Annotated in this window: 59 protein-coding genes and 7 pseudogenes (1 of these 66 running past the window's edge); 5 read left to right on the forward strand and 61 right to left on the reverse strand. The window is 36.9% G+C overall.

Annotated elements, in window-relative coordinates:
• Positions 1–370, forward strand: a 370-nt coding sequence (locus AB3I27_RS05575) for a VanZ family protein (protein ID WP_368022919.1), incomplete at its 5' end; no start/stop codon positions are given.
• Between the two features lie 412 nt (positions 371–782).
• Here AB3I27_RS05575 and AB3I27_RS05580 read toward each other — a convergent pair.
• From AB3I27_RS05580 to AB3I27_RS05605, 6 genes and pseudogenes are all read right to left on the reverse strand, one after another.
• Positions 783–1,043, reverse strand: a complete 261-nt coding sequence (locus tag AB3I27_RS05580; RefSeq protein WP_002289617.1) for a hypothetical protein — start codon at positions 1,041–1,043, stop codon at positions 783–785.
• A gap of 184 nt (positions 1,044–1,227) precedes the next feature.
• Positions 1,228–1,725 (reverse strand): GAF domain-containing protein, encoded by a 498-nt coding sequence (locus AB3I27_RS05585; RefSeq protein ID WP_002293167.1) that lies wholly within the window; start codon positions 1,723–1,725, stop codon positions 1,228–1,230.
• 128 nt (positions 1,726–1,853) lie between these two features.
• The gene (budA, locus tag AB3I27_RS05590; protein WP_002308805.1) at positions 1,854–2,564 is read right to left on the reverse strand and encodes an acetolactate decarboxylase; all 711 of its coding nucleotides are present in this window, start codon (positions 2,562–2,564) and stop codon (positions 1,854–1,856) included.
• A gap of 12 nt (positions 2,565–2,576) precedes the next feature.
• The gene (gene alsS, locus AB3I27_RS05595; protein ID WP_002308803.1) at positions 2,577–4,241 is read right to left on the reverse strand and encodes an acetolactate synthase AlsS; all 1,665 of its coding nucleotides are present in this window, start codon (positions 4,239–4,241) and stop codon (positions 2,577–2,579) included.
• A 205-nt stretch (positions 4,242–4,446) separates the two neighbouring features.
• Positions 4,447–5,109: a hypothetical protein gene (locus AB3I27_RS05600; RefSeq protein ID WP_010727117.1), complete on the reverse strand. Its 663-nt coding sequence runs from the start codon at positions 5,107–5,109 to the stop codon at positions 4,447–4,449.
• 9 nt (positions 5,110–5,118) lie between these two features.
• Positions 5,119–5,712 (reverse strand): annotated as a pseudogene (locus AB3I27_RS05605) (carbohydrate ABC transporter permease); the annotation flags it as partial.
• An 82-nt stretch (positions 5,713–5,794) separates the two neighbouring features.
• Here AB3I27_RS05605 and AB3I27_RS05610 point away from each other — a divergent pair.
• The 3 genes from AB3I27_RS05610 to AB3I27_RS05620 all read left to right on the forward strand — a co-directional run bounded on the left by AB3I27_RS05610 (position 5,795) and on the right by AB3I27_RS05620 (position 7,981).
• The gene (locus AB3I27_RS05610; protein ID WP_002285758.1) at positions 5,795–5,989 is read left to right on the forward strand and encodes a hypothetical protein; all 195 of its coding nucleotides are present in this window, start codon (positions 5,795–5,797) and stop codon (positions 5,987–5,989) included.
• Entirely contained in the window at positions 5,979–6,332 is a 354-nt protein-coding gene (gene tnpB, locus AB3I27_RS05615) for an IS66 family insertion sequence element accessory protein TnpB (protein WP_368022920.1), read from the forward strand. The genes AB3I27_RS05610 and tnpB overlap by 11 nt, the downstream gene beginning before the upstream one ends.
• Before the next feature lie 101 nt (positions 6,333–6,433).
• On the forward strand, positions 6,434–7,981 hold the full coding sequence (locus tag AB3I27_RS05620; RefSeq protein ID WP_002296127.1) for an IS66 family transposase: 1,548 nt from the start codon (positions 6,434–6,436) through the stop codon (positions 7,979–7,981).
• A 162-nt stretch (positions 7,982–8,143) separates the two neighbouring features.
• On the opposite strand, the gene AB3I27_RS05625 is transcribed toward AB3I27_RS05620, so the two are convergent.
• From AB3I27_RS05625 to AB3I27_RS05870, 50 genes and pseudogenes are all read right to left on the reverse strand, one after another.
• Entirely contained in the window at positions 8,144–9,079 is a 936-nt protein-coding gene (locus tag AB3I27_RS05625) for an LCP family protein (protein WP_033603048.1), read from the reverse strand.
• 180 nt (positions 9,080–9,259) lie between these two features.
• Positions 9,260–10,132, reverse strand: coding sequence for a UTP--glucose-1-phosphate uridylyltransferase GalU (gene galU / locus AB3I27_RS05630; RefSeq protein WP_010718188.1), 873 nt, complete (start codon positions 10,130–10,132; stop codon positions 9,260–9,262).
• Positions 10,133–10,153: 21 nt separating this feature from the next.
• Positions 10,154–10,894: an acylneuraminate cytidylyltransferase family protein gene (locus AB3I27_RS05635; protein WP_368022921.1), complete on the reverse strand. Its 741-nt coding sequence runs from the start codon at positions 10,892–10,894 to the stop codon at positions 10,154–10,156.
• Positions 10,891–11,805, reverse strand: a complete 915-nt coding sequence (locus AB3I27_RS05640; protein ID WP_010718190.1) for a Gfo/Idh/MocA family oxidoreductase — start codon at positions 11,803–11,805, stop codon at positions 10,891–10,893. Before AB3I27_RS05640 ends, AB3I27_RS05635 begins: the two co-directional genes overlap by 4 nt.
• On the reverse strand, positions 11,802–12,785 hold the full coding sequence (locus tag AB3I27_RS05645) for a Gfo/Idh/MocA family protein (protein WP_010718191.1): 984 nt from the start codon (positions 12,783–12,785) through the stop codon (positions 11,802–11,804). Before AB3I27_RS05645 ends, AB3I27_RS05640 begins: the two co-directional genes overlap by 4 nt.
• 4 nt (positions 12,786–12,789) lie before the next feature.
• Positions 12,790–13,935 carry an aminotransferase class I/II-fold pyridoxal phosphate-dependent enzyme gene (locus AB3I27_RS05650; RefSeq protein WP_010718192.1) on the reverse strand — a complete coding sequence of 382 codons (1,146 nt, stop codon included), beginning with the start codon at positions 13,933–13,935 and terminating at the stop codon, positions 12,790–12,792.
• The gene (locus tag AB3I27_RS05655; RefSeq protein ID WP_010718193.1) at positions 13,925–14,614 is read right to left on the reverse strand and encodes an acetyltransferase; all 690 of its coding nucleotides are present in this window, start codon (positions 14,612–14,614) and stop codon (positions 13,925–13,927) included. Before AB3I27_RS05655 ends, AB3I27_RS05650 begins: the two co-directional genes overlap by 11 nt.
• The gene (neuC, locus tag AB3I27_RS05660) at positions 14,587–15,735 is read right to left on the reverse strand and encodes a UDP-N-acetylglucosamine 2-epimerase (protein WP_368022922.1); all 1,149 of its coding nucleotides are present in this window, start codon (positions 15,733–15,735) and stop codon (positions 14,587–14,589) included. The genes AB3I27_RS05655 and neuC overlap by 28 nt, the downstream gene beginning before the upstream one ends.
• Positions 15,735–16,742, reverse strand: coding sequence for an N-acetylneuraminate synthase (gene neuB / locus AB3I27_RS05665; protein ID WP_010718195.1), 1,008 nt, complete (start codon positions 16,740–16,742; stop codon positions 15,735–15,737). The genes neuC and neuB overlap by 1 nt, the downstream gene beginning before the upstream one ends.
• 10 nt (positions 16,743–16,752) lie before the next feature.
• Positions 16,753–17,763 (reverse strand): UDP-N-acetylglucosamine 4,6-dehydratase family protein, encoded by a 1,011-nt coding sequence (locus tag AB3I27_RS05670; protein WP_368022923.1) that lies wholly within the window; start codon positions 17,761–17,763, stop codon positions 16,753–16,755.
• A 12-nt stretch (positions 17,764–17,775) separates the two neighbouring features.
• Entirely contained in the window at positions 17,776–18,240 is a 465-nt protein-coding gene (locus tag AB3I27_RS05675) for a polysaccharide biosynthesis C-terminal domain-containing protein (RefSeq protein WP_368022924.1), read from the reverse strand.
• Between the two features lie 88 nt (positions 18,241–18,328).
• Positions 18,329–19,177, reverse strand: coding sequence for a lipopolysaccharide biosynthesis protein (locus AB3I27_RS05680; RefSeq protein WP_368022925.1), 849 nt, complete (start codon positions 19,175–19,177; stop codon positions 18,329–18,331).
• Between the two features lie 8 nt (positions 19,178–19,185).
• Entirely contained in the window at positions 19,186–20,295 is a 1,110-nt protein-coding gene (locus AB3I27_RS05685; RefSeq protein WP_278023798.1) for a hypothetical protein, read from the reverse strand.
• 22 nt (positions 20,296–20,317) lie between these two features.
• Positions 20,318–21,322 (reverse strand): polysialyltransferase family glycosyltransferase, encoded by a 1,005-nt coding sequence (locus tag AB3I27_RS05690; RefSeq protein ID WP_010718199.1) that lies wholly within the window; start codon positions 21,320–21,322, stop codon positions 20,318–20,320.
• Position 21,323: 1 nt separating this feature from the next.
• Entirely contained in the window at positions 21,324–22,079 is a 756-nt protein-coding gene (locus AB3I27_RS05695) for a WecB/TagA/CpsF family glycosyltransferase (RefSeq protein WP_010718200.1), read from the reverse strand.
• A gap of 268 nt (positions 22,080–22,347) precedes the next feature.
• Positions 22,348–23,037, reverse strand: a complete 690-nt coding sequence (locus AB3I27_RS05700) for a sugar transferase (protein ID WP_368022961.1) — start codon at positions 23,035–23,037, stop codon at positions 22,348–22,350.
• Positions 23,038–23,135: 98 nt separating this feature from the next.
• A pseudogene (locus AB3I27_RS05705) lies at positions 23,136–23,899 on the reverse strand (tyrosine-protein phosphatase).
• Between the two features lie 27 nt (positions 23,900–23,926).
• Positions 23,927–24,625, reverse strand: coding sequence for a CpsD/CapB family tyrosine-protein kinase (locus tag AB3I27_RS05710; RefSeq protein ID WP_368022926.1), 699 nt, complete (start codon positions 24,623–24,625; stop codon positions 23,927–23,929).
• A gap of 1,036 nt (positions 24,626–25,661) precedes the next feature.
• On the reverse strand, positions 25,662–26,573 hold the full coding sequence (locus tag AB3I27_RS05715; protein ID WP_104670526.1) for a conjugal transfer protein: 912 nt from the start codon (positions 26,571–26,573) through the stop codon (positions 25,662–25,664).
• A 16-nt stretch (positions 26,574–26,589) separates the two neighbouring features.
• Positions 26,590–27,597, reverse strand: a complete 1,008-nt coding sequence (locus tag AB3I27_RS05720) for a lysozyme family protein (protein ID WP_010754258.1) — start codon at positions 27,595–27,597, stop codon at positions 26,590–26,592.
• Positions 27,594–29,717, reverse strand: coding sequence for a CD3337/EF1877 family mobilome membrane protein (locus AB3I27_RS05725; protein ID WP_368022927.1), 2,124 nt, complete (start codon positions 29,715–29,717; stop codon positions 27,594–27,596). The genes AB3I27_RS05720 and AB3I27_RS05725 overlap by 4 nt, the downstream gene beginning before the upstream one ends.
• Positions 29,718–29,721: 4 nt before the next feature.
• A pseudogene (locus AB3I27_RS05730) lies at positions 29,722–32,169 on the reverse strand (ATP-binding protein).
• Positions 32,156–32,545, reverse strand: coding sequence for a conjugal transfer protein (locus tag AB3I27_RS05735; RefSeq protein WP_081185903.1), 390 nt, complete (start codon positions 32,543–32,545; stop codon positions 32,156–32,158). Before AB3I27_RS05735 ends, AB3I27_RS05730 begins: the two are co-directional and overlap by 14 nt.
• Before the next feature lie 59 nt (positions 32,546–32,604).
• A complete protein-coding gene (locus AB3I27_RS05740) occupies positions 32,605–33,108 on the reverse strand; it encodes an antirestriction protein ArdA (RefSeq protein ID WP_010718210.1) in 504 nt (167 codons plus the stop codon).
• A gap of 12 nt (positions 33,109–33,120) precedes the next feature.
• Positions 33,121–33,342: a hypothetical protein gene (locus AB3I27_RS05745; RefSeq protein ID WP_010718211.1), complete on the reverse strand. Its 222-nt coding sequence runs from the start codon at positions 33,340–33,342 to the stop codon at positions 33,121–33,123.
• Positions 33,343–33,435: 93 nt separating this feature from the next.
• Positions 33,436–34,618 (reverse strand): annotated as a pseudogene (gene mobT, locus AB3I27_RS05750) (MobT family relaxase).
• Positions 34,619–34,877: 259 nt separating this feature from the next.
• Positions 34,878–35,168, reverse strand: coding sequence for a hypothetical protein (locus AB3I27_RS05755; RefSeq protein WP_278023784.1), 291 nt, complete (start codon positions 35,166–35,168; stop codon positions 34,878–34,880).
• Positions 35,158–36,296, reverse strand: a pseudogene (locus AB3I27_RS05760) (DNA cytosine methyltransferase). The gene AB3I27_RS05755 and the pseudogene AB3I27_RS05760 overlap by 11 nt, the downstream one beginning before the upstream one ends.
• 109 nt (positions 36,297–36,405) lie before the next feature.
• Positions 36,406–36,714: a thioredoxin gene (gene trxA, locus AB3I27_RS05765; protein ID WP_278023782.1), complete on the reverse strand. Its 309-nt coding sequence runs from the start codon at positions 36,712–36,714 to the stop codon at positions 36,406–36,408.
• Positions 36,698–37,378 (reverse strand): MFS transporter, encoded by a 681-nt coding sequence (locus AB3I27_RS05770; RefSeq protein WP_368022928.1) that lies wholly within the window; start codon positions 37,376–37,378, stop codon positions 36,698–36,700. The genes trxA and AB3I27_RS05770 overlap by 17 nt, the downstream gene beginning before the upstream one ends.
• Positions 37,332–37,895 carry an MFS transporter gene (locus AB3I27_RS05775; RefSeq protein WP_368022962.1) on the reverse strand — a complete coding sequence of 188 codons (564 nt, stop codon included), beginning with the start codon at positions 37,893–37,895 and terminating at the stop codon, positions 37,332–37,334. The genes AB3I27_RS05770 and AB3I27_RS05775 overlap by 47 nt, the downstream gene beginning before the upstream one ends.
• A gap of 37 nt (positions 37,896–37,932) precedes the next feature.
• A complete protein-coding gene (gene trxB, locus AB3I27_RS05780; protein ID WP_104670544.1) occupies positions 37,933–38,880 on the reverse strand; it encodes a thioredoxin-disulfide reductase in 948 nt (315 codons plus the stop codon).
• Between the two features lie 13 nt (positions 38,881–38,893).
• A complete protein-coding gene (locus AB3I27_RS05785; protein WP_104670520.1) occupies positions 38,894–39,214 on the reverse strand; it encodes a DsrE/DsrF/TusD sulfur relay family protein in 321 nt (106 codons plus the stop codon).
• A gap of 202 nt (positions 39,215–39,416) precedes the next feature.
• Positions 39,417–40,064: a metalloregulator ArsR/SmtB family transcription factor gene (locus AB3I27_RS05790; RefSeq protein ID WP_278023779.1), complete on the reverse strand. Its 648-nt coding sequence runs from the start codon at positions 40,062–40,064 to the stop codon at positions 39,417–39,419.
• A gap of 217 nt (positions 40,065–40,281) precedes the next feature.
• On the reverse strand, positions 40,282–41,634 hold the full coding sequence (locus tag AB3I27_RS05795; protein ID WP_368022929.1) for an FtsK/SpoIIIE domain-containing protein: 1,353 nt from the start codon (positions 41,632–41,634) through the stop codon (positions 40,282–40,284).
• 69 nt (positions 41,635–41,703) lie between these two features.
• Positions 41,704–42,057, reverse strand: coding sequence for a type II toxin-antitoxin system RelB/DinJ family antitoxin (locus AB3I27_RS05800; protein ID WP_104670683.1), 354 nt, complete (start codon positions 42,055–42,057; stop codon positions 41,704–41,706).
• The gene (locus AB3I27_RS05805) at positions 42,058–42,432 is read right to left on the reverse strand and encodes a YdcP family protein (RefSeq protein WP_104670682.1); all 375 of its coding nucleotides are present in this window, start codon (positions 42,430–42,432) and stop codon (positions 42,058–42,060) included. It abuts the gene before it with no gap.
• 12 nt (positions 42,433–42,444) lie between these two features.
• Positions 42,445–42,759 (reverse strand): YdcP family protein, encoded by a 315-nt coding sequence (locus AB3I27_RS05810; RefSeq protein WP_104670681.1) that lies wholly within the window; start codon positions 42,757–42,759, stop codon positions 42,445–42,447.
• 112 nt (positions 42,760–42,871) lie between these two features.
• A pseudogene (gene fss3, locus AB3I27_RS05815) lies at positions 42,872–46,108 on the reverse strand (fibrinogen-binding MSCRAMM adhesin Fss3).
• 81 nt (positions 46,109–46,189) lie between these two features.
• Positions 46,190–46,851 (reverse strand): annotated as a pseudogene (locus AB3I27_RS05820) (hypothetical protein).
• A gap of 370 nt (positions 46,852–47,221) precedes the next feature.
• The gene (gene rplS / locus AB3I27_RS05825; RefSeq protein WP_002290284.1) at positions 47,222–47,569 is read right to left on the reverse strand and encodes a 50S ribosomal protein L19; all 348 of its coding nucleotides are present in this window, start codon (positions 47,567–47,569) and stop codon (positions 47,222–47,224) included.
• A 135-nt stretch (positions 47,570–47,704) separates the two neighbouring features.
• Entirely contained in the window at positions 47,705–48,466 is a 762-nt protein-coding gene (gene trmD / locus AB3I27_RS05830) for a tRNA (guanosine(37)-N1)-methyltransferase TrmD (protein WP_002308731.1), read from the reverse strand.
• Positions 48,456–48,980 carry a ribosome maturation factor RimM gene (rimM, locus tag AB3I27_RS05835; protein ID WP_002308730.1) on the reverse strand — a complete coding sequence of 175 codons (525 nt, stop codon included), beginning with the start codon at positions 48,978–48,980 and terminating at the stop codon, positions 48,456–48,458. The genes trmD and rimM overlap by 11 nt, the downstream gene beginning before the upstream one ends.
• A gap of 150 nt (positions 48,981–49,130) precedes the next feature.
• Entirely contained in the window at positions 49,131–49,922 is a 792-nt protein-coding gene (locus AB3I27_RS05840) for a hypothetical protein (RefSeq protein ID WP_002334807.1), read from the reverse strand.
• 123 nt (positions 49,923–50,045) lie between these two features.
• Complete coding sequence (locus tag AB3I27_RS05845; RefSeq protein ID WP_002308728.1) at positions 50,046–50,297, reverse strand: KH domain-containing protein; 252 nt, start codon at positions 50,295–50,297, stop codon at positions 50,046–50,048.
• An 11-nt stretch (positions 50,298–50,308) separates the two neighbouring features.
• On the reverse strand, positions 50,309–50,584 hold the full coding sequence (rpsP, locus tag AB3I27_RS05850; RefSeq protein ID WP_002290274.1) for a 30S ribosomal protein S16: 276 nt from the start codon (positions 50,582–50,584) through the stop codon (positions 50,309–50,311).
• Between the two features lie 122 nt (positions 50,585–50,706).
• Complete coding sequence (locus AB3I27_RS05855; RefSeq protein ID WP_368022930.1) at positions 50,707–51,477, reverse strand: ABC transporter permease subunit; 771 nt, start codon at positions 51,475–51,477, stop codon at positions 50,707–50,709.
• Entirely contained in the window at positions 51,474–52,376 is a 903-nt protein-coding gene (locus tag AB3I27_RS05860) for an ABC transporter ATP-binding protein (protein ID WP_368022931.1), read from the reverse strand. The genes AB3I27_RS05855 and AB3I27_RS05860 overlap by 4 nt, the downstream gene beginning before the upstream one ends.
• The gene (locus tag AB3I27_RS05865) at positions 52,376–52,576 is read right to left on the reverse strand and encodes a PLDc N-terminal domain-containing protein (RefSeq protein ID WP_002314752.1); all 201 of its coding nucleotides are present in this window, start codon (positions 52,574–52,576) and stop codon (positions 52,376–52,378) included. The genes AB3I27_RS05860 and AB3I27_RS05865 overlap by 1 nt, the downstream gene beginning before the upstream one ends.
• Before the next feature lies 1 nt (position 52,577).
• The gene (locus tag AB3I27_RS05870; protein ID WP_104760182.1) at positions 52,578–53,690 is read right to left on the reverse strand and encodes a helix-turn-helix domain-containing protein; all 1,113 of its coding nucleotides are present in this window, start codon (positions 53,688–53,690) and stop codon (positions 52,578–52,580) included.
• Between the two features lie 179 nt (positions 53,691–53,869).
• On the opposite strand from AB3I27_RS05870, the gene AB3I27_RS05875 reads away from it, so the two are divergent.
• Positions 53,870–54,424 carry an NADPH-dependent FMN reductase gene (locus AB3I27_RS05875; protein ID WP_002308722.1) on the forward strand — a complete coding sequence of 185 codons (555 nt, stop codon included), beginning with the start codon at positions 53,870–53,872 and terminating at the stop codon, positions 54,422–54,424.
• Positions 54,425–54,500: 76 nt separating this feature from the next.
• On the opposite strand, the gene AB3I27_RS05880 is transcribed toward AB3I27_RS05875, so the two are convergent.
• The 5 genes from AB3I27_RS05880 to AB3I27_RS05900 form a co-directional block, all read right to left on the reverse strand.
• The gene (locus tag AB3I27_RS05880) at positions 54,501–55,022 is read right to left on the reverse strand and encodes a dihydrofolate reductase family protein (protein ID WP_002308721.1); all 522 of its coding nucleotides are present in this window, start codon (positions 55,020–55,022) and stop codon (positions 54,501–54,503) included.
• A gap of 18 nt (positions 55,023–55,040) precedes the next feature.
• Complete coding sequence (locus AB3I27_RS05885; RefSeq protein ID WP_174132244.1) at positions 55,041–55,613, reverse strand: DNA-3-methyladenine glycosylase I; 573 nt, start codon at positions 55,611–55,613, stop codon at positions 55,041–55,043.
• Positions 55,614–55,724: 111 nt separating this feature from the next.
• Positions 55,725–57,143 (reverse strand): signal recognition particle protein, encoded by a 1,419-nt coding sequence (ffh, locus tag AB3I27_RS05890; RefSeq protein ID WP_002291602.1) that lies wholly within the window; start codon positions 57,141–57,143, stop codon positions 55,725–55,727.
• A gap of 20 nt (positions 57,144–57,163) precedes the next feature.
• Positions 57,164–57,502, reverse strand: coding sequence for a putative DNA-binding protein (locus tag AB3I27_RS05895; RefSeq protein ID WP_002291603.1), 339 nt, complete (start codon positions 57,500–57,502; stop codon positions 57,164–57,166).
• A protein-coding gene (locus AB3I27_RS05900) for a DUF523 domain-containing protein (protein ID WP_002313561.1) crosses the window boundary here: on the reverse strand, positions 57,462–57,671 show its 3' portion. 294 nt of this gene lie beyond the right edge of the window; 210 of the gene's 504 nt are visible here — the last part of the coding sequence; the start codon falls outside the window, past its right edge; the stop codon is at positions 57,462–57,464. Before AB3I27_RS05900 ends, AB3I27_RS05895 begins: the two co-directional genes overlap by 41 nt.

Here is a 57,671-nt window from a genome sequence, read left to right on the forward strand (position 1 = left end):
TCTTTATTTTTTAGTATTAATTTATCTGCTCTTTTTAAAAAACATTGGAATAAGAGGACTAGAATCCAATCCTTTATCATTTCTTTCTGATTTTATCAATGGGGATGCGATAATCGTGATGCTGAATATAATCATGTTTATACCATTAGGCTGGATACTATCATTAAATAAAAAACATCTAGGCATAGTGGTTTTGGGTATCTGGTTAATTGAAATAGCGCAATATGTTTTTCATTTAGGAATATTTGATGTAGGGGATATTATTGCAAATGCTGCTGGTTTCGTTGTGGGCACTATAATAATGGAATCTTTATTCAATAAATTTTCATTTGAAATTACGTCTTTTAGTTTAAATAAAAAAATAAGATAAAAATAGAAACATATACTGGAAGCTAGAACAAGTACTTGAGGATATGACAAAAACTTTTTTAATGATTATGTTTGTTATTTAAAGATAATGTCTGCAATTAAATTAAGTGAAATTAGAGAAGCTATAATCATTATACTTTATTTGTTATTAAATTTTGGCAACTAAAAGGACTTTAGAGATACCTTATATATAATCTAAAAGAAGCGAAGGAGAATTTCTGACAGTGAAGCAAACGAAACTAGTTTTTATATACTGAACTAGATTCAGGTTGTATAGAGAATCGATTAAAGAAAATTTACAATTATTGTGCCACTTAAAAAGAAAAGTGACATATAAAAAAACAACGCCAACTAAATAAAGTGTCTTCAAAAGCTTGGACTCCTCGCTTTTGAAGACACTTTATTTAAAATCTTTATGAAACTAAAGTATGTTCATATTTATTGCTGTAATTATATAGATATTCTGTCGTTTCCAACTCATAAACGTGAGTGTATTTTGCCACTACTTTTCCGCATTTTTCTAATATTTCATTGCGATCGACGTCATGATATTCATCTACGCAGATCACAACACAATTTTCTAATTTACTGATTACTTCTCCAACCACTTTTTGTTTCAAGCCAATAGGTTGGCAAATATATTTTTTTCCTAAAATGATAGTTTCGTTATTCATATTTCATCCATCCTTAATGTGTTTTTCATTATTTAAAATGATAATACCATTAAAATATGATTATGAAAACTAATAACGCTTGTGATTTTATAAAAAAATAAAAAAACCGAAAAACAGATATCCCCCTGTCTTTCCGGCTCTTTTTATTTTTGATTTTTCTTCTTTTTTGTTTCAATAGTCAATTTTAGTTATTAATAAATGAAAAAGCATTTATATTAAAATTTGCTAATAAAAGATCTACATATTTTTCTAGAAATGCTTGATCGATTTCATCATACCCTTTCGTTACTCCGCAATCGATATCTAAAACACCGATTAAATGACCTTCTTTTACCATTGGTACAACGATTTCTGATTGTGCGGCTGAATCACAGGAAATATAATTTTCATGTTTTTTGACATCGTCAACGATCAATGTCGCTTGTTTTTCAGCTGACTCTCCACAAACTCCTTTTCCCATCTTGATACGTGTGCAGGAAACTCGCCCTTGGAACGGTCCTAAAATCAATTCATTGCCATCAAATAAATAGTATCCTGCAAAGACAGTCTCAGGTAATGTTTCATTCAACAATGCAGATGAATTTGCTAAATTTGCTAACCAGTTATCTTCTGCTTCTAATAATCCTTGTTGCTGTAATAATAGAATTTCGTATGCATCTTTTTTCTGTTTTTCTGTCCACATGATAAAAACCGCTCCTTTTTGATCTATGGAAAAGATTATAGCTCAGTTTTTTGGTAAACGCTAGGTTTGCTTTTCAAAAAAGCGAGATACGTTAGCTTGGTTACCTTAAACGCATCTCGCTGTCTTTTTTATTCTGCTTGTTGGATTTCTGCTGCTAAATCAGCATAATCAATCGTTTCGTGAACAAAAGTCGGATCATCAACTGGAAAGTGCTGTACAAGAGAAGAGATGCGGCTGATTTCCACGTTTCCTTCAGCCACTTCAAAATCCATTACATGTCCGCCAAATGTATGTGTATCATCGATAAAATGCAGATGAAATCCCGCTGCAGCAACTCCTTGGAATAATTCAGGGGTAAAGAACCCGACTAATGTTCCATGAATGTTGCTTTGTTGGAATTCTGGTTGAGACTCTGAAATTTTTGCTAGTCTTCGATAAGGTTTTTCTTGTTTCGGCATGATACGGATATGCATGTTTTTGAATAATCCAGTTATCTTCACTGCTAAAAATAGATTTTCCCCATCTTCTTTTACTAAGATGTGTTTTTTCAATTGTTCTCCATCTGCAGATTCTAAAACAGAAAAACTAGTATCTGGCGTAAAATCTGTAATTGCTGCATAGGGGGTAAGTTCACTTCCATCTAATTGGACAACTGAGCCATCTGATCTTCCTTGATAAGCTACGCCATCTAAAAAGATGACTTCACCATCAAGTCCATGCAATGTTCCCAATCCCAGAGTTCCTTTTTCCAATATGTGAGCAATCGTTTCTGTTCCATCCATCAATCCGGCCATCAAAGCTCCCAATGTCCCGTGCTGGTATAAGATTTTTTCAGTCATGTCGACACTTCCTTAATAGAATTGATCTGGTAAGATTGTTTCTCCCAATTTCTCATTATCACGGTAATCGATCGGAATATCAATAATTACGGGTCCTTCTGTCGCAAATCCTTCTTCTAAAGCTTTTTCTAATTCCTCTATACTTGTAGCTCGGATCCCTTTAGCACCAAAAGCTTCTGCATATTTCACAAAATCAACTGGACCAAAGTCTACACCTGACGCCCGTTGATATTTCATTTTTTCTTGGAACTCTACCATATTGTAGCGTCCATCATTCCAAATCAAATGAACGATATCCAATTTTTTACGTACAGCCGTTTCTAAATCTTGGGCAGAGAATAAAAATCCGCCATCTCCGGAAACTGATACAATTTGTGTATTTGGACGTACCAGTGCAGCAGAAATCGCCCACGGTAATGCTACACCAAGCGTTTGCATACCATTACTGAATAATAGATGTCGTGGTTCATAACTTCTAAAGTGGCGTGCCATCCAAATATAATGACTCCCTACATCTACAGTAACGGTCATATCATCTGTTACTTTTGATTGAAGTGTGTTGATGACTTCTAAAGGATGCAAAATACCTGCTTCTCCTTTTGATTGGACAATATCCCGCTCCGTTAGTTTTGCTTGAAGAGAATCTAAATATTCTTTCGCATCTTCTGACACTTGTTGAGGCTCTAATGAACCTGTCAGTAAATCAATAGTGGCTGAGATATCACCGATCAATTCTCTTTCAGGCTGCATAAACGGATCGATTTCAGCTGGTGCTTCATCGATCACAATGATCCGCGCATCTTTTTCTGCGTTCCAGTTTCTTGCTTCATATTCGATTGGATCATAGCCAATTGCGATGACTAGGTCGCTTCGTTTCAAAAGCATATCGCCTGGTTGGTTTCTAAACAATCCCACTCGACCAAAGAAATGCGCTTCTAATTCACGTGAGATCACTCCAGCTGCTTGGAATGTCTCTACAACAGGTAATGCTGTCTTTTCAACTAATTGCCGGATAGCTAACGTTTCTTTTTCACTTGATCCCCGCATACCTACTAATAATACCGGTAGTTTTGCTTCCCTGATGCGTTCGGCTAAGTAACGGATATCATCTGCAGAAGCAGAACCTAATTTAGGATCACTCAATGGCTTGATGATATTACCTTGAACTGGCGCATCCACTACATCTTGAGGAATGCTGATAAAACTCGCTCCTTTTTTTGAGCTTTTAGCCATACGATAAGCATTAGCAATCACTTCTGAAATTGTTTCCGGATCTTGGATTTCTGCACTGTATTTTGTGATTGGCTGGAACAGCGCTGCATTATCCATGCTTTGATGGGTCAACTTCAATAGATCGCTTCGTTTTACTTGCCCGGCAATTGCTAAAACCGGGTCTCCTTCTGCTGTCGCTGTTACCAAACCTGTAGCTAAGTTACTAGCACCTGGACCACTTGTTGCGATAACAACCCCAGGTTCTCCTGTAATACGTCCGATTGCTTGTGCCATAAATGCAGCATTTTGTTCGTGACGAGTTACAATTAATTCAGGACCTTGATCCTCTAATTCATTAAATACACCATCGATTTTTGCGCCTGGTATACCGAATACATAATCAACGTGATGGTTAATCAAACTTTCTACTACAGATTTCGAACCTTGTTTCATTTTTTCAGCCATTGAACATCGTCCTTTTTATGCTTTATTTTTAATTATTAGTTAGAAATAATCACAAATAAGTGATACAGTTTCTAAACCTGTTTCATCCAGAAGTATAGCACGTTTTATTTCATTTGTTTAGCCATATGTTTCAAAAAATGAAAAAGAATGACAGATTTTACATAAAAAACTGTCATTCTTAATTGAAAGTTTCAATTTATAAATTCTACAGATCCATCGTTTTCATCAATTTACGATTGTTGAAGTAAATCAAACCAAATACGATAGAGGGACCTAGTGGAATACACCATTGGGGCTTTACGAAAAAGAAGAGAAACAAACTTGTCAATAGTAAAAAATCTAGTAAACTCACATACCATTTTTTCAACGTATAGTAGAACGCTATCCGTAGAACTTGATTTGGTTTCGACGCTGAATTTCTCACCTGAAAATACCAGCAGTTGATGCTAAAGGAAACTGATAAACAAGCAAGTAAAACAAACAACGGAATCAACCATTTTCCATAAGAAAAACGTATAAAAAAGAAACAATCAAAAATCGCTATCACACTAACTATCCAAGCAAATAGCCAATAAAAAAATCCCTTTAGCCAAAATCGGCGAAACGTCTTTATGAATAAACGTACGGATGAAAAACTTTTTTCTTTTGCTAATTCTTCTGTCATGCCTATCATCACGATGCAACCCGGACCAATAAAAAGCAAAGAAAAAATAAAGGAAAAGACATTCCTTCCATCTATTGACAAAAGGAACGCAGCTGCTATATATAAGATATTGACAAACCAAAAACAAAGGCTACTTGCCAACGATTGATACAACCAATAAAAGAATTCCATATAAACATTTTTGTCAAAACGCTGCTCTTTCATAATCGCCTCCTATTCCTTCATTCCTGATGAAGCGATCCCTTCTACAAAATATTTTTGCATCGCTAAAAATATAAAAGCAACAGGAAGAACAGAAACAACTGAGGCAGCCATGATTAATGCGTACTCTGCATCAAATAGCCCAATAAACATTTTCAACCCTAACTGGATTGTTTTATTTTCCGTAGAAGACAAATAAATGAATGGCCCCATATAATCGTTCCATGTATTAACGAATGTGATGATCGTCAAACTGGCAATCGCCGGTTTTGTAAGGGGTAAAATGATCTTTTGATAGATTCCCCATTCTGATAAGCCATCGATCCGCGCACTCTCACATAAAGAATCTGGGATACTACTGTAATATTGCTTCAACAAGAACACACCAAAAGCATTGAACGCTTGTAATAGCACCAATGACCACAACGTATCTGTTAAGCCCACTTTTCTCATCATGATGAACTGAGGAATCATATAAGACTGCCAAGGGACAGCAATTGTGCCGATATATGCTAAAAATAAAATATCACGCCCTTTAAAATTCAGTTTAGAAAACCCGTAAGCAGCAAAACTAGAAGTAAACAACTGAATCAATGTGATCACAACGTAAGCGCCCCATAGAACAGTACCTTACTAACAAATGCACCTCAAGATATACTTGAGCTATCAAGAAGTCTGGAGGTTTTCTATGTATAAATTAAATGAGATTGTTCCTGTCCAATTAGGAAACGAAAAGAGTGCACCAGAAAAAGGTAAACCCGCGGCTGCCAAGTTAGCGATGCGCATCAAAAGAGAGAATGGTTCTGAAGTTTTGATCTATAACGGTATTAACAATTATATTCTTCAAGCTATTTTGAAAGAACTGTTGTCCAATGCTTTATGATTTACTTCAAACCAAACATATTTATATTGTGTGCGGAAAAACAGATTTGCGAAAAGGAATTGATGGTCTTGTCAGTCTTATTCAACAAGAGTATCAACTCGAGCTTTACGAAGATGCCGTTTTTTTATTTTGCGGGAACCGTCAAGACCGTTTCAAACTTCTCTATTGGGACGGTGATGGTTTTCTTCTCTGTTATAAGCGGATAGAAAACGGCAAGTTAAAATGGCCTCGGACGAAAGACGAAGTTCGAACCTTAACGAACCAACAGGTTCGATGGTTGTTAGAAGGATTAAGTATCGATCAACCTCGAGCTATTTTGCCAGGAAAAAAAGGAGTTTTTTAAGCTGGGGGGTTAACACAAAAAATGTGTTGAACCCCTATTTCTTGTGCGTTTCTTGTGGTATTCTGTAACAAAATCAGTTCGATTCAAGGTGGTGAAAAATTTTGGAAACTACAGATACGTTGCTTCAGTTGCTTCAAGAAGCCCATAAAACCAATCAAGCACAACAACAAACCATCCAGAATCTTACAACTGAAATCCAACTATTGAATGAAAAGGTCAATTATTTAACCAACAAATTATTTGGACGCTCTAAAGAGACTCTCTTTGAGGAAACGAATGGGCAATTGAATCTTTTTAGTGATGAAGAAATTTCTGTAAGTGTTCCAGAAGCAGCTGCCACCATTATTCCAGTAAAAGGACATCAACGAGTTGTAGGAACGAAAGCAGACAAAATCAAACACTTACCTATAACAGAGAAAGAACATCTCCTTCCTTTGGAAGAACAATTTTGTGAACATTGCGGTTCACAGATGAAAGATATCGGACGGACAAAAGTACGAGAAGAAATTCGTTTCCATCAGGCTATGTTGGATTGTCTCACCCATTATCAACATACCTATTGTTGTAAAAGCTGCGAAAAAGAAGGACTTTCTTCTTTTAAAAAAGCGATCGTTCCTAAACCTTTGATTTCTAATAGCTTAGGTTCCAATAGTTTAGTGGCGGAAACGATCCGGATGAAATTTGGTCAGAAAGTTCCTGCCTATCGGCAAGAGAACTATTGGAAACAAACACATGGGTTGGATATTTCGAGAGATAATATCACCAATTGGCATATTAAAGCAGTGCAAAACGCGTTAGACCCTTTAGGAGAACGATTAAGAGTCTATCTTAATCAAGAAGAGATTCTACACGGGGATGAAACAAGTTATCGTGTGATTGAAAGTGCCAAAACAGATACCTATTACTGGCAGTTTTGTACAGGAAAAGACAGTCAGCATCCCATCGTTTATTATCACCACGACGAAAGTCGTGCTGGAGATGTTCCGAAAACTTTTCTCAAGGAGTTTACAGGGTATTTACACTGTGACGGCTATAGCGGGTATAATGCCGTGGAAAGTGTACGACTTGTCTATTGTTTCGCGCATGTTCGGCGGAAATTTTTCGAAGCAATTCCAAAAGGAAAGAAAAACACGGATATTCCCGCAGCTCAAGCAGTCAAACAATTGGATAAATGGTTTGTCCTAGAAAAGAAATGGAAAGACTTTTCTCCTGAGAAGCGATTAAGCTGTCGGCAACAAGAACTGCGTCCATTATTTATTGCTTTTTATGAGTGGATGGCAACGATAGATCCTGTTGCAAAATCCAAGTTGGATGCAGCCGTTCAATATGCGTGTAAACTACGAAGTGGTTTTGAACCTATTTTTGAAGATGGTCGTTTAGAACTCACAAATAATCGTGCGGAGCGAAATATCAAAGAGCTGGTGATAGGACGGAAAAATTGGTTGCATTCCACAAGTCTTGAAGGAGCACGAACTTCAGGAATCATTCTGAGTGTATATAAAACAGCAGAACTTAACGGATTGAATCCTGTAAAGTATCTAGAGTTTCTATTTGATAAGATACCAAATCTTCCCGTACTTTCAGCAGAAACTTTAGATCAACTGTTGCCTTGGAACAAGGATGTACAACAACATTTTTCTCGTAACTAAAAACGCCAAACATTCCCGATTCTATTCTATAGGTCGGGTTATTTGACGTACAGGTACTGTTCTATGGGGCGCTTACCCACGCTCTTGCTTACTCTCACGTCACCCACTTCCTTTCACAAAAATGGCGCCCCACATCAGGACGCCATTCATCACTATTGGTACTTAAAGGTCCAACTCACCTTTCAAGATGTCTTGCACCCGTTTCAACTCATCTTCGGAAACCCTTTGGTAACTGATATTGTCTTGCATGAAGCCTTCTCCTTGCATCTGTTCTGTCTTCACATTGGTAAAGGCATCCCGATAATTCAAGGCAATCTTCTTCATGTCAGCAAAATGCATATCCGTGGTCACATTGGACTCCATCGCCTCTAAGACTTCTTGATACTTAGTAATCCCATCCATCGACAACAGCTTCTTCACGACACCGACGACGATGGCTCGCTGCCGTTCTTGCCGACCATAGTCTCCTCGAGGATCTTCCTTACGCATCCGGGAAAAGGCAAGTGCCCTATCGCCATCCAACGTGTTTAAGCCATGCTTGAAGGTATAGCCACTTTGAGTGAACTCACCACTATTGGAAACCTCCACGCCACCTACCGCATCTACCAGTTCCTTGAGGCCTTTCATGTTAATAGCTACATAATGATCAATCGGAATATCTAGATAACTTTCCACCGTATCCATCGACATCGCCGCCCCACCAAAGGCATAGGCGTGGTTAATCTTATCATCTGTCCCATGACCCACGATCGGCACATAGGTATCTCTGGCAATGCTGACAATCGTAGTCTTCTTATCTTTCGGATTAACCGTCGCCACCATCATGGTATCCGAACGCCCTTGTTCCGTCCGACCCAAGTCCCCGGTATCGATCCCAAGTAACAAGACTGAAAAAGAATCTTGCTCTCCCAAGTCTACTGCCTGTTCCCGCTTGGCTGGGTTTTTACGTTTAACAGATTCATACGTCTGATCCGCTGACCCTCGGACATCGAAATAAACCTTGGCACCAAGTCCGACTACTACCAATGTGATTGCAAGAATTAGTCCAACGATTCCTAAAATGATTTTTTTCCCTGTTGACAATGAATGATCCCTCATTTCCCTGACTAAGTTAAACAAAAGTACTGCCTATTTACTCAATAACACGCTATTCTTAATGATAATTAAGTTAGTGGGGGATGTCAAAGCAAATTTGATCTGTGAGACATTATATAGAAGAAATCAAAAAAATCCTAATCAACAATTACTTAAGGAAATCAAATATATTTGACAATGTAATTATAGCGTTGCAGCAAGACGCTTAATATAAGCCTTCAATTCTTCACCAATTTCAGGATGTTTCAGACCCATTTCCACATTAGCTTCAACCATGCCTAGTTTGTCACCAACATCATAACGCTTGCCTGTAAATTCATGGGCAAAAACCCGTTGAATCTTATTCAAACTATCAATGGCATCCGTCAACTGAATTTCATTGCCCGCACCAGGAGTTTGATTTTCTAAAACTTCAAAGATTTCAGGTTTCAATAAGTAGCGACCAATAATCGCTAAATCGCTAGGTGCATCTTCAGGCTTTGGTTTTTCCACAAAAGAATTCACATCATACAAGCCCTTAGAAACTTCCTTATTTGGATTGATGATCCCGTACTTAGAAGTTTCGTTATGGGGAACCTTCATTACGGCCAAAGTCGATGCTTGAGTTTGTTCATAATCATCAATCAGCTGTTTCGTTAAAGGTACCTTATCTTCCATGATGTCATCTCCCAACATCACGATAAAAGGTTCATCCCCCACAAAAGCCTTCGCCTGCAAGACCGCATGTCCCAAACCTAGCGGATGTTTTTGACGAATAAAATGCAAGTTAATAGCAGTCGTCGCTTCGACCAATGCCAACAACTCAGTCTTATTCTTTTCTGCAAGATTTTGTTCCAACGCCAAATTCGCATCAAAATGATCCTCAATCGGCCGCTTGCCTTTACCAGTTACCACCAAAATATCTTCAATGCCAGAAGCAATCGCCTCTTCAACGATAAATTGAATCGTTGGCTTATCAACAATTGGCAACATTTCTTTGGCAATCGCTTTTGTCGCTGGTAAAAACCGTGTACCTAACCCCGCTGCGGGGATGATAGCTTTACGGACTTTTTTCATTGTTATTCATCCTTCATAAAATTAATTTTGATGAACCAGCTGTAACGCATCAGAATCCTTTAAAAATTTCGGCATTAGAAATTCCAACCATTCAAAATCCTCTTCACTATCAATATCGAGTATCAAATAATCTTTCATCTCAATTATTCCACATTTTCCATCGAAAATATATGTGTGTTCTTTCAAAAAATCTGGCTTAAATGAATACATAGAAGCATTCATATCATAAACTTCTGGTGCTTGTTGTCTTGATGTGTAGTTGGATTGATTAACAATACTAATTTGATTATTGTAATTTTTAACCATATTAAAATATGGATTCCTTCTCGCAGTTACCACTGAAAAATATATATCTTTATCAATATCATCAATATGATTTTGTACAAGATTTTCTAAATCTGACAACTCTCTTAAAGGTGAGGTGATATCTAAATCCACAATTAAATCAAAAGCAATCGAGTCATTATTTATAGCTAAGTAGGTATCTCTAATAACCTCGATTTTTCCAACAGTGTCCGTAGCTAATTGATCCTTACGATCGACTAATATTATTTCAGAATCAAGTTGCTTCGTAATTTCTTTTAATTCATTACTATCTGTGTTTAATCCAATCACACAATTAAATTCAGGATGATTTTCCTTAAACAAATGAATTAATGAAATAGCATATCCTACAAGTGGCTTTCCAGCTAAGGATTTCAAATTTTTATTTTTTAACCCCTTGGATCCGGCTCTGCCACAAATAGTAAATAAGATATTCATCTGTTTTCCTCCGCAATTTCTAGAACTTTATTGGCATGATATAGATTATTCCAGTTCGATTTATTTTCCACAACAATTGACATAAAATATTGAATTTCATTTTGATACATTTGATTCGGTTGTTCTTCAAATTCTGCAACAGATTCTCCGTTCAGAATTACTTTATTCTCCAATAAATCAACTTCCAAATTACCTTTTGATGTGAAAAATTGGAACTTACGAGTTGAAGGTTGGCCAAAATAATCTAAATGAATTTCTATTATTTTATCGGAGTACTGAAGTAAATATATTGCTAAATCATTACTGTCAATTTCTAGATTTGAGTATTTACCAAATACTTTGTTAACTTTGTCAGGCAACCCAAAAAAATCAACAACATAATCCAACTCATGAATACAATCTAATTCGACTCCGCCCCCCATAGATTTTATTGCAGAATAATTTGTCCTGTAATCACCTTGACGCCAATTAGGTAAATAAGTAGAACATATTACTCTACCTGAATAAACCTCTAATGAAGTTAACAGTTCTTTTGCGAATTGTAGTACCTTTTTGTATCTCAAGGGTGCAGCAACATAAACTTTATTGTAATCTACTTTTAAATCTGTAAGATTTTCACTACTAGAAAATACTGGCTTTTCCAAAAAAATATAATCTACTCTAGGTTCAATTAAAGATATCGTCTCTAAATGCTTGAAGGTAGGATTTGTGATAAATGCAATATCATAATGATCAGCTAACTCTGTATCAGAATAAATAAAAGTTACATTCTTATCATTATCATCTTCAGGAGATTTTCCAGAACGATACGATGTAATCTCAAAATCAATATCATTTCTTTTTCCATAATCAGTTAAATTTTTCAAATGTCGCTTTCCTATCGAACCTAATCCAAAAAAAATGACTTTCATCTATTTAATCCCTCAATCTTATTAATTAAATCGATAGTGTAACTATCTTGATCAAAATCGTACTCACTCGGTGCATTAACTGAAATAACGTTGAAAAATTCTTTTATTTCTTCTAAATAAGCATCTTCAATTATTGTATGAGAATATGCATCATTATGAGTAACTTCACTATATAGCTCAATTTTCTCCATGCTTTCTTTTTCAGCATTCCAAACATACAAGCTGTCTGGATTTCCATGCCATTCAATTTGACAGCTTTCACTGATAATAGATAATTCACGTTTTGCAGTTCTAGACACTATATCTACAGTTAAACTTCCAACTACTCCATTTTCATGTTCCAGTAGTAGGTTATAACTATCCGGATAATCAATATCTAATGCGGATATTTTTTTTGATATAACTTCCATTTTCTTTATTTTTCCAAAAGTCTTAATAATCCATGGTAATTCAATTGCGAAGATTTCTCGGCAGCCATTTGTTTCTTTACGAGCAACAAAAAAATCTTGATATCTCTCCCATGGATGCCAATCTGGCAAATATTGTCCAACATGATAACGATAAGAAAAATTGTTATCATTGTTAAGCTTATCTTGAATATACTTAATCTCTTTCCGCTTTAGAAATGTTGAAGATAGATATAAAATTTTATTTTTTTCTTTAGCTTTCTTTTGTACTTCAGGATAGTAGTTATTCAATAAATTTATTTCTGTAAAAATATTACAATCCAAATCAAGTACTTGAGAAATTATTACCTCGTGTGTGATGGGTGATGTACAAATAAAGACTGTATCTATTTCAAATAAATTTTTGGCCTGTTCTAGATTAGAAAAGGTTTCAATATTAAAATCATTTGAAACTTCATCACACCGAGTTTTATTTGTATCAATACCACAAATTGAAACGTTTGGAGAAACAGATTGAATTAATCTCAATCGTCGTTTTCCCATTGAACCTAGACCAACAATCCCTATTCTCATCTCATCACATCCCTGTAAGTAAGTTCTTAAATTCTTGAATTACATAATCCTGCTCTTCATCAGTCATATTACTTCCTGATGGTAAACACAAACCAGAATTAAATAATTTTTCCGCAACACATTCTTCACTATGTTTATATAACTTGCATCCATTGAAAACAGGTTGTAAATGTAGTGGTTTCCATAGTGCCCGAGTTTCGATATTTTTCTCATTTAATTTATTAATAACTTCAACAATATTGTCGATGGAATCGATATTTTCAAATGTTAAGGTTGATAACCACCGATTCGATTTCATACCTTCAACTTCTGGCATCATTTTTACTTGATCAAAACTTGAAAAAGCTTCGGTATATTTTGAAAAAATACTTCGACGTTTATTAACTCTATCATCTAGAACTTCCATTTGTCCTCTACCAATACCAGCGCTAACATTACTTAATCGATAGTTATAACCAATTTCACTATGTTGATAATATGGAGCTTGATCTCTTGCTTGTGTTGCTAAAAATCTTGAATGAGTAACATATTTTTCCTCTGAAGAAACCAGTGCCCCACCACCAGAAGTGGTAATAATCTTGTTTCCGTTAAATGAATAGATACCAATTGTTCCAAATGTTCCAGATGCTTTTCCATAATAAGTTGATCCCAGTGACTCAGCAGCATCTTCTATCACAGGAACATTAAAGCGATTTGCCAATGCTAAAATTTCATTATATTTTGCCATCTGACCATACAAATTAACAACAATAATTGCTTTAGGTAATTGACCTACTTTTTCTGCTTCTTCAAGAGCGTGTCCCAATGCGACTGGACTCATATTCCATGTATCGGGCTCTGAATCAATAAACACTGGTTCTGCTCCTTGATAGAGGATTGGATTAACAGTAGCAATAAAAGTAAAGGTTGGTGCGAAAACAATATCTCCTCTCCCAATGTTCAATAATCTAAGTGCTAGATGAATTGCAGCTGTACCAGAACTTAGTGCCGAAGCACCTCCCTTAGATTCAACATAGTTTGCAATACTTTCTTCAAATTTATCAACGTTTTCGCCTAACGGTGCAATCCAGTTATCTTTAAAAGCTTTTGCAACATATTTTTCTTCGGTACCGCCCATATGTGGACTTGACAACAAAATTCTAGAATTCATCATTAATTCCTTCTTTCATAATTTTCGCCGGGGTTCCGTATGCTAAAACATTATCTGGGATATTAGACACAACTGTACTCCCAGCACCAATAATACTCCAAGAACCAATTTTTTTTAAGGGTACACATCGTGAACCAACTCCAACTAGAGTTCCTTCACCAACACTTACACCACCTGTCAAACAAGTACCTGGTGCTATATGTGCAAAATCATCAACTTCACCATCATGATCAATGATACACCCAGTATTTAAAATAACGTGATTTCCAATCAAAGCATCAGCGTTAACCACAACATTAGGCATTATCACAGTTCCATTTGAAACAAATGAATAATCAGATATACAAGCAGTAGAATGAATAGCACTCCCATAAAACTCATTTGGAATTTTTAATTTTTCATATATAGCTCTTCTTATAGAACATTGACCAATTGCAATAATAAAATAATAATTTTTTTTAATTTCTAATGATAAGGTATTTAGAAAACCCACATTACCTAAATATTTTAAATTTCTTAGAGTTGCTCTATTATCATCAACAAATCCATAAATCTCTTTTTCTTGAGAATATAGAATATCAACAACAACTTTAGCATGACCACCTGCACCTATAATAATATAAGGCTTGTCATTCTTTTTTTTATTAATCTCTAATACGCAATTCTTTTTTGAATCCATTTTAATGATTCCTTCTCATTTAAAATACTATTTAAAATCTCTACGACTTGTTCAGAAGTGTTCCCACTTCCATAAACATTAACTGTATTTTTTACTTTTTCCTGAAAGTCTTTAGATTGGATTTTACTAATTGCTTGTAATATTTCTGAACTACTAGGTTCTACATCAATTATATTTCCGGATCTTTCGCGTCCAAGTTGTCTACTTCCAATATTAATTACTGGAATAGAAAATGAAGCAGCTTCGATAATTCCTGAAGAAGAGTTACCTATCATAAATGAACACTCTTTTAAAACTGTTAGATACTCTTCTGGCGTCAAATTTTGTATAAAGTAAATATTATTAATATTTTTTTCTATATATACCGAACGAATAATATCTCCGCCAGCATCTCCATTAGGAAGTATACAAAGTATTGGTAATCCTACATTTTTTACACCATCAATTAACTCTGAAACTTGATATTCAATGTTTTCAATTTCTGTAACTACTGGATGAAAAACTAAGAGAATATAAGATTTTTTTTCAATACTCCAACTATACTTATTTTTAATACTTTGGAAAGAGGGAAGTTCTTCGTGAATAATGGAATCTATTCTAGGTGCTCCCACTTCAAAAACTCTCCAAGGATTTTCTCCCATTTTGATAATACGATTTTTACTTTGATTTGTAGCACAGAAATGGATAGATGCTAGCTTAGTTATTGCATGACGAATAGATTCATCAACCGTTCCAGAAACCTCTCCTCCATGCAAGTGGGCAGTCTTAATTCCTAAATATAAGCAGGAGATTGCAGCAGCAAGCATTTCACCCCGGTCACCTAATAATAAAACGAAATCCGGATTTTCTCTTTCCAATACATCAGTAAATCCAGCGATTTCTAAACTAACGGAGCGGGCCATATTACCTTTGGAATTCTCCAAAAATAAGCTTTGAACTTCGCCAATAGTTTTAAAAGAATCTTCTTTAATTACATTTTTAGAATAACCATGTTCCTTCACGAGATGCATACCAGACATTAAAAAAGACACATCCCAATTATCTGCTATTAATTGTTGGGCTACTGGTTTATAAATTCCATAATCAGCCCGTGTTCCGCTAATTATTATAATTTTCTTCATTATAATAGATCCTCAGTTAGTACATCATCTGACTTAACATCTCTTTTAACCTTTTTACCAATAACATCATATAAATATTTTGGAGCTAAACCGTTTCCCGGTCTTTTAATCGTTATATCATCTTTTGAAATTTTCATACCCGCTTCTAAATTGGAGGTGAATACAATACTCTTTCTTGCTACATTTTTCGTACTAATTTCTGAAGGCATAGCTCTTTTTATTCCATCACCTAAGAAAAGTTCTGCATCTCTGATTTTCTCAACAAAGGACTTAAATTCTTGAGGATTCAACGATGCTTTGTGATCAGGGCCTGGCAAATCTTGACTTAATGTAAAATGTTTTTCGATGACCTTTGCCCCCATCGCAACAGCGCAAATTGCTACCTCATATCCTAAAGAGTGATCTGAATAACCAATTGGCAAAGAGAATTCATTTTTCAAAGTATTTAACGCATTTAAATTAATATCCTCTGACATAGCAGGATAATTTGAAGTACAATGTAATAATGTCACTGGACTATATTGAAAACAATTCACAGCTTCTCGAACTTCTTCAATATTTGACATTCCTGTTGACAATAGAACTGGTAATCCATACATGTCAATCTCTCTCAAGAAAGGAATATTTGTCAAATCACCTGAACCAATCTTGATTCCTTCTACCCCGAGTTCTTTCAAAAAAGAAGCACTCTGATCATCAAAAGGAGTGGACAAAAAATCTATCTCCATTTCTTCACAATACTCTTTTATTGTAAAAAAATCTTCTTCTGTAAGTTCTAGTTTTTTTAACATATCATACTGAGATTCAACTTTTTCAAGATTCTGTTTCTGATAATTAGCCATCTCTGCTTTCTTTGAAGTTAAACGACTTGTTTTAAATGTTTGAAATTTCACTGCGTTAGCTCCACACTCTTTGGCAGCATCAATACTTTTTAAAGCTAAATCTACATTTCCGTTATGATTAACACCAATTTCAGCTATTACATATACTGATGATTGAGTCTCCATAAGATCACTCCTAATTCCATTCAATGATTTTATTCTCTTTAATGACATTCATTAATTCTTTTTTAGTCATTAAATCATTTGTGTTTGAAGAATATGAAGTAATTTTTACTGATTCATATTTTTCATATTCACGAGCGTCAGCATGAAAAAGAGGTGGAATGACATACATGCTATCATTTTCAAATGATCTTTCGATTTCATTTGTAGTCATTAATTCTTCATATAATTTTTCTCCCGGACGAATACCAGTTATTTTAATTTCTCCCTTATATGCGTCAGAATGTTCTCTGTTATAATCTTCAATCATATACTCAGCAATTGTTGATATTTTAATTGAAGGCATTTTTAGGACATACGTTTCACCATAAGTAGAATTTTTTGCAGCGTCTATTACCAATTTTACTGCTTGTGGTATAGACATCATGAATCTTGTCATCTCATTATGAGTTAGAGTAAGATCAAGGTTATTTTCGATTTGCTTGCAGAAAAGAGGAATCACAGAACCACTTGATCCCATTACATTACCGAATCGCACACAAGAAAAAACTGTTTTAGTTTTTCCTTTATATTGATTAGCAGCTATCACAATCCTCTCCATCAACAATTTGGTTGCCCCCATTGTCGTAGTGGGATTAACAACCTTATCTGTACTAATTGCTACAAATTTTTCCACATTATTACTAATTGCAGCTTCGATTACATTTTGTGTTCCATTGACATTAGTCTTAACTGCTTCCATTGGATTATACTCACTCGCAGGAACATGTTTCATAGCAGCTGCGTGAAAAATAATATCTACACCACGACTAGCATATTCCACCCGTTGGTAATCTCGAACATCGCCAATTAAAAATCTAACATTTTTATATTGTGCTAATTGTTGCTGCATATAAAATTGTTTTTCTTCCCCTCTACTGAAAATCCTAATAGCTTTAGGATTGTATTTTAATAATTGTCTAACCAACTCGCTTCCAATAGACCCTGTTCCACCTGTTACCAATATCACTTTGTTTTCAAACACAATGCTCTCTCCTTAAGAATTAAACTCTTGCAAAATTCTTTTTTTATTTTTTATAAAATATCCACCTATCACTACTAAACATACTAATAACAGAGTATATCTTAAGATTAGATGGTTAATGACTAAATGTAACACAACAGAAAAAATAATTATGAAAACAATAATAAACCATATTTTAGAAGTGTTAAAAAGTTGTCGATTTGTAATTTTTTTTGCCATAAAATAATGAAATAGAAATAGTAAGAAATACGTGACAACTGTAGTATACCCTGCCGCGATAATCCCCAATTTTGGTATAAAAACAATATTTAACCCAATATTAACAATTGCACTTGCCACTGTTCCTAAAGCTATATAAGTTGTCTTCTTTTCATAAAACTCTACGTTAACAGGTAAGCTATATAAAAATTGAAAAAAATACCCTAGTGAGATTGGAATTACTAATGACAAACCAGAATAGTATTCTTCAGGCGCCATAATTCGAGCTAAATCAACAGATCCGACCATTACAACAATAGATAATACGGTAAAAGCTAATAAATAGTAATTACTTACTTTTTTAATATTAGTATATTTTTTTATTCATTTCGCCATAGAACCATGGAACCCATGCATTATTAGTAGACTGCCAAACTACATTCAAAATAATTCCGATATTACTTATATAAGAGTAAATCCCTGCTTGTGAGGCTCCCAGAGATGAATTGATCATTATTCTACCAAATTGTGCTAGCATTACATTAGACAAAGTATGAGGAATAAGTGGTAATGAAATCTTAAGTGCATATTTCCAATATGATATATCAATTAATTTTTTTCCTTTAAACATTATTATCATATATAAAATTACAGCTATTATCCCTAATCCCAGAGCACCTCCGAGAGCTCTACCTAAGTACTTATTACTTTGTAATAGTGTTTGCATTAACAAAACAGAAATTCCTACATTTAATGTAGTGGAGATTAGAGACAAGGCTAAATATTTAAAATGTTCAAAATGAATTGTAAAATAAGCCTGTACATAAGCAACAAGAAAAGTAGAAAAACTCTGACTTAGCATTAAATTAAATACTAAAGGATTCATATCAAAAATACTGTTTCTGAATAAAAACATGATATTCCCTAAAAATACAAAAATCAAAAAACTACTAGTTGCTAAAAATAAGACACTAGATAAAAACTCCTTAATTTCATCATGATAATCAAAACTAGCATTATTAACACACGAATTTAAACTCAATCCAACAACTAGAGAAAAGATTGAAACAAAAGAAGTAAAATTATTAATTAGTCCATATTCAGCTTGTGAAGTAATATTAACAAATATTGGAATCGTAACAAAAGAAATTCCTTTAATAAAAAAATTACCGATTGTATACCAGAAACTAGATCTTATTAATTTTGATTTTTTCAAGGTTGTAATTATAATATTTCAACTCCTTTCTGGTTGACAATAAAACTACTTAATTCATTCTCTGAATGAATTAAGTAACTCCAAATTAAGAAAGTATAGGTTAGACCTAGTGGGAATAATAGTAAATTATGAAAATTGGCTACCACTATTATTCCCACTATTGCAATATTGAGTCTTCTATAAATTAATTTAACAAAAGCAGCTAATAAACCAAAAAAGAAAATCCCAAAATCATAAGCAATCGCTAAAAAATCAAAATGTACTGGGAATTTCATCCCAACAAGCCCACTAACTAAGTTATATGCTGAGCCAGCACCATTCCCAATAACAATTCCTACTGGATTTGCAAAATAGTTTTTAACCAAATTAGAGTATAAGAAAAGCCGTGTACTGTTACTCTCCGTACCATTATCCCGTTGATTCAGTATCTCAGTTAAAATTTGATAAAAATATGGAACAGAAATGATAAGAAGAGATATCAAGGCAAATCTTAGAAAAAAATTACGATTATTATATAAGCGTTTAGATATAACTATTACAACGTACATTAACGCATACATCAATACACTTCGAGATTCAGAACTATATATTAAGTAAAAGCTAAGAAAAGTATACGGAATAATACTAAATATTTCCCGTATATCTTGGTGGCGATAATGTTCAACTAACAAAATCAAAGATAAACAAATAATTACTGAGAAATTGGTTGGACTTGTCACAAAGAAACCCGAACCTCTTTCGGAAAAACTTCCATTTTGAAAAATCATTTGTGAAATAAATCCATTAATTATAATACATTTTGATAAAAATACTATTGAATTTAAAACAATCTTAGAGCAAAAAAAGATAATTGATATATCTAATAAATACCTGATGCTTTCCGAAAAGACAGAATTCCTATATAGAATATTTAATCCTATTCCTGTTATTAGCAATGTAAATAAAAGCAATTCTTTTGTAGTAAATTGAATTTTAAATAAAAATAATCCTAATAAAAATAATAAAAAGAAATATATAGATATATATACATTGTAGACTCCAGATACTTGACCAGAATGAATATAAAGCCGCTCATTTAAAAAAAATATAATTGATAAAAACACAATAATTTGATACAAGTAACAGCTCTTTGTTTTCATTTTAAAATTCCTTACTCATCTCATTAATTTTATTTATAACGTTATTAGCATTAGGGACATCAAAGAATGACTCACAAACGTTTAGTTTCTTGATGGCGGGAACAGAAAATACTCCGCTCGTATTCACACTGATTGCTAAATCAAATTTAACTAAAGTAATTCTAAATAGCTCAGATGGAACAAATTGGTTTATTTTTTCTATACTTTTTTCAAATTCGTAGATTGTGGTGTCCAATGGATGTTTTTTTAAAATAACTTTATATCCCTTAATAACTAATATATTATACATATGATTAAATACTTCTTTTTTTTCCGTCTCTTTAATATAGTTTGTCTCTGAAAGAGGTTGAGTCATTAATAGAGCAGTTTTACCACTTTTAGCTAGATTCTCCAATTCCTTAGGGAAATCAAAAAAATCAAGAACAAACTGTTTGTTTTTTTTGCTAATTACTAATTTATCCAGATTTTTAACAATAGAGTAATTAATAGCTTTTTTTTGAATATTTTCTTTGAATTTTTTTCTATCTGTCAAATAAAACTCTTTTACTTTCTCTTTATCTACAAAATCATATTCAATTCTATAAATTTTTTCTCTCAATAATCGCTTCAAGTAGGAATCTTGAGGATACTTATAAACTAGTTCTGCATCTTCTATACAGATAACAGATTTAGATAGTTTAAAAAAAATATTTGAAGAAAAAAACAAGCTATTTGGATTCCAAGTATAAGTAATCAATCTAAATTTTTGATTAATTATTTTTTTATACATCAGATAATCAACTAAATAACCTAGGAAAGATCTATCTAACGATGAATTTCTTTTAACGATTTGAATATCAATAAGATAGTTAAAAATATCAATATTTTTCTTTCTTTCCTTATAAAAATTGTAAATATCTTGATTATAAGTTTCAAAAAAAATTATTGCGCTATTTTTTCTTTGAGGTATTAAAGAGAACGCTGATAGCATATGTAATGGTGTCCCACACATGTATACATCTATCATCTTATAAAAACTCCTTATTAAATTTATGTTTTATTAATAAAAGACCAAAGGACATGTTTCCGTAAAAATACCTTCTAAAAAGTCTTTTGGGTTCCTGTAAAAATCTATAAAACCATTCTAATCCAATTTTTTGCATCCATTTGGGAGCACGTTTAACATTTTCTGCATAGTAATCGAATAAACCACCACAAGTCATTATACATTTAACATTCAACTTGTGAAAATTATCATTTACCCATTTTTCTTGTAGGGGACACCCAAATCCAACAAATAAAAAATCAACATTTGCTTCGTTTATTTTTTTTATAATATTAGAAGAATCTTGAAAATCAATGCTATATCCATCATGGTGTCCAACAATTTCCAGATATGAGTATTCTGAAGAAAACTTTTCTGCTACCTTTCTCGCAGTATTTTTTTTTCCACCTAATAAGTAAACTTTTTTTCCAATAATCTGTTTATTTTCAATGTAAGCAAATAGATACGGAAATAAATCAGTTGTAGAAATTCTTTCGGAAGCTACTGGCATTTTTAAAAACTTTTGTCCATATATAATTCCCATACCGTCAACATAAACACTTCCATTAGAATTTTTCAAGATATCTCTATATTCGGAATCTTTCTGAGCAATTAAGTAACAATCTGTATTAATAGCAAAAAAGGCTTTTTTTTCAACATTATTAACAATCTCAGAGGTAAGTTGTTCCATACTTCCCAAAAACAAAGGAAAACTACCTAACAAATTTGAATTATTCATTTTACTTTCTCCATTAAATTTTATCAATTTAGTAATTATTCTAGTTCTTTTTTCAATAATTTCAGTAGAAAATATTTTTTACTAACAATCATCTAAATTTCTAAATAGTTCCTTCGTTCAACTTTAAACTGACAACTTAGTCTTTTCTTGATACTTATAAAAACCACAATCAATGAAAAAACAATAAACTATCTTATATTAAGTCATTCTTACACTCTAGTCACTATCGCTATTCGTTATTAAAAAAACACTTGGTACACTCACTAATTTAATATGCCCCATTCGGCTTAATCATTACTTTAATAGTTTTGAATATAATCTTGATATCATTCAAAGTACTACGATTTTGGATGTACTCCACATCGAAGTCCACCATTTCTTCAAAGCCAACTTCATTTCGTCCGCTGACTTGCCATAAACCTGAGCAACCTGGTTTTACCAATAACCGTTGCATGTCATGGGGATAGTATTCAGCGACTTCTCTTTCCAAAGGTGGTCGAGGACCAATCAGACTCATATCCCCTTTAACGACATTTAAGAGTTGAGGTAGTTCGTCTAAACTGGTGCGACGAATCATTTTACCAATTTTGGTAACTCGAGGATCGTCTTTCATTTTAAACATAGCACCATCGATTTCATTTTGTTCCATTAGTTCTGCTAATTTTTCTTCAGCATCGATACACATAGAACGAAATTTATACATGGTGAACAATTTGCCATTGCGCCCGACCCGTGTTTGGGCAAAAACCACTGGCGAGCCAGGTTCTTCTTGGCGAATTTTATAAGCTACATATGCCATGAGCGGTGAAGCAAGAACTAATCCAACGGTTCCGCCAACAACATCAATTCCTCGTTTAACAAAATCATAGCCTTTTTGTCTTTTCAATTTTTCTTGATCGACCCATTGCAACTTAAAATACTGATCTTGGTAGTGCTTTTTTAAATCATCCGCCTTCATGATATAAAAAAAGTTTTCCGTCATCATCATTCATACTCCTACTGTTTTTCTCATCTCTCTATTTCCAAAAAATTTTATAAGTAACATCGTCAGCTCAACTAAAATAATCCAAACCGTTTCTTCTTAACTTCTGTATAATCTGGGTATGTGACCACATCCCCATTTATCAAATCTTTCGCCACTTGTTCCATAGCTTTGACTTTTTCTTCATCAAAGTCATGTCCGATTTGGTGAAAGGCTTCTTTCATTGCAAACGTTCTTTTTTTGATACCATGAGCGTCAGACGCCATCATCTGAACGAGGTTATGCTCAACCATCTGCTTTGCCGTCTTTTGGATGTCTTTACCAAAGACACCTATGTAGCTTGGAGCGGTGAGTTGCGCGAGGCACCCCATCTCCAAGTATGGAATAAGGCGATTGGGATCTTCACGAAACTTCGCATTTCTTTCCGGATGGACGATGACTGGCACCTTTCCCATATTTCGCAGCTTGAAAAAAGTTGCTCTGTATAGGCTAGGACATCCATCGTAGGAAATTCAATCAAAAGATAGGTATCTGCTAAATCTGTAAACAAAATCTGATCTTGTTGGATTTCTTCTACTAAATCCCCCGTAATCCGCACCTCTTGCCCTTCCAGTAGGGTCAGAGGGAGGTTACGACGATCGAGTTCCGCCTGGAGCTCAGTCACTTTATCGATAACCGCAGCTTTCGGATTCACATATTTCCCATTATTATGATGGGGGGTACACAAGATATGTGTGATGCCTTGGCTGATGGCTTTTTCTGCCATGGCAATGCTATCAGCTAACGTATCTGCCCCATCATCTACTCCCGGTAAGATATGACAATGAAGATCAATCATCCAATCTCCTCCTCAAATCAATTCAACTTAATTACCATAATAATAGTAGTAACCTTGGTCTTTCATATTTTGCGTGCCATTGTATACCACGCCTAATACTCGCGCTTGTACCATTTCCAACATATTTTTCGCATTGGTTAATGCATCTTTTCGCGTGACGTTTTCTCTAACAACTAGCAGTGTGCCGTCAGCTTTTGACGCCATAATCTGAGCGTCCGTCACGGCGACCACGGGTGGCATATCGAAAATAACAACATCATACAGGTGGCGTGCTTCCTCAATGACTTGGTTCATACGTACAGAGCCCAGTAATTCAGAAGGGTTTGGCGGCTTAGGACCACTTGGTAAGATGGCCAGATTTTCGATTCCGACTGTGCGCGCATTTTCCAAGACGCTTTGATTGGCACTCAAGACGAGGCTCAGACCGGTATCATTACTTAACCCAAATGTTTTGTGAACAGTTGGATTACGCATATCCGCATCCACCAAAAGCACACGTTGACCGGAACTAGCGAAAACTACGGCAAGATTCGCTGAAGTCGTGGATTTACCCTCTGATGGTCCAGAGGAAGTCACGACGATGGTCTGAATTTTTTTGTCTGCTGAAGCAAACTGGATATTGGTCCGAATCGTCCGGTACTGTTCTGAGATTGGTGACGTTTTGTCTGCTAGTGTGATGAGACTGACGGCTACGACAGCTAGGCCTTTTGCTAAGGGTCTTCCCATCTAACTTTACTCACTCCCAAAAAATTATTATTTGTCACAATTGTTCATATTATACTATTTATACTATACTCAACTAAATATTTCCAAAGTATCCAAAAAAGTGTTTTTTGAAGCTATTTGCGATAAAGATTCAAAAAAACTAAGCATTGTACACTTTTAACTCTAGTGATGCACCAACTATAGTACGTTTCGCATAAACGATATTTTATCAAATTGGATAGTCAAAATATGACTACCTACTTCGATATGCAAAAAAACATAAAAGTATGAATCTATCAAATTATGCAGCATTCTGGAATAAACTAGTTAGCTGAGTACAAGTCTCTGGCTGTACTTAGTAGATTTTCCTGTTGTTACTATCATAATGGCCATCCAGAATTATTGCAAGTAGTATTTTCTGAGTTTTTTTCGAAAAAATGACTTTTCTATTTCCCGCAAAAAGAATCAGTAACTAGAAAAGTCACTCATAGATGTTGTTTAATGTAAGTGTGTAGGATAAGTCTGCCGAATAACTCCCGGCAGTAGCATCAAATTATGATTTTCAAATTTAGCACTAAGAGCGTACTGCTACATCCCAAGTCAAGGATGTAGTTATTCCCAATTTAGTGTTACCAATCCAAACCGATAGTAACTTATAAATATCCGTCAAATAAATTGACACTAAACTTAGGAGACAGTTTTATGAACAGATACAGATGCTTATTTCTTTTGTGAGTCTCTTTTTGATTTGCATACAAGAAAAAAGTGTTGGCAGAAAATCGGTTTCGATTTTCCACCAACACAAAATATTATAGAACCTTGATTTCATACGCATTACTTAGCCTTGCTCCACTAAATGATACAGATTAACTAGGACACTCGTATCATTTTCTCCTGCGGTTCCCTTCCAAAAAAACCATTAAATCAATATTAATCTCAGAAATTAATACTAAAAAACCGCATCATTTATGATACGGTTCCCCATGATTGATCCACCTTACTTGGTGAATTCACTCTACCAACAATAACATCATTCACCTATTATTCTAACTTGTTTTTATTCAGAGACAATAATTCTCCAATTTCCATCATTTTGTAATTCCAATTCATACTGAAAGTAATTCGTTACTTTTGATAGAGTATCAAGGTATTTTACATCAACTCTCACTTGAATACTTTTTTCATTTTGTGTATAAATTGGATTCACTAATTCCACAAATTTAAGATTCGAATTGATTGGTCGCATAACATCATTTTCTACATAATACTCAAGTTCTTTTTCTGATGCAGTTGGATAAAGCTTGAAAAATGTCTCTAAAAATTCAGTGATTTCTTCCGCTGTTTTGGCATCAATTTCTGAATCACTTGCCACTGGTTTTTCCACATACTTCACTTTTTCTGGTTTTCCAATCATCGTAGGCAGACTCGTCACAATATGGTTGCCTTTTTTATCTTCAAATATCCTCACTTGATATGCAGAAAAAACCTGTTGTGTCTTTTTCCCCTCTGTAATCTTTTGCTCCACTAAAAATGAAATAACAAATTCTTCTGAGTGCTTCTCAACATCTAGAATTTTTACTACTTGAACTTCGGAACTAGTGGGAATATCCGCTCGAACCATATCTTGACTTAAAGTCACCCCTTCCTCAGTCAGATATTGTTCAAGAGTAGTCATTCTCTTTTCGATGGCTTCTTTGTCATTCTTCCAAGAAAAATACTCCTTCGCAAAATCAATCGTAAAGTTCTCGACACCAGAAGTATTCACTATTTTTTCTTTCACAACCACTTTCTCATGAGTCGTGTGTCGGTCAATTGCTGTGAAATTTTTGTATATCCCAAAAGCGAGACTACAAAACAATAAAAACCAAAGGACAAGAACCATTTTTCGATGCTTGCCCACTGAAATTACTCGTTCTTTCTTCTTTTTTGGAGTCTTCTCCTTCTGACTTCGTTCAATTTTTATGTTCATTTTCCATTCCTCTTTTCTATTGTTTGTATCGACCGGCTCCGATAAGATGTTGCTGCCAATAGGGTTCGGTAAGATTCGTCCAGCCCACTGGATCTCCCGCATGGAACATCTGATTCTCTCCTGCATAAATGCCGACATGAGTCACGTAAGTACCAGCATCATAAGTTGAGTGAAAGAAAATTAAATCTCCTGGCTTGGCATCTTTTAGGTCAATATGACTCATGGCATCATACTGATCCTGTGCCACCCGTGGAAGTTTCAGACCAACTTTGGCATAACACCATTGAGTTAAGCCACTGCAATCAAAACCCGTTGCGGGACTTGATCCACCAAATACATAAGCCATTCCTTCATACTTAAATGCCTCGTCAAAAATCCCTTGGACTGTTTTATCATCAAACTGTATCGTGGTCAGATATTGTTTCACCAACAAACAATAAAACATATTTCCGTAGTTGTAGCGCCACCCGCCATTTTCTTTAATGGCGATTGGATTGGGGTAATCAACTTTTTGACCACCTGATTTTTCTTTTGAAAAGGATTCCGCCAAAGCAAAACTATGCTTCTTTCCATTTTTTGCGACATGATTTATATAGCCTCCACCATAATTATAGGCTTGGATGATACTATCTTGATCACAGCCTAACTCTTTAGCTCGTTTAACCAGAGAAGCAAAATAGAAACACCCTTGTTTAATGGATGCCTCGGTATCTAAAGAATTAGGTGGTAAGCCAGCTGATTCAGAGCTTTGCATCACGTCTTTTGCTGTACCACCCGACTCCACTTGAATAATCGCCAAAAGAATCGGTACATAATCTGAAATGTCCGATTCCTTGGCATACTTTTCTACCAGTGACCGATGTTTTAATACTTCTTCTGAGACACTACTGCCACCGGGAGAGGTACCAGAACTGTTGCTTCCTTCACTATCCTCACCAAATAATAAGCCGACACACATCAAGATGCCCATAAAAGAAATCGTCAGGATTGCCAACGAGATTGTACTCAAATTTCTTATGGTCATTTAGTCTCACCCGGCCTTAGTTTTGGAGGATGACTCACTCTTTTTTGTACTTTTCGATTGCCTGCTTTTGCAAGAATAGATCGCTTCTTCGCCTGTTGGATAGGAGTCACTTTTCTTACTGGTTGATTATTTTCTTTCGTACTCAATTTTTGATTTGAGAGTCTTCTTTTGATTTCAGGATTCGAATTCATTTTTACAATTCGATTGGCTGGTACATTCTTTGGTATCTTACTTTTCTGAGATTTGGATTCCTCTTTTATCGGAACATTGCTCCTACCTTTTCTATGACGATTTGCTGAATTTCCCAATACTTTCCGCTTTTCAGCCATTTTATCATCTCTACGTTGTCGTTGTTTTTCTCGCAACTCCGCTCGATTCGCTTTTTCTTGGACAAGTCCACGCTTGAATTCTTCTGGTACTTTTTTCGTCTTTTCGATTTCTTTATGCAGATTGTATTTCAAATTAGTTGGTGTATTCCTTACTTGATCCTTTACTTGTTGTGCTTTGGCTTTTACCATTGATTGGGTATCTAGTACCTTGCCGATTTTTCTTCCGGCCAAATTCATTCGAGATTGTTTCTTATTTTTTGAGATTGGATTTTCCTTATTCGGGTCAGATATTACCTCTTTATTGTTAGATAATGATGGATTCTTTCGTGGAGAACAACCAGAAGACTTCGATCTGGTTTTTGATTGATCTTTTGCTAGTTTCCCACCAACTGCTGCACCACCACCAAAAGCCAATGTTCGCCCAACATTTCGATTAAGTTGCCGTAGTTTACGATTCATCAACATTTGCGGTTTCCGCATGACACGTCTGCCCATTGACTGGCTATCATTGCTTTGGAGGTTGAACATACTCATAATGTCCCCCAATTTGAAATAAATCCCGGCAAAAGTCACAATTTGCAGAAATGCTACCATAAAGAAGGGATAGGTCGCTGAAATATTGAAAAACATGGTAGAAATACTGAATGCCGTGGTGATAACCAAGGTCACTCCCGCTCGCATCATAATCGTATTGAATAAGCGAATAATCGCCTTTTTCCCCAAACTTTCATAAGTTGGCAACATCGACAATAAAAAGCTAATAGGTAGAAACATCGCAAAGATAATGAAGAGAATTTGTGAAAACAACATAATTCCTGTCAGAAGAAAGACAAAGAAGGAAATCCCAATATTGAACAGCACCAAAAAAATCACGGTCCCTAAGCGGCTCATGGTCTTGGTTATACTTAGATTCGCATTGTCATTGTCTTCAATCTCCGCTTTGACCGCTTCTTCCCGATCCTTGCCCTTGTTTTCATCCGGACTCACGAATAGAATCTTGTTGACCCGATCTTCGCCAATTTCCTCTATATTGGAATCATCAAATTGCAAGAGTAACCAAGTCTGCTGGACTTGAATTGAAAACAAACTATCCCGAATCAAATCCACGCTATCTTTTCCTTGGCTTTTTGAATTGGGTACAACAATCTCGGTCCCAAGGCTAAGAGCCGCTTCACTAACATCTGAACTAAAGTCATTAATTTTTGTGATATAGGTAGGCGCATACGCAATAAAAGAACCCGAAAGTAGAAAAATCATCACAAAATTAATCACGGCTCGAACTGCTTTCGTGGTTTCTCGTTTTAATAATCCGGTATACGCCACATACATCCCTAGAGCTAAAATCATCAATAATAGAAACCCAAAATAAAATCCGGAGGTCTGGAGTCCATTTTCAGTAATACCAGCCAATGTTTGGATATTCTTTCCAATACTTTCAGCCGTATCCGAAATGAAATCTAGTTTATAAGCTTCTTGAACCACATAACCCGTGGCGTTCGACAAATACAAACTCACCGTCCAAATGAAATTAGTAATGGCATAAAGACCATACATTACGCTCTTTCCTAAGCCATCGCCCCAATTCCACGGTAGCCAATCCCATGAACTATCCACAAAGAAATCCAACTGATAGTTACCAAGTGAATATTGGGAATAAAGATTTCCGGCTTCAACTGTATCATCAACCAGACCAGTTACCTCAGCTATCGTACCGACTAAACTCAATAGAACTGTCAGAGTGATGATGCTAATAAAAACGATTCCCACAATCCGAAAAAGTTTCTTTTTCATCCCCTCACTCCATTCTTTCATGAATAGGTGGACGGGTATCAAAAGCATGGAAGAGTTCTTCAAAGACTGGATGAACTTGAACCACACCTACTCGCCCATACAAATCTTGCATTAAACACTGACCGTTTTCCAAATCTCTCAGGCGTTTTTGATTGCTTTCATCTTCTCGATCCAAGCCAAAGAATTCCAAGGTTTTCTTGATTTCATGAATATCGGTACTGCGAAACGCAAACTTCAACCCGATATTATTCTTCAAGCGTTCATCCAGTAAATCATCACTATTTTGCGTAACAAAATAAACTCCGGCATTCATGGCCCGCCCAGCACGAACGAGCTTATTCGATAATGTTTTTCCTTGTGCCACTTGAAGAAAACTCCACGCCTCATCCAAGTCCACTATCTTGAAAATTTCTCGGTTGCTATGGATGAAGTCCAAAGCAAAAGTGGAAATGACGATTAGCATAGAAACACTAAGCAACTCCATGGTGGTATATTCTTCAAAAGTGGTTTCTGCATCTGGTAAAACTAAATCCGCTACTTGAATGATATTTAACTGTTTATCTAAACTAATCGACTGGGTAATCGAACCATCTGAGAAAAGCAAATGGGCAAAATCATAATCGGTAAAGGACTCGATATGATCGGCGATATTTTCCGCAACTGTTGAGCCCTCTTTTCGAAGCTCATTAATAACTTGTAGTAACCCTCGTTGATCACTTTGAGTAACGGTTCGAATGGCTTTGCGCAAAACAGGAAACTTCTCCCCATCCCGACTAGAAATTCCTGTTAAAAAAGTCAGGATATCAATCGCTAGACTTTCTGAGTCTTTCTTTTTCTTCATGATGACATATGGATCAAGTAAGCCTTGATTTTCTGGCTTACTAGTCAAGTTGAGAATATTAATTTCATCCGCAATTTCTGGCAAGGTTTCTTTCCATCCACCACGTTCCCCTTTTGGATCGACAATCACAGCTTGACCACCAAAAAGGACGGCATAATAGACTAAGAGATTATTACTAAAGGATTTACCTCCACCAAGAGAACCAAGAAAAGCTGCGGCAAGTGCATTGGTAACTGACCCCTTTACCCCTTGTGAAGCCAATGCCGGTTTTAGATAAACATTGCGCCCCGTATCTACATTGTAACCAAAGTAAATGCCTTCCAATTATCCTAACATTTGAGTGGCGCCAAAACCAAGTCCTGCTAAAAAATCAGACGTAACATATTGGATATAGTCATTCATATATCGCTTACTAGAAGGTAAGAATTCTTCATGTAGACCCATCATATCGCCAAAGGGCCGGACTAGTTTTACATTGGTATCGTCATAAAAATCCAAGACTTCGTCACAGCAGCGTTTTAGTTCATCAACTGACTCTGCACTCACTCGAACCACATAGCTCAATTTGTACATGGATTCCTTGGACTGATCCAAGGTGGTTTCTAGTTCATCTACTGAATCCAAAGCGTCCAAAACATTCGAATTGGTCTCATTGTCGGATTGATAGGCGTGGTTGTCTAAGTCTTTCAGTTCCTTTTTCTTGTTGCGAACGGTGGCAAGTGCCTTTTTATTGGTGACAATCTCTACATTCATACTCGTGTCGATAGGAAACGTGAATTGTTGTTGCTGGTAATAAAAAAGTTCCGAGGAAGGAAATTCCATCTCTCCCACAATCGTGTTGATTGTTAGATACGCGACATAAGACTCGTGATTTTCATGTTCAATCCGTAAGTAACGGGACTTTTCTTCAATCAAACAACGACTGGGACGTAATAAGTCATAACGTTTCACCAGCGTTTCTGATTTCAGCTTTTTCTTTGGCAGCTGAAATTCATATTCTTCAAATGGTGTACCTTTTTCACCATAGATATGTTCAATCAAGTAAGTCAGATCACTCGGTGTGACTCGTCTGACTTTAAATCTCCGAGCTAATTTACTTTCCATTAATTTTTCAAGCTTAGTATACCGGCGAATTTCTTCATTGGATAAAGAAACAAAATCCCCCATCAAATGATGATTCACCCCATAGACAAATTCTTGAATCCCAGAAAAGAAAGATTTTTTGAGACTTTTTAGATTGACCTCTTCATCTGTCGCAATCAGTTTGAAGCCAATAAAAAAGCGATAATCAATCTGACTATCGCCAATCATAGATACTAATGCATCTGTCTGTAAATCAATTCGTTGTAATGCAACTTCTTTGAGTCGCCCGGTAATCTCTTTCTTCGATCGTTCTTGCGTGGCCCGAATACTACTTTCTGTGGCAATTTGTAAGGCATGGATCTTGCCTTCTCTGTTCTGGGCAATCAATTGACGAAAGCTATCGTGTACTTGATATTTCTGTTCAGGTGATAAGAAGGAATAGTTATAAGGCACTAATTCATAGTAGGCAAAACACTCGCCTTCTTGGTTAAAGACAAGATTATTCTCGATATACTTAATCGGGTACATAGTTTACACTCCTTACCAAAGTGACAGGTTCATCCCATCGTTTCTTCTTTTCTTTGACTTTCTTTCCTGCAAAAGTAACCTTAAACCGCAAGTGATAACTGATAAAGGACCGTAAAAATCCCAATGGCTTCTTGCCGTCAAAGGTCTTTTGCGACATAAACCACATAACCGCCGCCGGTATGCCCAAGTATTTTAAAAAAGCCCCCTCTATCATAGACAGCGGAGGCACATGGGCAAATACGATGACAAACAGCAAGGACAAAACAAACCAAGCCATCTGGTTAAAGGTCACAGGAAAAGGCAGCTGAAAGTCATTAATCGCGTATATGACTTTTTCAACTGCCCAGATACTAGTATAACTTTTTATTTTCTTCATCAAATCATTCCTTTAAAAAGAAGGATAGTTTAGAAATCAACTACCCTTCAATAATTTTGTTAATATGGATACTCAAAAACACCTCGACTCGTTACCAAATAATTTCCCCCAATCTCCAAGTCTCGACCACACGCATCAAAATCAATATACGTCTTCAAGTGTTCTGGTACTTCGCCAAAATCACCATTTTCAACAATCAAGAAATACGCTACATCACTCATATCATCACAGTCCGGATAATAGACAATATCATCCACATGCTCTACCATTTCTTCAAAAGAATTAAAGAAAGCGTGTTGAATCTCTGAAGCAACTTCACCAACTGGTGTTCCTTCAAGTTCCTCCGCTAAGCCACACAACCGATTAATTTCCTCAATTGGCGTATATTCATCAATCTCAAAAGGCAGTTCATAATCATGAATCGCATATTCTTCATATTCGTCATTTAATCCAATCCGTTCTTTCACTTCATCAAAATCGATAGGTGGGGTAAACCACGCCCCCACCAACTCACCTTCATTGTATTTTCCAAGATTCGCGATATAAATACGCATCTGTTCCATCATGATTCCCCCTTATGCACCGACGATTCGATTAAACAAATTCAGTAAGACATCTTTCACACCAGAAGCATTAAAGACTAGACCTACCGCAATCAAGGCAACCACCAAAAAGCCAATCAGTTTAGAAAACTCTCGCTTAAATCCTAAAAATAAACCAATGACTACAATCGCCAGTAAGACTAAAGATTGGGCGTTGGTCAAAAACCATTGATACAAATTTTGTCCGAAATTCATTTCATCACTTTCCTTTCTTTTCCATTGCTTGATCCGCCACTACCACCAAAAACCAATAACATATCTTTCCAATTTCCATCAAAATTCCTCTTTTCATACAATCAAGTTTTCAATTGCCATACTTTGTTGTTCTAAAATCTTTTTGTGCCGTTCAGATAATTCGGCGTTTAATACCATGTCACTAATAAAAGAGGTTCCTCTAATACGATCCAATTCAATCGTCATTTTTAAAGTAGGGGCGACTTGCCTTCCTAACCAGTTGTAAGTTCGTTCTATCGTGTACGGCTTTGGCTCTGAGGTCAATTGAATTTCTTTACGATTTCGACCGACAAATCGGCCCCACTTTTCATTAAGAGGCCAGTTGGTTCTTCCTTTTTCCTTGTACCTTGTCTGCAATTCGCATGTAGCGAGTAATGATTGAAAACGTAGTGCTCTCAATACTTCTCCCTTTCATCAAATCCATAATTGCGTGATAAGCACGTTCATTTTTCAACCGAATTTCAAATCGATTCTTCGTTTCTGTCTGGTCGAGAGGTATCCCTAGTTTGATATATTGCTCATAGTCTTTTTCATAGAGACAAAAATAAACCTCACTTTTGAGACTGCCTATATATAAGGTATTCCCCATGCCATCTTTTTCATCAGCTTTCAACAGCTCCCCCGACCGATAACTTTTAAAGGTTCGGAACAAGGAAATACATTCTTCGTTTTGGCATTTTTTGGTTAAATAGGGAATATTTAGTAATCCTGCACGGTCATTGATTGCCAAATCCAATCGTTTCATCACGCCGCCTAACTTTAAACTTGTCTCAAAAAAATCATACCAACTTCTTTTTTGCGCAAGTAAAAATGTTTCGAATTGCCGACAACCACGTCCTTTCATTTCAATGAGAATACCTTTGTCTTCTTCCTGAGATACCATCACTACAATATCTCCCATAACATATTGTTCTTGGTAAGAATAAAAGGCATAATCCTCATGAAGCATATAATCAAAATTTAGATGCAAAACCTCTTGTATAATTTTTCGTGCGTTTGTAGTTGGAAATCGAATGCGTACATAATCAAATAGCAAAGTTAAAGGTAAATCAGGGTTGAACGTTTCTAGCTGTTGAAAAATCTTTCTCATGACACTTTTAGCCGGAACCTTCTTTCCCGACTCAATTTTATTGAGATACTCTCGTGATAAATCACAAGCTATTGCCAATTTGTTTTGAGTGACCTTATACTCCTTCCTTTTTTCCTTCAATAGTTCTTTTGTAAAATTTCTTCTCATTGATGATTCACCACCAAATTTCAAAATGTGAACTATCCAACTTGAGTTCACATTTTCTAAAAATACTAATTATCCTTGATATACCAGCAATTCTTAATCGTTGCTTGCTTATTTTTTGTGTTTTTGTACCCCCCTGTTAGATACGGGGGGTGAGACATCATGGCCGGCTGGCGCCGTCCATGAACAGGCACAGCACCACGGCGAATTTCTGCTTCGCAAATCCCCCGCGGTCAGCGCCTATCGGTGGTTTATTTCCCTATTACTCCGCGGTGATACCCTCAATTTCCAATTCCGCTTTTATCTCAAACAAGTATTGGCGGATATCCAGTTCTTTGGCAAGGTCCGCAATCCGTTCAAGTTCCGTGATTACTTGATTTAGTTCAATTCGAGCATCGGTTTCCTCGTCCAGTACATATGAATCACCAGGGACTTTCACCCCATTTTTGCGAATATCAAAATTGAGCCGGTGCAGTTCTTCTTCCAGTTCCGGATCTGACTGAATCTTGCCAATCACCCAATAGATTTCCCCAATCAACTCATCATAAATCATCTATTTTTACCTCCTTTAATCTTCTGGCAATATCAAAAATGACCGGAACTGTTACTGAGTTTCCGGCCTGCTTATACAACTGACTATCTGAATTAACTTGAGAAGCTCGGTCAAAAGCCCAATCGGGAAACCCCTGAAGTCGCCAGCACTCCCTAGGCGTAAGTTTCCGAATTTTATACTGTTCTGTGACGACCGCTTGTTGGTCTCCCGTTAGTAAGGTATGCACACTTCGTTTTCCCAAACGGCCTCGACGACTTGTGGAATTAGGAAAAGCCAGGTTCACACTGTCCCCTGGCTTCACCTCTTGATATTCTGTTTTATTTTTCCGAATCATAATCTTCGTTCCCCCTTGCTTCGTTGACAAGGTGGGAGCTGTTCCAGTTACCTCATAAACTCGATTGCCTTGTTCAAAGTTTCCCGGCAACATCCCGGCTACAGAAATTCCCTCATTTACCGGCAATGCGATTTTGATTCCTTCATCCCCTGTTAAGGTTGGGGCAACCCCATCTGAACCATAGACTTGTCCACCCATTCCTCGATTGGAAGGATTGATATTTACCAAGTTTCGGATGTTTTGATCAGATGTTGGAGACGATCCAATGATAGGAAATACTTGTTTGGTACGTGCGTCTCGAGAATGTCCGATAAGGAAGACCCGCTCGCGGCTTTGGGGAACGTAGGCCTTTGAGTTAAGCACCTGCCATTCCACATCATACCCCAATCCATCCAGCGTTCGGAGGATCGTCTCGAACGTAACCCCTCCTTCGTGATTGAGTAATCCCCGGACGTTCTCAAGGAATAAAAACTTAGGTTGGAGAAGAGTGGCGAACCGAGCGATTTCAAAGAATAAAGTACCTCGAGTATCGGAAAATCCTTGCCGCTTTCCCGCAATTGAAAAAGCTTGGCACGGAAATCCGCCGCAAAGGACGTCCACTGGTCCGAGGGATTGAACAAACTCGTCTGATACACTTGTGATGTCATGCATTTCCACCTCCTTGTATCATGGATTGCCTTATAACTCCTCCGAGCAAATTCATCAATTTCACAAAAGCCGATACACTGGTGCCCTGCCTGTTCCATACCTAAGCGTAAACCACCAATCCCGGCGAATAAATCTAAAAATCTCATAAATCACCTCATTCATTACAAAGAAAAAAGCCAAGAACATTTTGCTCTTGGCTAGAAAAATTAGTTAATTATCAAACACTCTACATAGATAAGATAACTCACTTTCTAATTACATAAATTCATTCAGTATTTTTACTAAAGCATCTTTGTCATGCAGCCCCACTAGTTTATCCACCACTCGACCATTTTGTTTTATCAATAATGTCGGAATACTCATCACGCCAAATTCAGCAGGTATCACTGGATTTTCGTCCACATTCATCTTAAAAATAGAGACTTTTTCCTTCATTTCAGCTGCCAGTGCTTCCAAAATAGGAGCTTGCATTTTACATGGACCACACCATGGCGCCCAAAAATCGACTAATACTAATCCTTGATTTGTTATTTCTTTAAACTGTTGATCATTTATTTCTTTCATTTAGTTTCTTCCTTCCTATTAAATATATCAGAATGTATACAATCAAAAGAAACGATATAATCATTCCGAATAAGCCTAGTGTTCCATAACTGAATCGGTTGAGAATCACACCGGAAATCGCTCCACCAAAAGCGCCGGCTAAAGCGATAAAGACATCTACGCTGCCTTGGACCTTTGGCCGTTCCAGTAAATCAGTAGCATCTACCAACATCGTTGTCCCACTTATCAAACCGAAATTCCAACCTATCCCCAATAGCGACAGCGCTACTGAAAGAATGGCAGTAGAATCTGGCGGCGCCACCATGGCAGTGACCCCAGCCATAGCAAGGGTAACTCCAGACAAGATGCCTGTTTTATAAGCACCAAATTTTGATACTAAAATCCCCGTGACTAAGGAGGGCAAATACATGGAGCCGATATGAATACCGATAACAATTCCTACATCCTTTAATCCATGTCCATGTGCTTTCATATGGATTGGGGTCATGGTCATAATCGCTACCATCACCATCTGGGTGGTAATCATAATTAAAGCGCCAATAAAAACTCCTTTGTTATCAGTTTTCTGTGAACCTGCCTTAGGTTGAGAATCCTCATTTTCTAAATGATCTAGCTCCTTAGCTACTTGATAAGGATCTGGACGTAAAAAAAAGAAACAAGACAATACCAGAGCTAAGATAAGCCATCGCCGATAAAATGAATGCGCCTGTCAAAGGTGGCAAAGAAAAATGATGTGCTACCTTTGTCATCAAATCACTCGTATTCGGTCCCACAATCGCGCCAAAAGTCGTTGCCACCATGGCAATACTAATCGCTTTTGAGCGATCTTGCGGCTCCGCCAAGTCCGAACCAGCATATCGCGCCTGTAAATTCGTAGCCGTACCAAAGCCATAAATAAATAGCGCAAGGAACAAAAAGAGAATATTTTCGACAGTAGTAGCTATAATCACCCCGATAGCCCCTAGACCGCCAAGGATAAAACCTGTGGATAACCCACCTCTTCGACTACCTAATTGGGTAATTCGACCAACCATTAAAGCAGCCAAAGATGAACCCAAAGTAAAAACCGCAGAGGGCAATCCTGCTAAACTGTCAGTCCCTAACATTTCTTGAGCAATCAAAGCTCCCACGGTAATCCCCGCAGATAAGCCTAGACCGCCAAGGGTTTGAGAGACAATCACTATCAAAAGTGTTCGACGGTGAATCCTTTTTTATCTGCTAATGTATAGATGGCTGTTCAACTCGCTTTCTCAGGATTTCGACGTATTCAAAAGCCTTTTGTCCAGCGATACTACCGTCTCCCACTGCAGTAGTGATTTGTCGAAGTTTCTTTTCTCTCACATCTCCAACGGCAAAAACGCCAGGGATAGCGGTTTCCATCTCTTCATTCGTTGGAATCCAGCCTGCTTTATTAGTGATTCCACAAGGTTGAAATGGTTCAGTCAAAGGATCTAGCCCAACATAGATAAAGACCCCGTCCACAAGCTCCTCAGATAGCTCTGCAGTGTGAACATTTTTTAGTAAGATACTACCTACTGCTTGAGCTTGAGTATTCCCTTTAATTTCTTCTACCACAGAATCCCAAACAAAACGGATCTTCTCGTTTTCAAAAGCACGTTTTTGTAGAATTTTTTGTGCTCGCAATTCATTCCGCCGATGAACGATAATCACTTCACTGGCAAATTGCGTTAAGTAGATCGCTTCTTCTACCGCGGAATCACCACCACCAACAACCATCACTTTTTTATTACGGAAGAAGGCCCCGTCACATACGGCACAATAAGAGACACCACGCCCAGCGTATTCTTCTTCCCCTTTCACATTCAGCTTTCGATGATCACATCCAGTAGCTAAGATAATGGCTTTTCCTTGGTAACGACTATCCTCAGTGATCACTTCTTTCATCTCTGAAGCAAGTTGGAGCTCCTTTACCGAACCATAAATTTTTTCGGCACCAAATTTTAACGTACCTTGAAGCATTTTATTAGACAAATCAGGTCCTAAAATACTTTCGTAACTAGGATAATTTTCAATTTCTGCCGTATTATTCATCTGCCCTCCTGCAAGGCCTCTTTCAATCATCGCTACCGAAAGATTTGCCCGGGCAGCATAAAGTGCCGCTGTCATTCCTGCAGGACCTGCACCGATCACGATTACATCATAAATCATCTTTTCACCTCTAAAACGTTACTGTTTTATCCGCCCAAGTTACCATGTCGACACAATCAAACATTGTCGAGATTGGGCATGCCGTATGATCTTCTAGCTGACGTGATTTCAGGCAAGTCCCACAAGCCAATAATTCACCATTCTGCTCTTCAAATTTCTTTAACTCACTTTGTACATCAAATTTTTCATCGACAATCTCTTCAATCTCCACTGCTTCGCCCATTAAGAAGAACTTCACTTCATTTCCCTTTTTCAATGCGGCTATAGCAAAGCGTAGCGCATTCCAAGCTTTTTCACGCTCTTTTGTTTCTAAGATAATACCAAATTTCATTTGAATTCCTCCACGTTTTAATTTCACAATCTATTCAACTGCATAGTTGAAGAGTATCATATGTTTCTTTTCATGGCAAAAGTTTTTTAGCCAATCATTATTAAAATTGCTAGGATGAAATTTGCAACGTACTAATGAAACTTTTTTTATATTTCTGCCTACAAAAAAACACATATCGAGAGGTGTTTTTAGAGCAAATAAGTCAAATTGCCACATGATGTAAGTTCCAATCATTTACACTTTGACTAAAGCGAACCGCCTGCCGTCCATGTTTTTCTAGAATCATAATCGCCTCTTCTGACATCAGGCAATGAGGGCCCCGACAATAGGCAACAACTTCTTTATCCTTTGGCAAACTAGCAATCCTTTTCTCCAATTCTTGAACAGGAATTGAAATCGCCCCGGGTATATGAGCGGTTAAGTATTCCTCTGAAGGTCGAACATCAACTAAGACAATCTCATTTTTCTGCATTTTTTCTTCTAAATCTTCAATCGACAAAATATACTCTTCCTCACTAGGCTGAGCAAAACTTTCTATGATTGCATTAGCCTTAGTTAGCTGCTCCTGAGCTGTTTCGAAAAACAAAGTCAATAGCTTCTCAATGTTCTCATCAAAAACTTCATAGTAAATATAATTTTTATACTTACGATTCTTAACCAAATGGGCTTTCAAAAGTGTTTGCAAGTGTTTAGAAGCATTGGCAACAGTTAATTCTGTTTCTTTTGCAATATTTTCAACAGTTTTTGGTGCCTGTATCAGAAGGCTCATAATTTCCAGTCGATTTGAATTTGATAAAGCTTTTCCCATCAAAGCATATTGTTCAAATAAATCTTTATTTGTCCGATTCACCTTAATTTCTCCTTTAAGACTTTCAATTCCTTCCAATGAAGGTAGTTCAACTACTTAGTTGAATAATATCCACTTCCTTGCTTATTGTCAATTGCTTTAACCTTTTTACTTTTCATTCTAACTTTTTCATATGGTAAAATTTTTAAATTATGGATATTATTCTTGTCGTTCTAGAAAATTAGCGAAAAAAAACTGCTGGAACAGGAATTTGGCTATCCTACTCTTTAGAGTCAAACTCTGCTTGTATTATTTCCTGAACAACACCTAAAAAGTTATACCCTTTGGGAACGATTGGCGTATAAAACTCACTAATCACACTCCCTCCTGTATCCACATATCCTCGACCTTTAATTCGTTTCATGAAGAAATTTTTATCAACTTCGCCAAACATCATGGAATATCCTAGTTCACTCATGCGACCTAGAGCGATCCGGAAGTTGAATTGATCCCGAATCCCATCTCCTAAATATTTCGCATCCGGTCTTTGACAAGCCAAAATCAGAAAGAAACCAGACTGACGACCTAACATGACAATTTGTTTGAGCTTATTCAAAATCACCGCACTCTCCTTAGTTGTTAACATTTCCATATAAGCCACGTATTCATCAAAGATTAAAAAGTTGGGCGGAAGTCCAAGATACGCATAGTTCTCTCCTGTTTTGTAGTTAGGCATTTCTTTCATTGTCCTACTACGAGCCATCATACGTTCATAAAAATCTTCCACACATGCAGAAATCTCTTCTTTTTGGGAATAAACATGGGGCATTACCGTACCTAAATCGGCAAGGTCCGCATTTTTAGGATCAAGAACAAAAAGCTCGGTATCCGACTTCAATAAAGCTTGGATAATGGTGAGTAAGAAATAGGTCTTCCCACCGCCTGTACCACCAGCAATTAACATATGGGGTAAAGAATCATACGCCCATACTTGATTTTTCATCAATCGCAAAGCTCCGTTTTCTGCCACTACTTCATCTATCCCAATTCGATTGGCAATCATATCGTATAACAAGGTATATTCCACATAGGAATCTTTGAGTTCTTTTTCTACTAACTCACAATACAGCCCACTTTCGAGTTTCTTTTCCAACTTCAATAACTGATCTTGATATTTTCCCAGTGAGATTTGAACGCGAATAGAAAGTAAGCCATCTTTCATTTGATAATAAATTTTTGGGAAGTAACTGATACTCTCTTTGGTCCGGCTCCTATTCAAATCTTTGAAAAAACCTTCACTTTGAGTTTGTTTCACTTCATACCAATGGTTCTCTAGGATCATCCGAGCTAGCTTTTGTCGATGCCACATACTTCGCCAATGATCCTGAAAAAAGTGAATATAAAGTAACATCATACTTCCTGACAAAACAAAGCTCCCAAGCAGACATACTAAATCTTTCATGGACCAAACGATTTTACTAGTGGAAAGTGAGAGCTTAGAAATCTCAAATTGTCTAAGCTCATGAAAATAAAAGACGCTCATCCAACCGATGAACAAAGCAATGATCCAGCCAAGAACAAAGTGATAAATCAAGTGCTGATCTCCTGCGCGTATGCGATGCCCTTTGTACATTTTGATGGTTTCCACCTCCATTCAAAAATTGCCCAATAGGATTTTATTGGGCAATTTCAAAAAGTTATGCTAGTCATTTACTGCGATGGGAAGTTGTTTCGCTTCAACCAATTGTGTTAAAAAGCTTTCAATGGCATCCGTCATCTCCACACCGATTTCTTCCAAGACAGATTTCGCCTGCCGACATAAGTTTTCATTTACTTCGACAACCATAAAGAAGGACTCTTCCTCCCCTAACCAATCCAGTACATCAAAGTCTTCTTTGGCATCGTTACCTACATCCAGTAACCCTTGATGCATAATCAGAAACATTTTTTCATCATAGGTTAATGCTTTCGTAAGTTGTTCCTCGGTTAGCTCGCCTTTTCCATATTGATCGAGACAATCTAAAATATGTTCGACATTAATTTCCATACGCTTCACCTATTTCTTTCCTTCATTTTGGTTTGTAGAGTTTCCTTGATTCGGTTGCCGTTTCAAGACTAAATCATCTGCCTTAATGAACCAATTAACGGTGGTTCCTTCTCGAAAAACATAATTGGCAACGGTATCCACGATTGGATTGACCAGCTCTACCTCTGCATCATAAGCAAACTCGCGTAGGGGCACATTTGCCGGAATACTAACTTGAATCATTCGACCTTGCGCGGAGGATTTCAAATTATAGGTTCGTTCTTTTACCTCGTTACTAACCGTTCCATCCTCGTTTTGTTTCCATACTTCTCGACGTAATGCAGAAAAGCGCAACTTCCCAAACGTTAATCCTGAATCTACGACAATACCTTCTGTTAATCTCATCTTCTTTTCCTCCTATGCTTTCACTAAATCATCGACATACAACACGTAATCAGTAAACCCACGATTCTCAATCTCATAGCCTTTGGCTACCAAATGGGGATTCACGGCTTTTAGTGGTTGGTCTTGGTCAAAATCCTTTTCGCCGGCTTCCGCAGCTACCACCACTTCAATATCATCGGCTCGTTGTTTACTGGAATACAAATGATAACTGCGGCCAGCCACCGTAGTATTCCGACCATATCCTTCTGTTAAAACTTCCCCTTCTCCGGCATAACTTATCTTTCCAAAGGTTTCGGCCATATCTGGCACAACAAATTTCAATTCCATCTTCTTTTCCTCTTTTCATTGTTAGTTTTGGATACAAAAATAGCGCAACCACTTTTTTAGGAGGCGGTCGCGCACGTTGGTTTTTCCTATTTAGTTGTTTCATCACATCACCTTAGTTTCGGCGATTCCAGAAATAATAGCCAGCCGTCGAAAAGATTAAGGTAAAGCCAATGAACAGTAATACATTGGAACTTTTCTCCCCCGTTTGTGGGAATGCCTTCACTATAGAACTAGATTCTTGAGAGCCACTTGGAACAGTTGGTGTTTCTGGTGTTTCTGGTGTTTCTGGCGTACTTGGTGTGGTCGGAACTTTTTTGGGAGTTAAGGTTTGGGATTTTTCTTTCAAATCTTCATTGTGTTTTCCATTGATGTTTCCATCTTTGTCATAGTTAATTTCTTTGAAGGTAAAACTTGTGCCTTCTGGATATCTACTTGTATCCACTTTTTCTGCAAGCACGGTTTTGGTAAATTCTTTATCATTCACTTCGTAATCAATCTTGCCAGATTTCCAAATCTCTTTGTTCGTACCATCTGGTAGTAGTGCATACAGAATTGTTTCGAAAGCTTCTTTTGAGCCATCCAGTACATCATGAGTAATGGATACATCATCAAACATATCCACCACGTCACCATGAGTAAAGGTCTGAGAACCGTCTTCTAGGTGGGCTTTTGTTTGGATGGAAACATGGCGTTCCACCGTACAATTAACAGTTTGGGCTTGGTTAGTCAAACTAGCATCCTTCGCTACAGGCTCATCGCCAGCTTCAAAGGCTTCCTTGTTTTCATACACATAGTTGAACAAGACGATGGTTTTATCCAAAACTTGTTCGGCGGTTAATTTATGCAGAATTTCCCAAGTTCCTGTTTTCTCTTTGTTCGCCAAGGTAGCCGTTGTTTCGGCAATTACCACTGGTTTGGCTTTTTCATCTTTTTCTTGAGCAGCTTTTGTCGCTTCTACATCAATGGCTTGTGCTACCACATACCAGTCTTCTTTGATTTCATGAAGATTGTAACTCAATTTATCAACTAGATCGGTAGAATCAAGGGTAGTCAATTCTTTGCCTCCGTCTTTCCAGGTCGCAAGAGAAGTTAGACTATCTTCTTCCTCAGGCAAATCATAGAGCATTAAACGATTCAAACTAACAAAGAATTCTTTGTTCGTCAGTTTCTCGTAAGGAACGGTCACCGTCTTAATTGGTTGTTTTTGGCCTTGTTCGGTAATGGTAAAGACATACTCACTCTTGGTGTAATCCTCTTTATTTTCTTTAAAAATAGAATGGATTTCTTATGGCATAATCTTTTGAAATCCTTCTGGTGCTTCTACTTCTTCAAGTAAATAATCCCCATAAGGAAGATTTTCAAACTTGCCATAGCCATCAAAACCTAGTTGCTCGTTATAAGCTGTGATTGCTTCATCTTCAGCTCCAGTAATTTCACTAGTCCCTTCTAATGGTGTTAGTTTAAAAGTTAAATCATTGAAGCCAGTTTCGGCAGTTCCCGTAGCTGATCCGACGAACTTGAAGAAATCAAAGCCAAAGCGAATCACTTGTTCTTTTGCCGTAACATCTCGGGTAATCACAGCATTTTTTTCGCTATCATCCACCTTTTTGATGGAAACAGGATACTTCGTTTCATCCAAAGTATATCCTTCAGGTGCTTTGGTTTCTTGCCAGTAATACTCGTTGATGGCTAAGTGTTTAACCGCAACTTGATTCTTTTCATCTAAAGTCAAAGTTACTGTTTCATCAGAAGCTTTCGTTCCTTTCACTAGTTCTGGTTTAAAAGCCTCACCCCATTTAACAGCTTGACCATCTTTTGCAGTAAAGAGAGTATATTCAGCTCCTTTAAACTCCGCTTTCCCTTGGGTTTCATTACCGGCATCTTTGTCTTCTTTTGTCAAAGTGGTTTCACCAGTGATTTCTTGATTTTGCCCTTTTATGTTACTGGTCACAAGGTCCACCGTCTGATTGGCATACTTCAATTCAACTTTTACGGGTTTGAAAGTATTCACGAAACCATTAGATGCTTTGGTTTCGGTCACGTAGTAAGTTCCCAATTCCAACGCATTGGCAATCTCTTTTGGTGTTTCCGCATGGCCTTTTTCATCCGTGGTCATTTCTTGAACAATTTCACCGGTTGGACTATCTTTGCGAATCGCAAACGTATTTCCCGCTAAGGAGTAATTGTCATTCCAAAGGTCAGTCCCTGTTTCAACTCCGGTTTTATCCAACAGAATTTGACCTTTTTCTCGCGTATTTTTTGAAGTCACGGAAATGGTTTCGCCTGCTTTAATCGTGGCAGTCATGGGTGTGGTATCAATCGTATAAGGCGCTGGCACCGATTTTTCAGTAATGGTTACCTTTGTACCATGAGTAATCCCATCCAATGTCGCAATGCCTTCTTTATCGGTAGTCACGTCTTTTGCAGGTAAAGTTTTTCCAAAGTCTAAATGGAAAACCGTTCCTGGTACAACTTCACCTGATTCTTTATCGACTTTTTTAATCTTTAAAGAACCCTTAGTTTCCACATCAATTTTGATCGTGTAAGTATTCGGTTTATCAATTGCCCCGGCCATTAAAGTTTGTTGGCCAGCCATTTTGTAAGCTACCGGTGTCCCCGTTCCAGCAGATTTCTTAAGCGTCAGCACACCATTTTCATTAGAATTGGCATTTGGGGTGATTACCAATTGATTGCCGTTGACACGATAATCAATATTTGCAGTATTTTCCACAACTTCATCGAACTCTGATAAGTTCAAATTATTAGTATCCGTTACAGTAGTCGATTGACCTAACACAGTTTTAGCTGTGCTATTATGGAAGCTTGGTTTCTTCTGATAATCGGCGATAGCTTGATTAATTTTTGCTTCAATGGCTGCGATATTTACGGCACTACCATCTGATCGTTTGATTGAGTGAAGAGTATAGCCATTCACTTCTTGCCAAATCATCTTTTGAGCAACCATTTGTGTATCAATGTCTGTACCGGCATTTTTCCATAACACTGAAACTAATTTCGCTTTCTCCGACATATCAGGCAATGGATTTTTCTCATACCCTGGAGTGAATTCATTATAAATTGGAACTCCTGGTTCAATACAGAAAATATCTTGTTTCTCCCCATTATAGATAGCATAGTGAGGGACCGTTACCTCAGACAATGTTCGACCATCATTAAAAGTTCCCTCAACAGAATAAAGATGAGACTGATCACTATGCACAGTCACTGTTTGCGGATGAGTAATTTCATCGGCCAAAGCAACCGTAGGAGCAATTGCTCCGCCAATTGTTTGACTCAACAGAGCTAAAGTCGCAAATAATCGCCAATTTTTAAATCTCGGCTTTTTCATAAAATAAAATCTCCTTTCGTTTTTGAGAAATAAAAAAAGACGTTCAAATTTTTAGTTTTGAACGTCTAATCTCTCGTATTACTATTTAGTTTTCTTTGTTTGAGATAAGTTATTTCTTTGTTTATAGATTTTGATTCTTCGATAATCAAATCCTATTTCTGCCATCAATTCCTCCCAATTTTTATTTGTTCTTTTCATAATTGTATCAACTGACGGAAGTTTCGAGGATTGGACAAGTTTCCGAAATTTTGTCATTGATAAATCATCCTGTAATTTTAGTCGGATTATTTCATTTCTTAGTTCAAGCATCAGTTCAAAATCAGTAAGTGAAGGTTTCTCTATTTTCTTTCTGAATAGAGGTTTTACATCTCCAAACCTCTTTTTCAATGTACTTAATGAAGGAACATCTTTTCCCACTGATTTTTGTTCATATTTACGCTGAGAAGTTATTTTCTCAGCCACAATAAAGGACTCTACTATTTCCAATAATTTTTTTCTGATATTTTTGACCATTTCCCATATTCTGTATTCTCCAGACCAATACTAACCAATAAATTTTCCCATGATCCATATTTTTGATTAATAAACCACATACTTGGTGCAGAATTTGGATTCTCTGATAATTTTTTCTGGTACTGACGACTAGATTTTATTCCGTGTTTTTCGATGAATTGATTGATTAGCAAAATTAGCTTGAGGTCACTCAAATTTTTCCATACGATTCGTCCATCATCTTGCTTCACGATAAAAACTCCTAAGAATTGTTTAGATAGAAACCTATCACATCAACTTTTTAGTAGAAAAGTACATGTTTTGTCTTTTTTGAAAAAAGTCAGCCTTTTTAGTAACTCGGGTTCAAAAGTTGCTAAATTCGGTAAATGTTTTGGTATTTTTCGTATTATATTTGTCGTCAAGCTGACTACTAAATTTTGCCCTATTTTGACGACACTGATAGTCAATATCGGACAATCTAGGATAATTTAGGGGAATATGGGTGAAAAATGAACCAAACCAGCCAAAAATGGCTTGAAACTGTGATAGAGAAAAAAGAAAAAGCCCTTGATATACAAGGACTTTTCACAAATTTCAGATTTCCAAGGAAGTTTTCCGTGTTTATCTTCTAATTTCTTTGATACGAGCAGCTTTTCCGTGTAATGCACGTAGGTAGTACAATTTTGCACGACGTACTTTACCGTAGCGAACTACTTCGATTTTTGCAACACGTGGTGTGTGCAATGGGAATGTACGCTCAACGCCCACTCCGTTAGAAACTTTACGTACTGTATAAGTTTCGCTGATTCCAGCACCGCGGCGTTTGATAACAACACCTTCAAATAACTGGATACGTTCACGAGTACCTTCGACAACTTTTGCGTGAACACGCACAGTGTCACCAGGGCGGAACGCTGGGATGTCAGAACGTAATTGGTCTTTTGTTAATTCTTCGATTAATGGATTCATGGTTTTCTTCTCCTTATTCCAAATATTCTTATGAGCTTTTCTCACAGCGGAATATCGTAATAGTTAAGTGCTTGTACACTCACCATAAAATACTAACATACTATCAATCTACTGTAAAGAAGATTTTAGAAAAATTTACTTGGTTACATCTGCTGTTTTTTCTTGTTCTTCTTTCTTGATCTCTTCTAAAAATTTCGTCATTTGAGGTGTCCATTCAAGTGTTTCCAAGAGATCAGGTCGGCGTTGATAGGTTCTTCTTAGCGACTCTTTTAATTGCCATTCTTCAATCAATTTATGATTTCCATTTGTCAATACTTCTGGTACTTTCATCCCTTTATATTCTGCTGGACGAGTATATTGGGGATGTTCTAATAGACCAGTTGAATAAGAATCAGTTTGGGCAGAAGTCTGATTGCCTAACACATCTGGCAACAGCCGAACTGTTGCATCGATCATGACCATCGCACCTAATTCTCCCCCAGTAAGGACATAATCCCCTAAGGAAACTTCATCTGTCACTAATGTGCGGATACGTTCATCATATCCCTCATAATGACCACAAATGAATACCAGATGTTCTTCCTGTGAAAATTCTTCTGCCATTTTTTGATCGAATCGTTTACCAGCTGGGTCAAGAAGAATTACTCTTTTTTGGACATCCGGTGCAGCTTGTTCGATTGCTTGGATGTTATCATAGATGGGCTGGACTTTGAGCAGCATACCTGCTCCTCCGCCATATGGATAATCATCTACTGTCTGATGTTTGTTATCTGAATAATCACGGAAGTTAGAGATATTGATGTCTAATAATCCTTTATCTACAGCCTTGCCGATGATGGATTCTCCCATAGGGCCTTCAAACATTCTTGGAAATAAAGTCAATACATCAATCTTCATCGTCAATCAGTCCTTCTGGGATTTCTACACGGACCACTCCAGCTTCTAAATCGACTTCTTTGACGACAGAAGCGATATATGGAAGCAAGATATCAGCTTTTTTCGGACGTTGAACGACCCAAACATCATTGGCACCTGGTGACAAGATTTCTTTTACTTTACCTAGTTCCGTTCCATCTTCTTCCACCACACGCAGACCGATGATCTCGTGGTAATAGAATTCATTTTCAGCTAGATCTACAGAGTTGTCTTTTGACACTTTCAATATGCCATCCCGATATTTTTCCACATCATTGATAGAAGGATGTCCTTCAAAACTCAATAAGTCAAAATTTTTATGTTTGCGATGACTTTTGACTGTTAATTCCACAGGTGCTTTTCCATCTTGGAATAATGTCAGCACCGTCCCTTTTTTGTAACGTTCTTCTGGGAAATCCGTTGTTGAGATCACACGGACTTCACCTTTGATACCTTGTGTGTTTACGATTTTTCCTACATTCAAGTATTCAGTCAACTTATATCCCCATTTCTTTTTTGTCTGTTTTATTTTAGCATGTGCGGAGAGGCAATTCTAGTTTTCTTTTAGGGTATTAAGCCAAATTTATGCAAAACTGTGGCGTACTGTTTTTGATGACTTCTTATTTCTTGGAGCTGAGCACTTCTGTCATGGCTTCTTCATAGAAACTGCCATCTTCAATGCAGCTATAGGGTCTTGACGAGTGATCGTATAGACATTTTTCGGTTCTTGCCAACTTACTTCTACGGCTCGATTCGTCGTATCTCCCATATCAATAGTTATCTTACCAAATTGTTCAGGTACTGGCAGCCTGTTTTCTTCCAAATAGGCTACGATTTCTTTAGCTAACGGCAAGGGTTCTTGACCATCTATATTATTCCCACGGATCCGAATACGCCAATTTCCTTCTTGCCATTCAAGGTAGCTTGAACCTGCTGCTCCTTGCTGATACCCCGTGATTTGATGACCTAAATCCATTTGCTGCCCATTTGTATCGATCTCAAATGGCTGCAAGACTTGGATCGTTTCTTGACTAGAAGCAAATCCATATTGATAGAGATAAGTTGCAATAGGCGTTTCTTGATTCAATTCGTCAGCATTCAACCTGAGGGGACGATCTGATCCGTAATATAAAATAGAATAGCCTTGCTTTGTTTGTGCCGCTGCGACATTGAGATAGCCAGAAGAAATCGGTACATCTAAAGGCATGGGCACGTTTGGTTGTTGTTCTTTCAATTGGTTTAAAGCAGGCTTTTCCTCATTATTTGAGGTAGTCCTTGTTTGTTCAGTAGATGAAGCCGTTTTAGTATTACTTTTTTCTGTACTTGCAACAGTTTCAGATGTACTGCTTGATGGTTGCGTATTGTCTGATCTTTCAGTAATCAAACTGCAGGCGCTTAACAATAAGACAAACGGAATAAATAACATAGTATTTCTCATTATCTGTTCACTCCCTCCTATTATAAGGATACGCTTTCTTACTTCTTTTGCCAAATAATCATTTCTTCAATTAATAAAAAAACAAAAAAGCTGTACTCGGAAATTCGAGTACAGCACGTTTATTTACTTTTCCTTATCATCGATGATATTCAAACGCACTTTTTTTGGTGCATTGATCCGAACACCGTAAACGATCGTGCGGATTGCTTTGGCCACACGCCCTTGTTTTCCGATGATACGGCCAATATCTTCAGGTGCCACTGTTAGGTTGTACTCGTAAAAATCTTTCGACTCTACGACCTCTAACTTGACTTGATCAGGATAAGTGACTAGCGGACGAACGATTGTTAAGACTAAGTCGCTTAAATCTTTCATATCCGGTCACCTTATTTCTTTGAGAATTTAGCTTCGTGGTGTTTTTGCATAACGCCTTCTTTTGAAAGGATGTTACGTACAGTGTCAGAAGGTTGTGCACCTTTTGATAACCAGTCAAGAACTAAGTCTTCTTTTAAAACTACTTCTGCAGGGTCTTTCAAAGGATTGTAAGTACCTACAGTTTCGATGAAACGTCCATCACGAGGAGAACGTGAATCAGCTACGACGATACGGTAAAAAGGACTCTTTTTAGAACCCATACGTTTTAAACGGATTTTAACTGCCATTATTTATTTCCACCTCCATTGTTTTATTCACAAGATGTAGTGTAACAGTTTTTTTTTACCCTGTAAAGCTTTTTTTCTTTACAGCTTGATTAAATTCGATTTTTTTTAGGAAATAGCAGATTTTAGACTTCTTTTTTGTTAAAAACAAGCCACCCAGCTACGATGGATATGACGATAGAACAACATGTCACTGCTAATGACCGAGTATAATCTGCAAGGTGGATTTCTTTCGCAAGAAAATTTGAGGAAGAAATCAAATAAGTCGGTACATATTCTGCTACTTTATAGAACAACCCAGCACCATAACTCAGAATGACCGTTCCCCCACTAGCCAACAGAACCGCATAATTGGAAGAAAGAAAAGCTGAATAAAATAAAATCAATGAATAAAGCCAACAACCAAAAAAATAATAAGTAAAACTGATAAATAAAGGATGGGTGATAATCGACTGGTCCCAATAATAAATAGTGTATGCTAGCGTAATACTATAACAGCACCAATAGCTGACACTCCAAAATAGTATACCCATGATCCATTTCGACAGAAATATCTTCCAGCGCTTCATCCCTTTTGTCAGCAAGTTGATGATTGTTCCGTTTTGGTATTCGCTTGTCAACATCCCACTGAATAAAAGAAGGAAAAAAATCAGCAACATCGGAATATTTTTATAAAATTGTGTCCATGAAGTCGTTGCATCAACTGTAATCTTCTGAACAGAAATCCCTGACTCTGCCAGAGTTGTTGACATAGCTTGCACTAAATAAGGAGTCAATTTAGCTAGCAATGGATTCATTATACCGAAAATCACTGTGAGCGCACTTAGCGTGATGATTTTTCCAGTACGCCAGTTTTCCTTTAGCTCCTTTTTGGCGAAGGCAATGAGTTGTCTCATGATTGAACGACCTCCAAAAAGAGTTTTTCTAGCGTAGGTTCTTCCATCTGGACCGATTGGACTGGCAATTGGTATTTGGCTAGCAAATCCATAGCAAAAAGCAATTCTTCTTTACTTTTTTGTGGATAAGCTATACGCAGTTCACTTCGGATCATCCCTCCAGGTAAAAGCTCTTCAAATTGTTCGCGCTCTTTTTTGGAAAAAAATACGATCTCAAATCCACTAGCATTTGTTTGCTTTTTCAATTCGTCCACTGATCCAGACAACACGATTTTTCCATTATCCAAAAAAGCAACTTTGTCACAGATACGCACCACATCAGATAAAATATGAGTTGAAAATAAAATCGTCGTTTGCTCTTTCACAGATGATAAGATATCTAATATTTCTTTTCGACCCACAGGATCAAGAGCAGAAGTTGGTTCATCGCAAATGAGTAACTTGGGCTCGTTCAACAATGCTTGAGCAATCCCTAAACGTTGTCGCATCCCTCTGGAAAATTTTTTGATCCGCTTCTTTTCATTCGACAGACCGACAAGTGACAACAGTTCACTGATTTTTTCCTTTATCCGCTGTTTAGGCATTCCTGTGAGTTCGCCGCAAAAGATCAAATACTCAGAAGCGGTCATATAATCATAAAAAACCGGTACATCAGCTAAATAGCCGATTTCTTGATTGGTCGTTGTTTGTCCGTACTCTACTTCTTTTCCGTTCACTCGGATCGTTCCGCTGTCTTTTTTGATAAGACCTAAGATCAGTTTCATAGTTGTCGTTTTTCCAGCACCGTTTTTACCGATGAAACCAAAAATCGTCTGTTCTTCTACAGAAAAAGATAAATCATCCAGCAATTTGTTTGTACCAAAAGACTTTGAGACTTTTTCAAGTGTCAAGATAGCCACTACGCATCCTCCTTGCCAAAAATCAAATAAAGGACAGGACCGATGAACTGCATACCAACAATAACAATAATCACCCATATCATTCGAGTTCCATGTTTATATGCAGAATGTGTAAAGATATGATGAAGTACATAAATAAGTAATCCAAACTGTACAATGATTAAAGGAATTAAAAACGGAAGAAATTCTTTGATGCCCATATTACTCGCCTGCCAATCGTTTTTTTAGTTTTTCAATTTTTGATCTTTCAATTTGTTGAAAAATCGGATTTTCTAATGCACTCAATGCCCCTTCCCTGATGATTTTCGTGTCTCTTATTTGCTGTACCCCAAGATCTGCTCCTTCAAATATCTCAGTTATCTCATCAAAATACCTATCACCATGAAGGATTCTGCCTTCCTCGCTTAAAAGTATAAGTGTCAAATCCACAAACTGTTTTAAGCACTTTATTACTTGTTCTTCTTTTTCATGTTTCGCATAAGCACAGGCTGCAGCATAAGAAAATTGAGCACAACTGTTGGGATGGACCGCCGTCAGGTTGAATGCTTGGATCACAGCATCTATTCTATTGACAGTTTCTTCTATAACCGGTAATTGAATGATTTGGATCAATAGATAATGAGTGGCTGAAGATACGAGATTGATTAAATGAGAAAACATGCTGAATTGAGTATAGCTTACCGCTTTTTTTGTTTGACCAGCGGCTCGGTACGCTTGGATAAGTAAGGTGTCGCTTTGCTGGGCAAAACGATAAGGGTCCGCTTTTTCTTCGATTTCAGATAAAGCTTCTTCTGGTTTGCCTAACTGGAGCATGACCGCTACTTTTAACAAAGAAGCATTATTGCATAGAGATAATTCTGCTGATTCTTCTACGATTTTCGTACATAACGCTTCTGCTTCAGACAGAATTGCTTGTTGTTCCTCCAGATCCTTTGTTAGCATAAAATGATTCAACCACAAAACGGCTACTTGTAAAAGAAAAGGATAACATGAGTAATATTGTTTGACCGCTTTTCTACAGTCCTCCATCACATATTCAAAGGGCTCTTCAGAAAAAGCGGTAGTCCACTGCTGATAAAAGTGTCTGATTTGCTCTTTCGTCAATTGAGGATGATAGCCGAGCAGTTCATCAACAGACACATCAAAAAAACTGGCTAATTTAGGCAATATGAGTACATCAGGCATACTTTGGCCTGTCTCCCATTTGGAAACAGAAGCTTTTGTCACACCTATGAATTCAGCTAGAATTTCTTGGGTCACGCCTTTTTCCTTTCGTAAATTTGCTACATTTTTCGATAATGATAATTCTTCCATCTTATCCCTCCTTTTTCTTCATTATATAGACTTTCCAAGAGGGTTGGCAATGGAGACTAACGATACTTCGCGATCATTTGTCAACTGAAACGAAACTTTTGCCAGTAAGTGTTTTTATTTGCTCCAGTTACTTATTTTTTGTAAGATTATTATAGATAGTTTGAAGGAGGAAAAATCGTATGACAAAAAAAATTGGATTTTTTATTGGTAGTTTAAGAAAAGATTCTTACAACAAAAAAGTAGCAGAAGCTTTTGCGAAATTGCTTCCTGAAGGGTACGAAAGTGTATTTGTAAAATTCGATGATCTGCCATTTTACAATGAGGATCTTGAAACCCCAGAAAAAGCGCCTGCTGAATGGACTCGTTTTCGTGAGGAAGTGAGTGGATTAGACGGTGTCGTTTTCGTTACTCCTGAATACAACCGCTCTGTGCCAGCAGTATTGAAAAATGCTTTAGATGTAGGCTCAAGACCTTATGGACACAGTGTTTGGGATCATAAACCAGGTTTAGTCGTTACTGCATCACCAGGTGGGATCGGCGGTTTTGGCGCAAACCACCATCTACGCCAATCACTTGTCTTTTTGAATGTGCCTACCTTGCAACAACCGGAAGCATATATCGGAAACGTTACGAATCTAATTGATGAAAACGGCAATATCGTTGAAGGAACATTAAGTTTCTTCCAAACGATTTTAGATGCATATCTAGATTTTTCTAACAAATTAGCAGAATAAAATTAGAACAGTAATAAAAAGGCAACTATGTACAGGACACTTCTGCATATAGTTGTCTTTTTTGTTTTTTTTGTTTCTACTTTCGTATATAATGCAATTCGATAAATTCACCGAATCGTGTCGTATCTAGCAATTCAAAACGTGCTTCATAGGTTCCTTTTTGGAATAAAGGGATTCCGTCCCCTAATAATACAGGGGCAATCTGGATATACCATTCATCAATCATTTGATGTTCTACTAACGGTTTGATCAATCGACCTCCACCCACAACCCAGATATCTTTTCCTTCTGTCATTTGTAGATTTTTTAGAAAAGCAACAGGCTCTTCGTGTACGACCTCAGCATCTGGCAATTGTAATTGTGCATTGGTTGAAAAAACGAAATTCTTTTTCTCTGGATAAATTGCTTCGGTTTCCAAATATTTTTTTGCTTCCTGATAAGTTTTCCTGCCCATGATGGTCGTATCGATTGTTTCATAAAAAGCTTCATAAGTGGTTTGCTCACCTGTCGGAGTGTCAAAAAGCCATTGAAGATCATCCGTTTTCGTTGCCAAATAACCATCTAAACTTACAGCGCCATAAAATATGATTTTTCGCATGCTTTATTCGTCCTTTCTTTATTTTTTGCCGATACGTACGACCTCTTCTTTGCGGAAACAACTGTCAAGGTGATCATTGATGATCCCGACTGCTTCTAAAAAAGCATAGATTGTTGTACTTCCGATAAACTTAAATCCTCTTTTCTTTAGATCCTTTGCTAATTCATTTGAAAGAGGACTTGTTGTCGGGACTTCTTCTTGTGAATGATAAGAAGAATCAACGATTTTTCCATTAGAAAACGACCAAAGATACTCAGAAAAACTGCCGAATTCTTCTTGAATCTTCAAGACTGCTTTAGCGTTTTGGACAGCAGCTTCGATTTTTCTGCGATTCCGAATAATTCCTTTGTTTTCCATTAGTTCGCTCATTTTTGTTTCTCCATAATTTGCGACTTTTTGGATATCGAATTGATCATATGCTTTATCGAATGCTTCACTTTTATTTAAAATCGTCTGCCAACTCAATCCTGCCTGATTGATGTCGAGCATCAATTTTCGGAACAGCTTTTGGTCATCATATTCAGGAACACCCCAGACAGTATCATGATATTGCTGCATATTTTCTGTCTGTTCACTCCACGGACATTTCATTTGTGCCACCTCTTTGTTTAGAGTAATTGTATCAGTAAAGAATAAAAATTGCTGATAGAAAAGCTCCGGCAATAGACATTTTCAGTCTGTACCGAAGCTGTTTTTTTTATCTTATTTCCGTTTTTTCTTTTTCTTCTTATTTTTCTTGATCATTCGATTCATCGCCATTTTGCCTAGTTTCCCTTTGACGCCTGATCCAAACATTTGGTCCATACCTGGGATGTTCATATCCCCTTTGGACATTTGTTGCATCATTTTTCTTGATTCCTTGAATTGCTTGATCATTCGGTTTACTTCAACCACACTGTTTCCAGAACCAGCAGCAATTCGGCGACGACGGCTTGGATTCAACAGATCAGGATTTGCTCTTTCTGCTGGTGTCATAGAATAAACCATCGCTTTTTTGCGTTCAACATCTTTTGGATCTACCTTGACGTTTTCGATTCCAGGGACTTGATTCATTCCTGGGATCATTTTGATTAGATCTTCCAGTGGGCCCATCCCCATCACTTGATCGAGTTGTTCAATAAAGTCATTGAAATCAAATGAGTTTTCCCGCATCTTCTGTGCAAGTTCTTCCGCTTTTTTCTCATCATAGTCTTGCTGCGCTTTTTCAATCAGTGTCAGCATGTCCCCCATACCAAGGATACGGCTAGCCATACGATCTGGGTGGAATACTTCTAAGTCAGTCAATTTTTCACCAGAACCGATGAATTTGATTGGTGCGCCTGTCACTGAGCGGATCGATAATGCTGCCCCGCCTCGAGTATCCCCATCAAGTTTAGTGATGACTACTCCAGTAATCCCTAATTGCTGATTGAAGCTGTCAGCTACATTGACGGCATCTTGACCAGTCATGGCATCGACAACCAGCAAGATCTCATTTGGTTGAGTTAATTCTTTGATTTGTTTCAACTCATCCATCAATGTTTCATCGATGTGTAGACGTCCTGCCGTATCGATCAATACATAGTCGTTTTTCTTTTCTCTTGCTAGCTCCATTCCTTGACGAACGATTTCTACTGGGCTGACTTCTGTTCCCATATCAAATACAGGAACATCTAGCTGTTGACCTAATACTTTCAATTGGTCGATCGCTGCTGGCCGATATACGTCCCCTGCGATTAGGAGCGGACGAGCATTTTCATTTTTCTTTAAATAATTCGCTAATTTACCGGTAAAAGTTGTTTTACCTGCCCCTTGTAGACCAGCCATCATGATAACAGTTGGTATTTTTGGTGATTTATTTAACTCTGCTGTTTCAGAACCAAGTGTGATTGTTAATTCTTCATCAACGATTTTTACGATTTGTTGTGCTGGTGATAAACTTTCCAGCACTTCTGCCCCTACCGCACGTTCGCGTACGCGTTTAGTAAAGTCTTTGACTACTTGCAAGTTAACATCGGCTTCTAGTAAGGCAAGGCGGATTTCCCGCATCATTTCTTTTACGTCAGCTTCTGATACTTTTCCTTTTTTTCTTAGTTTTCCCATCGCCTGCTGGAGACGTTCAGTTAAGCTTTCAAATGCCATATTTTCTTCATTCCTTTTATTTATTCTTCGATTGCTTGAATTTGCTGTACATATTCAAGCAGTTTTTTATCTTCCGGATACTTATCAGTAATATATGCGGTCATCTTTTCCAATATCTGTTCTCGGACAATATAATCAGAGAAGAGATGGAGTTTTTTTTCATAATCCTCCAAGATCTTGCTTGTCCGCTTGATATTATCATATACTGCTTGACGACTTACTTCGTATTCTTCCGCGATCTCGCCTAATGAAAAATCATCTGCATAATATAACTCCATGTAGTTCATTTGTTTTTCTGTCAATAAGGTTGAATAAAATTCAAAGAGCGCGTTCATTCGATTGGTCTTTTCGATTTCCATTCTGCTCACCTCTAGTTTTCAGCCATTCTTCATCAGAGAGCACAGTCATTTTTTGCTGAATAAAATAAGCAGTGGCCACTCCGGCGCCATTTTTTGTTATTCCGGAAAAGCTTCCATCATAAATCGAATGGGTCCCGCATGAAGGGCTTTTTTCCTTCACGATGACTAG

The organism is Enterococcus sp. C46 (assembly GCF_040887565.1).
GTDB lineage: Bacteria > Bacillota > Bacilli > Lactobacillales > Enterococcaceae > Enterococcus_B > Enterococcus_B lactis.

Excerpts from the sequence above, each read along its gene's own strand:
- AB3I27_RS05580 (WP_002289617.1), bottom strand. The coding sequence starts at position 1,043 with ATGAATAACGAAACTATCATTTTAGGAAAAAAATATATTTGCCAACCT.
- AB3I27_RS05585 (WP_002293167.1), bottom strand. The coding sequence starts at position 1,725 with ATGTGGACAGAAAAACAGAAAAAAGATGCATACGAAATTCTATTATTA.
- budA (WP_002308805.1), bottom strand. The coding sequence starts at position 2,564 with ATGACTGAAAAAATCTTATACCAGCACGGGACATTGGGAGCTTTGATG.
- alsS (WP_002308803.1), bottom strand. The coding sequence starts at position 4,241 with ATGGCTGAAAAAATGAAACAAGGTTCGAAATCTGTAGTAGAAAGTTTG.
- AB3I27_RS05600 (WP_010727117.1), bottom strand. The coding sequence starts at position 5,109 with ATGAAAGAGCAGCGTTTTGACAAAAATGTTTATATGGAATTCTTTTAT.
- AB3I27_RS05610 (WP_002285758.1), top strand. The coding sequence starts at position 5,795 with ATGTATAAATTAAATGAGATTGTTCCTGTCCAATTAGGAAACGAAAAG.
- tnpB (WP_368022920.1), top strand. The coding sequence starts at position 5,979 with ATGCTTTATGATTTACTTCAAACCAAACATATTTATATTGTGTGCGGA.
- AB3I27_RS05625 (WP_033603048.1), bottom strand. The coding sequence starts at position 9,079 with ATGAGGGATCATTCATTGTCAACAGGGAAAAAAATCATTTTAGGAATC.
- galU (WP_010718188.1), bottom strand. The coding sequence starts at position 10,132 with ATGAAAAAAGTCCGTAAAGCTATCATCCCCGCAGCGGGGTTAGGTACA.
- AB3I27_RS05635 (WP_368022921.1), bottom strand. The coding sequence starts at position 10,894 with ATGAATATCTTATTTACTATTTGTGGCAGAGCCGGATCCAAGGGGTTA.
- AB3I27_RS05640 (WP_010718190.1), bottom strand. The coding sequence starts at position 11,805 with ATGAAAGTCATTTTTTTTGGATTAGGTTCGATAGGAAAGCGACATTTG.
- AB3I27_RS05645 (WP_010718191.1), bottom strand. The coding sequence starts at position 12,785 with ATGAGAATAGGGATTGTTGGTCTAGGTTCAATGGGAAAACGACGATTG.
- AB3I27_RS05650 (WP_010718192.1), bottom strand. The coding sequence starts at position 13,935 with ATGAATTCTAGAATTTTGTTGTCAAGTCCACATATGGGCGGTACCGAA.
- AB3I27_RS05655 (WP_010718193.1), bottom strand. The coding sequence starts at position 14,614 with ATGGATTCAAAAAAGAATTGCGTATTAGAGATTAATAAAAAAAAGAAT.
- neuC (WP_368022922.1), bottom strand. The coding sequence starts at position 15,735 with ATGAAGAAAATTATAATAATTAGCGGAACACGGGCTGATTATGGAATT.
- neuB (WP_010718195.1), bottom strand. The coding sequence starts at position 16,742 with ATGGAGACTCAATCATCAGTATATGTAATAGCTGAAATTGGTGTTAAT.
- AB3I27_RS05675 (WP_368022924.1), bottom strand. The coding sequence starts at position 18,240 with ATGGCGCCTGAAGAATACTATTCTGGTTTGTCATTAGTAATTCCAATC.
- AB3I27_RS05690 (WP_010718199.1), bottom strand. The coding sequence starts at position 21,322 with ATGATAGATGTATACATGTGTGGGACACCATTACATATGCTATCAGCG.
- AB3I27_RS05695 (WP_010718200.1), bottom strand. The coding sequence starts at position 22,079 with ATGAATAATTCAAATTTGTTAGGTAGTTTTCCTTTGTTTTTGGGAAGT.
- AB3I27_RS05700 (WP_368022961.1), bottom strand. The coding sequence starts at position 23,037 with ATGAAGGCGGATGATTTAAAAAAGCACTACCAAGATCAGTATTTTAAG.
- AB3I27_RS05710 (WP_368022926.1), bottom strand. The coding sequence starts at position 24,625 with ATGGGAAGACCCTTAGCAAAAGGCCTAGCTGTCGTAGCCGTCAGTCTC.
- AB3I27_RS05715 (WP_104670526.1), bottom strand. The coding sequence starts at position 26,573 with ATGAACATAAAAATTGAACGAAGTCAGAAGGAGAAGACTCCAAAAAAG.
- AB3I27_RS05720 (WP_010754258.1), bottom strand. The coding sequence starts at position 27,597 with ATGACCATAAGAAATTTGAGTACAATCTCGTTGGCAATCCTGACGATT.
- AB3I27_RS05725 (WP_368022927.1), bottom strand. The coding sequence starts at position 29,717 with ATGAAAAAGAAACTTTTTCGGATTGTGGGAATCGTTTTTATTAGCATC.
- AB3I27_RS05735 (WP_081185903.1), bottom strand. The coding sequence starts at position 32,545 with ATGAAGAAAATAAAAAGTTATACTAGTATCTGGGCAGTTGAAAAAGTC.
- AB3I27_RS05740 (WP_010718210.1), bottom strand. The coding sequence starts at position 33,108 with ATGGAACAGATGCGTATTTATATCGCGAATCTTGGAAAATACAATGAA.
- AB3I27_RS05745 (WP_010718211.1), bottom strand. The coding sequence starts at position 33,342 with ATGAATTTCGGACAAAATTTGTATCAATGGTTTTTGACCAACGCCCAA.
- AB3I27_RS05755 (WP_278023784.1), bottom strand. The coding sequence starts at position 35,168 with ATGATTTATGATGAGTTGATTGGGGAAATCTATTGGGTGATTGGCAAG.
- trxA (WP_278023782.1), bottom strand. The coding sequence starts at position 36,714 with ATGAAAGAAATAAATGATCAACAGTTTAAAGAAATAACAAATCAAGGA.
- AB3I27_RS05785 (WP_104670520.1), bottom strand. The coding sequence starts at position 39,214 with ATGAAATTTGGTATTATCTTAGAAACAAAAGAGCGTGAAAAAGCTTGG.
- AB3I27_RS05795 (WP_368022929.1), bottom strand. The coding sequence starts at position 41,634 with ATGTACAAAGGGCATCGCATACGCGCAGGAGATCAGCACTTGATTTAT.
- AB3I27_RS05805 (WP_104670682.1), bottom strand. The coding sequence starts at position 42,432 with ATGAGATTAACAGAAGGTATTGTCGTAGATTCAGGATTAACGTTTGGG.
- AB3I27_RS05810 (WP_104670681.1), bottom strand. The coding sequence starts at position 42,759 with ATGGAATTGAAATTTGTTGTGCCAGATATGGCCGAAACCTTTGGAAAG.
- rplS (WP_002290284.1), bottom strand. The coding sequence starts at position 47,569 with ATGAATCCATTAATCGAAGAATTAACAAAAGACCAATTACGTTCTGAC.
- trmD (WP_002308731.1), bottom strand. The coding sequence starts at position 48,466 with ATGAAGATTGATGTATTGACTTTATTTCCAAGAATGTTTGAAGGCCCT.
- AB3I27_RS05840 (WP_002334807.1), bottom strand. The coding sequence starts at position 49,922 with ATGAGAAATACTATGTTATTTATTCCGTTTGTCTTATTGTTAAGCGCC.
- AB3I27_RS05845 (WP_002308728.1), bottom strand. The coding sequence starts at position 50,297 with ATGAAAGATTTAAGCGACTTAGTCTTAACAATCGTTCGTCCGCTAGTC.
- rpsP (WP_002290274.1), bottom strand. The coding sequence starts at position 50,584 with ATGGCAGTTAAAATCCGTTTAAAACGTATGGGTTCTAAAAAGAGTCCT.
- AB3I27_RS05855 (WP_368022930.1), bottom strand. The coding sequence starts at position 51,477 with ATGAGACAACTCATTGCCTTCGCCAAAAAGGAGCTAAAGGAAAACTGG.
- AB3I27_RS05865 (WP_002314752.1), bottom strand. The coding sequence starts at position 52,576 with ATGGGCATCAAAGAATTTCTTCCGTTTTTAATTCCTTTAATCATTGTA.
- AB3I27_RS05870 (WP_104760182.1), bottom strand. The coding sequence starts at position 53,690 with ATGGAAGAATTATCATTATCGAAAAATGTAGCAAATTTACGAAAGGAA.
- AB3I27_RS05875 (WP_002308722.1), top strand. The coding sequence starts at position 53,870 with ATGACAAAAAAAATTGGATTTTTTATTGGTAGTTTAAGAAAAGATTCT.
- AB3I27_RS05880 (WP_002308721.1), bottom strand. The coding sequence starts at position 55,022 with ATGCGAAAAATCATATTTTATGGCGCTGTAAGTTTAGATGGTTATTTG.
- AB3I27_RS05885 (WP_174132244.1), bottom strand. The coding sequence starts at position 55,613 with ATGAAATGTCCGTGGAGTGAACAGACAGAAAATATGCAGCAATATCAT.
- ffh (WP_002291602.1), bottom strand. The coding sequence starts at position 57,143 with ATGGCATTTGAAAGCTTAACTGAACGTCTCCAGCAGGCGATGGGAAAA.
- AB3I27_RS05895 (WP_002291603.1), bottom strand. The coding sequence starts at position 57,502 with ATGGAAATCGAAAAGACCAATCGAATGAACGCGCTCTTTGAATTTTAT.